The sequence below is a fragment of the Streptococcus sp. HF-100 genome, assembly GCF_015594635.1.
In the GTDB taxonomy this organism is placed as follows: domain Bacteria; phylum Bacillota; class Bacilli; order Lactobacillales; family Streptococcaceae; genus Streptococcus; species Streptococcus vaginalis.
In genome coordinates this window covers 1-57671 of the sequence record NZ_JADNQV010000001.1, presented here as the reverse complement: position 1 = coordinate 57671, position 57671 = coordinate 1, and the positions used below count along the sequence as shown (strand labels likewise).

The 57671-nt window shown below is 37.1% G+C and carries 56 protein-coding genes, 2 pseudogenes and 1 riboswitch (1 of these 59 running past the window's edge); of the genes and pseudogenes, 13 read left to right on the top strand and 45 right to left on the bottom strand.

The window, feature by feature from the left end:
- Both IYQ23_RS00290 and IYQ23_RS00285 read right to left on the bottom strand, forming a co-directional pair.
- Positions 1-94, bottom strand: partial view of a putative DNA-binding protein gene (locus IYQ23_RS00290; protein ID WP_195672756.1) — the 5' end (the start) only. 239 nt of this gene lie to the left of the window's left edge; 94 of the gene's 333 nt are visible here — the first part of the coding sequence; it begins with the start codon at positions 92-94; the stop codon falls past the left edge of the window.
- Between the two features lie 115 nt (positions 95-209).
- Entirely contained in the window at positions 210-908 is a 699-nt protein-coding gene (locus tag IYQ23_RS00285; protein ID WP_021001683.1) for a GntR family transcriptional regulator, read from the bottom strand.
- A 141-nt stretch (positions 909-1049) separates the two neighbouring features.
- Here IYQ23_RS00285 and guaA point away from each other — a divergent pair, with 141 nt between their 5' ends.
- Positions 1050-2609 (top strand): glutamine-hydrolyzing GMP synthase, encoded by a 1560-nt coding sequence (guaA, locus tag IYQ23_RS00280; protein WP_195673744.1) that lies wholly within the window; start codon positions 1050-1052, stop codon positions 2607-2609.
- Positions 2610-2761: 152 nt separating this feature from the next.
- On the opposite strand, the gene IYQ23_RS00275 is transcribed toward guaA, so the two are convergent.
- The 19 genes from IYQ23_RS00275 to IYQ23_RS00185 form a co-directional block, all read right to left on the bottom strand.
- Positions 2762-3970 (bottom strand): tyrosine-type recombinase/integrase, encoded by a 1209-nt coding sequence (locus tag IYQ23_RS00275; protein WP_049480737.1) that lies wholly within the window; start codon positions 3968-3970, stop codon positions 2762-2764.
- A 6-nt stretch (positions 3971-3976) separates the two neighbouring features.
- Positions 3977-4162 (bottom strand): DUF3173 family protein, encoded by a 186-nt coding sequence (locus tag IYQ23_RS00270; protein WP_049480735.1) that lies wholly within the window; start codon positions 4160-4162, stop codon positions 3977-3979.
- A gap of 2 nt (positions 4163-4164) precedes the next feature.
- Positions 4165-6945 (bottom strand): DUF927 domain-containing protein, encoded by a 2781-nt coding sequence (locus IYQ23_RS00265; RefSeq protein ID WP_049480733.1) that lies wholly within the window; start codon positions 6943-6945, stop codon positions 4165-4167.
- 242 nt (positions 6946-7187) lie between these two features.
- Complete coding sequence (locus tag IYQ23_RS00260; protein ID WP_195673743.1) at positions 7188-8207, bottom strand: hypothetical protein; 1020 nt, start codon at positions 8205-8207, stop codon at positions 7188-7190.
- A 72-nt stretch (positions 8208-8279) separates the two neighbouring features.
- Entirely contained in the window at positions 8280-8789 is a 510-nt protein-coding gene (locus IYQ23_RS00255) for a DUF1643 domain-containing protein (RefSeq protein WP_049480729.1), read from the bottom strand.
- 493 nt (positions 8790-9282) lie between these two features.
- A complete protein-coding gene (locus IYQ23_RS00250) occupies positions 9283-10023 on the bottom strand; it encodes a DUF2628 domain-containing protein (protein WP_049480725.1) in 741 nt (246 codons plus the stop codon).
- A gap of 21 nt (positions 10024-10044) precedes the next feature.
- Entirely contained in the window at positions 10045-10308 is a 264-nt protein-coding gene (locus tag IYQ23_RS00245; RefSeq protein WP_049480723.1) for a Mor transcription activator family protein, read from the bottom strand.
- A gap of 116 nt (positions 10309-10424) precedes the next feature.
- Positions 10425-11024 (bottom strand): recombinase family protein, encoded by a 600-nt coding sequence (locus tag IYQ23_RS00240; RefSeq protein ID WP_049480764.1) that lies wholly within the window; start codon positions 11022-11024, stop codon positions 10425-10427.
- 183 nt (positions 11025-11207) lie between these two features.
- The gene (locus IYQ23_RS00235; protein ID WP_003034423.1) at positions 11208-11504 is read right to left on the bottom strand and encodes a hypothetical protein; all 297 of its coding nucleotides are present in this window, start codon (positions 11502-11504) and stop codon (positions 11208-11210) included.
- Positions 11505-11669: 165 nt separating this feature from the next.
- Complete coding sequence (locus IYQ23_RS00230) at positions 11670-12515, bottom strand: alpha/beta hydrolase (RefSeq protein WP_003034530.1); 846 nt, start codon at positions 12513-12515, stop codon at positions 11670-11672.
- A 189-nt stretch (positions 12516-12704) separates the two neighbouring features.
- Positions 12705-13652, bottom strand: a complete 948-nt coding sequence (locus IYQ23_RS00225) for a 2-keto-3-deoxygluconate permease (RefSeq protein WP_080554330.1) — start codon at positions 13650-13652, stop codon at positions 12705-12707.
- A 78-nt stretch (positions 13653-13730) separates the two neighbouring features.
- Positions 13731-14483 (bottom strand): SDR family NAD(P)-dependent oxidoreductase, encoded by a 753-nt coding sequence (locus IYQ23_RS00220; RefSeq protein WP_003029712.1) that lies wholly within the window; start codon positions 14481-14483, stop codon positions 13731-13733.
- Between the two features lie 182 nt (positions 14484-14665).
- The gene (locus tag IYQ23_RS00215) at positions 14666-15268 is read right to left on the bottom strand and encodes a lysozyme family protein (protein WP_084741048.1); all 603 of its coding nucleotides are present in this window, start codon (positions 15266-15268) and stop codon (positions 14666-14668) included.
- A complete protein-coding gene (locus IYQ23_RS00210) occupies positions 15268-16242 on the bottom strand; it encodes a nucleoid-associated protein (RefSeq protein ID WP_195673742.1) in 975 nt (324 codons plus the stop codon). The genes IYQ23_RS00215 and IYQ23_RS00210 overlap by 1 nt, the downstream gene beginning before the upstream one ends.
- A 1-nt stretch (position 16243) precedes the next feature.
- On the bottom strand, positions 16244-17500 hold the full coding sequence (glyA, locus tag IYQ23_RS00205; protein ID WP_195673741.1) for a serine hydroxymethyltransferase: 1257 nt from the start codon (positions 17498-17500) through the stop codon (positions 16244-16246).
- Between the two features lie 49 nt (positions 17501-17549).
- Positions 17550-18140: an L-threonylcarbamoyladenylate synthase gene (locus IYQ23_RS00200; protein WP_003034403.1), complete on the bottom strand. Its 591-nt coding sequence runs from the start codon at positions 18138-18140 to the stop codon at positions 17550-17552.
- A complete protein-coding gene (gene prmC / locus IYQ23_RS00195) occupies positions 18133-18963 on the bottom strand; it encodes a peptide chain release factor N(5)-glutamine methyltransferase (RefSeq protein ID WP_195673740.1) in 831 nt (276 codons plus the stop codon). Before prmC ends, IYQ23_RS00200 begins: the two co-directional genes overlap by 8 nt.
- Complete coding sequence (gene prfA / locus IYQ23_RS00190; RefSeq protein ID WP_003024565.1) at positions 18963-20042, bottom strand: peptide chain release factor 1; 1080 nt, start codon at positions 20040-20042, stop codon at positions 18963-18965. The genes prmC and prfA overlap by 1 nt, the downstream gene beginning before the upstream one ends.
- An 18-nt stretch (positions 20043-20060) precedes the next feature.
- On the bottom strand, positions 20061-20645 hold the full coding sequence (locus IYQ23_RS00185; protein WP_003024566.1) for a thymidine kinase: 585 nt from the start codon (positions 20643-20645) through the stop codon (positions 20061-20063).
- A gap of 103 nt (positions 20646-20748) precedes the next feature.
- Between IYQ23_RS00185 and IYQ23_RS00180 the strand changes: the two genes are divergently transcribed.
- On the top strand, positions 20749-20949 hold the full coding sequence (locus tag IYQ23_RS00180) for a 4-oxalocrotonate tautomerase (RefSeq protein WP_256381276.1): 201 nt from the start codon (positions 20749-20751) through the stop codon (positions 20947-20949).
- Between the two features lie 80 nt (positions 20950-21029).
- Here the strand turns inward: IYQ23_RS00180 and IYQ23_RS00175 are convergent, their stop codons facing one another.
- From IYQ23_RS00175 to nox, 6 genes are all read right to left on the bottom strand, one after another.
- A complete protein-coding gene (locus IYQ23_RS00175; RefSeq protein ID WP_106384776.1) occupies positions 21030-22367 on the bottom strand; it encodes an MATE family efflux transporter in 1338 nt (445 codons plus the stop codon).
- Between the two features lie 99 nt (positions 22368-22466).
- Positions 22467-23732: a nucleobase:cation symporter-2 family protein gene (locus tag IYQ23_RS00170; protein ID WP_195673739.1), complete on the bottom strand. Its 1266-nt coding sequence runs from the start codon at positions 23730-23732 to the stop codon at positions 22467-22469.
- The gene (locus IYQ23_RS00165) at positions 23732-24313 is read right to left on the bottom strand and encodes a xanthine phosphoribosyltransferase (protein WP_022525823.1); all 582 of its coding nucleotides are present in this window, start codon (positions 24311-24313) and stop codon (positions 23732-23734) included. The genes IYQ23_RS00170 and IYQ23_RS00165 overlap by 1 nt, the downstream gene beginning before the upstream one ends.
- Before the next feature lie 99 nt (positions 24314-24412).
- Positions 24413-24508: riboswitch (purine riboswitch) on the bottom strand.
- Positions 24504-25487, bottom strand: coding sequence for a GMP reductase (gene guaC, locus IYQ23_RS00160; protein ID WP_106384777.1), 984 nt, complete (start codon positions 25485-25487; stop codon positions 24504-24506). Its footprint overlaps the riboswitch before it by 5 nt.
- Positions 25488-25676: 189 nt before the next feature.
- Positions 25677-27233, bottom strand: a complete 1557-nt coding sequence (locus IYQ23_RS00155) for a ClC family H(+)/Cl(-) exchange transporter (RefSeq protein WP_195673738.1) — start codon at positions 27231-27233, stop codon at positions 25677-25679.
- 145 nt (positions 27234-27378) lie between these two features.
- Positions 27379-28752, bottom strand: coding sequence for a H2O-forming NADH oxidase (gene nox, locus IYQ23_RS00150; RefSeq protein WP_195673737.1), 1374 nt, complete (start codon positions 28750-28752; stop codon positions 27379-27381).
- Between the two features lie 242 nt (positions 28753-28994).
- On the opposite strand from nox, the gene IYQ23_RS00145 reads away from it, so the two are divergent.
- The 6 genes from IYQ23_RS00145 (at position 28995) to IYQ23_RS00120 (ending at position 34502) form a co-directional block, all read left to right on the top strand.
- On the top strand, positions 28995-29924 hold the full coding sequence (locus tag IYQ23_RS00145; RefSeq protein WP_195673736.1) for an FAD:protein FMN transferase: 930 nt from the start codon (positions 28995-28997) through the stop codon (positions 29922-29924).
- Between the two features lie 19 nt (positions 29925-29943).
- A complete protein-coding gene (locus tag IYQ23_RS00140; protein ID WP_195672776.1) occupies positions 29944-30552 on the top strand; it encodes an NADPH-dependent FMN reductase in 609 nt (202 codons plus the stop codon).
- Positions 30553-30570: 18 nt separating this feature from the next.
- Positions 30571-31815 carry an NAD(P)H-dependent oxidoreductase gene (locus IYQ23_RS00135; RefSeq protein ID WP_106384781.1) on the top strand — a complete coding sequence of 415 codons (1245 nt, stop codon included), beginning with the start codon at positions 30571-30573 and terminating at the stop codon, positions 31813-31815.
- 149 nt (positions 31816-31964) lie between these two features.
- On the top strand, positions 31965-32948 hold the full coding sequence (locus IYQ23_RS00130; protein ID WP_195673945.1) for an ABC transporter ATP-binding protein: 984 nt from the start codon (positions 31965-31967) through the stop codon (positions 32946-32948).
- Positions 32941-33720 carry an ABC transporter permease gene (locus IYQ23_RS00125; RefSeq protein ID WP_195673735.1) on the top strand — a complete coding sequence of 260 codons (780 nt, stop codon included), beginning with the start codon at positions 32941-32943 and terminating at the stop codon, positions 33718-33720. The genes IYQ23_RS00130 and IYQ23_RS00125 overlap by 8 nt, the downstream gene beginning before the upstream one ends.
- A 2-nt stretch (positions 33721-33722) precedes the next feature.
- Positions 33723-34502 carry an ABC transporter permease gene (locus IYQ23_RS00120; protein ID WP_037597054.1) on the top strand — a complete coding sequence of 260 codons (780 nt, stop codon included), beginning with the start codon at positions 33723-33725 and terminating at the stop codon, positions 34500-34502.
- 27 nt (positions 34503-34529) lie between these two features.
- Here IYQ23_RS00120 and IYQ23_RS00115 read toward each other — a convergent pair whose 3' ends face one another.
- The 9 genes from IYQ23_RS00115 to dnaG all read right to left on the bottom strand — a co-directional run bounded on the left by IYQ23_RS00115 (position 34530) and on the right by dnaG (position 44295).
- Positions 34530-36239 carry a cache domain-containing sensor histidine kinase gene (locus IYQ23_RS00115; RefSeq protein WP_195673734.1) on the bottom strand — a complete coding sequence of 570 codons (1710 nt, stop codon included), beginning with the start codon at positions 36237-36239 and terminating at the stop codon, positions 34530-34532.
- Positions 36236-36970 carry a response regulator transcription factor gene (locus IYQ23_RS00110; protein ID WP_195673733.1) on the bottom strand — a complete coding sequence of 245 codons (735 nt, stop codon included), beginning with the start codon at positions 36968-36970 and terminating at the stop codon, positions 36236-36238. Before IYQ23_RS00110 ends, IYQ23_RS00115 begins: the two co-directional genes overlap by 4 nt.
- Positions 36971-37027: 57 nt before the next feature.
- Complete coding sequence (msrB, locus tag IYQ23_RS00105) at positions 37028-38146, bottom strand: peptide-methionine (R)-S-oxide reductase MsrB (RefSeq protein ID WP_117644717.1); 1119 nt, start codon at positions 38144-38146, stop codon at positions 37028-37030.
- A 12-nt stretch (positions 38147-38158) separates the two neighbouring features.
- Positions 38159-38722: a redoxin domain-containing protein gene (locus IYQ23_RS00100; protein ID WP_195673732.1), complete on the bottom strand. Its 564-nt coding sequence runs from the start codon at positions 38720-38722 to the stop codon at positions 38159-38161.
- 13 nt (positions 38723-38735) lie between these two features.
- Entirely contained in the window at positions 38736-39446 is a 711-nt protein-coding gene (ccdA2, locus tag IYQ23_RS00095) for a thiol-disulfide oxidoreductase-associated membrane protein CcdA2 (protein ID WP_003024626.1), read from the bottom strand.
- 134 nt (positions 39447-39580) lie between these two features.
- The gene (brnQ, locus tag IYQ23_RS00090) at positions 39581-40909 is read right to left on the bottom strand and encodes a branched-chain amino acid transport system II carrier protein (protein WP_195673731.1); all 1329 of its coding nucleotides are present in this window, start codon (positions 40907-40909) and stop codon (positions 39581-39583) included.
- A gap of 147 nt (positions 40910-41056) precedes the next feature.
- The gene (locus IYQ23_RS00085) at positions 41057-41386 is read right to left on the bottom strand and encodes a metal-sulfur cluster assembly factor (protein ID WP_003024629.1); all 330 of its coding nucleotides are present in this window, start codon (positions 41384-41386) and stop codon (positions 41057-41059) included.
- An 18-nt stretch (positions 41387-41404) separates the two neighbouring features.
- On the bottom strand, positions 41405-42517 hold the full coding sequence (gene rpoD / locus IYQ23_RS00080) for an RNA polymerase sigma factor RpoD (protein ID WP_003024631.1): 1113 nt from the start codon (positions 42515-42517) through the stop codon (positions 41405-41407).
- Positions 42518-42519: 2 nt separating this feature from the next.
- The gene (dnaG, locus tag IYQ23_RS00075) at positions 42520-44295 is read right to left on the bottom strand and encodes a DNA primase (protein ID WP_324253090.1); all 1776 of its coding nucleotides are present in this window, start codon (positions 44293-44295) and stop codon (positions 42520-42522) included.
- Positions 44296-44449: 154 nt separating this feature from the next.
- Here dnaG and mscL point away from each other — a divergent pair, with 154 nt between their 5' ends.
- Positions 44450-44827: a large conductance mechanosensitive channel protein MscL gene (mscL, locus tag IYQ23_RS00070; protein ID WP_117644497.1), complete on the top strand. Its 378-nt coding sequence runs from the start codon at positions 44450-44452 to the stop codon at positions 44825-44827.
- Between the two features lie 242 nt (positions 44828-45069).
- Here the strand turns inward: mscL and rpsU are convergent, their stop codons facing one another.
- The 3 genes from rpsU to IYQ23_RS00055 form a co-directional block, all read right to left on the bottom strand.
- Complete coding sequence (gene rpsU, locus IYQ23_RS00065) at positions 45070-45246, bottom strand: 30S ribosomal protein S21 (RefSeq protein WP_000048054.1); 177 nt, start codon at positions 45244-45246, stop codon at positions 45070-45072.
- Between the two features lie 195 nt (positions 45247-45441).
- Positions 45442-45780, bottom strand: coding sequence for an ATP cone domain-containing protein (locus tag IYQ23_RS00060; RefSeq protein ID WP_003024641.1), 339 nt, complete (start codon positions 45778-45780; stop codon positions 45442-45444).
- Between the two features lie 250 nt (positions 45781-46030).
- Positions 46031-48346, bottom strand: a complete 2316-nt coding sequence (locus tag IYQ23_RS00055) for a CAP domain-containing protein (protein WP_195673729.1) — start codon at positions 48344-48346, stop codon at positions 46031-46033.
- A gap of 220 nt (positions 48347-48566) precedes the next feature.
- Between IYQ23_RS00055 and IYQ23_RS00050 the strand changes: the two genes are divergently transcribed.
- Entirely contained in the window at positions 48567-49853 is a 1287-nt protein-coding gene (locus IYQ23_RS00050) for a PLP-dependent aminotransferase family protein (RefSeq protein ID WP_195673728.1), read from the top strand.
- Positions 49854-50092: 239 nt separating this feature from the next.
- On the opposite strand, the gene IYQ23_RS00045 is transcribed toward IYQ23_RS00050, so the two are convergent.
- The 5 genes and pseudogenes from IYQ23_RS00045 to IYQ23_RS00025 all read right to left on the bottom strand — a co-directional run bounded on the left by IYQ23_RS00045 (position 50093) and on the right by IYQ23_RS00025 (position 55908).
- Positions 50093-51835: an ABC transporter ATP-binding protein gene (locus tag IYQ23_RS00045; RefSeq protein WP_195673727.1), complete on the bottom strand. Its 1743-nt coding sequence runs from the start codon at positions 51833-51835 to the stop codon at positions 50093-50095.
- A gap of 2 nt (positions 51836-51837) precedes the next feature.
- The gene (locus IYQ23_RS00040) at positions 51838-53577 is read right to left on the bottom strand and encodes an ABC transporter ATP-binding protein (protein ID WP_195673726.1); all 1740 of its coding nucleotides are present in this window, start codon (positions 53575-53577) and stop codon (positions 51838-51840) included.
- A gap of 95 nt (positions 53578-53672) precedes the next feature.
- The gene (locus IYQ23_RS00035; protein WP_021001651.1) at positions 53673-54344 is read right to left on the bottom strand and encodes an MmcQ/YjbR family DNA-binding protein; all 672 of its coding nucleotides are present in this window, start codon (positions 54342-54344) and stop codon (positions 53673-53675) included.
- Between the two features lie 12 nt (positions 54345-54356).
- A complete protein-coding gene (locus IYQ23_RS00030; protein ID WP_195673725.1) occupies positions 54357-54989 on the bottom strand; it encodes a copper homeostasis protein CutC in 633 nt (210 codons plus the stop codon).
- A 55-nt stretch (positions 54990-55044) separates the two neighbouring features.
- Positions 55045-55908 (bottom strand): annotated as a pseudogene (locus IYQ23_RS00025) (GNAT family N-acetyltransferase).
- A 143-nt stretch (positions 55909-56051) separates the two neighbouring features.
- Between IYQ23_RS00025 and IYQ23_RS00020 the strand changes: the two are divergent.
- From IYQ23_RS00020 to IYQ23_RS00010, 3 genes and pseudogenes are all read left to right on the top strand, one after another.
- Positions 56052-56576, top strand: coding sequence for an ECF transporter S component (locus tag IYQ23_RS00020; RefSeq protein ID WP_003033204.1), 525 nt, complete (start codon positions 56052-56054; stop codon positions 56574-56576).
- 38 nt (positions 56577-56614) lie between these two features.
- Entirely contained in the window at positions 56615-57124 is a 510-nt protein-coding gene (locus tag IYQ23_RS00015; RefSeq protein WP_195673724.1) for a transcription repressor NadR, read from the top strand.
- 102 nt (positions 57125-57226) lie between these two features.
- Positions 57227-57544: pseudogene (locus IYQ23_RS00010) on the top strand (IS3 family transposase); the annotation flags it as partial.
- A gap of 32 nt (positions 57545-57576) precedes the next feature.
- On the opposite strand, the gene IYQ23_RS00005 reads toward IYQ23_RS00010, so the two are convergent.
- Positions 57577-57671: IS3 family transposase (locus IYQ23_RS00005; protein WP_150861093.1), on the bottom strand; the 95-nt coding region annotated here is incomplete at its 5' end.

The following is a 57671-nucleotide window of genomic DNA, read 5'->3' as shown; positions in this document are numbered from 1 at the left end:
AGTAAAGCTCGATATAATTCATTTGTTTATCTGTTAAAAGCGCTGCATAAAACTCAAAAAGAGCATTCATTCGGTTGGTTTTTTCAATTTCCATAAAGATTATTATATCAAAAAATACAGATAAACTCTACTAGTGAAGAGCTTTACTCACTAAAAAACACTCTTAAATCACTAAGGGTGTTTACGTATATTAAATTATGTAATTTAAATCAGTTATTTTCCAGATAAAATTCAAATCGTTCGCCGACATACTGACTTTTAACATATTCAAAAGCGGTGCAGTCGTCAAAATAAGAAATCTGTGTCAAAGCAAGAATGGCATGTCCTTTAGGAATTTCTAGATGATGTGCAATCTTTTCTTTGGCAAGACGAGCATAAATGGTCTGTTGAGATTTTCCGATTTTATAGCCATGTTCTTGTAAGGTTTGAAAAAAATGTTTCGTAATTTCTTCTTTATTAAAATTTTTGATGAATTTCTCTGGAATGGAAGCGACTTCGTAAACTACGGGGATATTATCCGCATACCGCACCCGCTCCATTCGGACAACGTTTTCCGTCTTCTCAATTCCTAATTTTTCGACCTCTTCTTTACTTGGCAGTGTTCGACGGTAAGAAATCAATTGACTTGAAGGTGTCTTGCCTTGGGATTTGATGATTTCTGTAAAGCTGGTTGTGCCGCGCATCTTTTCCTGAACCCGTGTACTGGCTACAAATGTACCGCTACCCATACGGCGCTCTAGCACTCCTTCTTCGACTAAAAGAGTGATTGCCTGACGAAGTGTCATGCGGCTAACCTCAAATTGTTCAGCTAAATCGCGCTCACTTGGCAGACGTTGCCCGATTTTCCAGATTTCCTCGTCAATTTCTTTTTTTATTTGATCGTGAATTTTAATATAAGCTGGAAGCATAGTAACCCCTTTCAAGAATGGTTTCCTCTCTTCATTGTATTATCAATTGAAATAAAAGTCAATCGCTACTTAATGTTATTGGAAAAAGTCTTTATTTTGTGTTAGAATAAACAAAGAAAAGTCTTTTAAGAAAGGGAAGAAATGACAATTACAACTGAATTGCAAGATGTCGAAAGAATTATTGTACTGGATTATGGGAGCCAATACAATCAGCTTATTTCACGCAGAATCCGCGAGATTGGTGTTTTTTCTGAGCTGAAAAGCAATAAAATCACAGCTGCTGAGGTCCGTGAGATAAATCCAGTCGGAATCATTTTGTCAGGTGGACCAAAGTCTGTATATGAAGCAGGAGCATTTGACATTGATCCTGAAATTTTAGAATTGGGTATTCCAATTTTGGGAATTTGCTATGGAATGCAGCTTTTGACTCACAAATTAGGTGGGAAAGTTGTACCTGCTGGAAATGCCGGAAACCGTGAGTACGGTCAATCCGAGCTCACTCATACTGTCTCTAAACTGTTTGCAGGAACTCCTGAAAAACAAATCGTTCTTATGAGCCACGGAGATGCTGTCACCGAAATTCCTCAAGGATTTGTACGTACTGGTACTTCTGCCGACTGTCCATTTGCAGCTATTGAGCAACCTGAAAAGCAGATTTATGGCATTCAATTTCACCCTGAAGTACGCCACTCTGTTTATGGGTATGATATTCTACGCAATTTTGCTTTGAATATTTGTGGCGCCAAAGGCGACTGGTCAATGGATAACTTTATTGAAATGCAAATCAAGCGAATTCGAGAAACGGTTGGCGATAAACGTGTTCTTCTCGGGCTTTCAGGTGGTGTTGATTCATCCGTTGTTGGTGTTCTCCTTCAAAAAGCTATCGGAGACCAGCTTATCTGCATCTTTGTAGATCATGGATTGCTCCGTAAGGGCGAAGCAGATCAAGTCATGGATTCCCTTGGAGGAAAATTCGGTCTGAATATCATCAAAGCAGACGCCGCCAAACGTTTCCTTGATAAATTAGCTGGTGTTTCTGATCCAGAGCAAAAGCGTAAAATCATTGGTAATGAGTTTGTTTATGTTTTTGACGATGAAGCTAGCAAGTTAAAAGATGTAAAATTCCTCGCACAAGGAACGCTTTATACTGACGTTATCGAATCTGGTACAGATACTGCTCAAACTATCAAGTCTCACCATAATGTTGGTGGTCTGCCAGAAGACATGCAGTTTGAGCTGATTGAGCCTCTCAATACACTTTATAAAGACGAAGTTCGTGCGCTTGGTACAGAACTTGGTATGCCAGATGAAATTGTTTGGCGTCAGCCATTCCCAGGTCCAGGACTTGCCATTCGTATTATGGGCGAGATTACCGAAGAAAAACTCACAACTGTTCGTGAATCTGATGCCATTCTTCGCGAAGAAATCGTGAAAGCTGGACTCGATCGTGATATTTGGCAATACTTCACTGTGAATACTGGTGTTCGTTCGGTAGGTGTCATGGGAGATGGTCGAACTTATGACTACACTATTGCAATTCGTGCTATTACTTCTATTGACGGAATGACTGCAGATTTTGCTAAAATTCCTTGGGAAGTATTGCAAAAAATCTCCGTTCGTATCGTCAATGAAGTAGATCATGTTAATCGTATTGTCTACGATATCACCAGCAAACCACCAGCAACGGTTGAATGGGAATAAGTCGACCTCTGTCCTAACCTTTTTTCAATTGATTTTATAAGGATTTATCAATAAGTTACTCTACTTATCGCAACTTTTAGTTAACTTATTCCCTGCCTCTCTCCCTACTTTTAACCCCCAACGCTAACCTTTATGCGTTGGGGGCTATTTTTTTATTTTTTCTTTATACTTTGGTTTCCTTTAAACTTCACCTTACTTTCTATACTATGCTTAATAGTAATGTCATCCTCTATAGCCTGTGCTACGCTTTCGTCATTTCTAGACCATAGGTGAGCGTAATGTTTTAGCGTTATCTCAGGACTTGAGTGTCCCAATCTTCTAGAAATCACTAGGACATCAATGTTATGCTCATTAATGAGATAGCTTGCATGACTATGCCTTAGCCCCTTTGCCTGTATTGGGTGGACACCACTAATATCGGCATGGCGTTTGATAATTCTATTAATTGTCGAACGGTAGAGAGGTGTTTTAGAATAACTAAGGATGAAAGGAGCTATGTGCTGTTTTTCCTGTCTCTGTTTCCATTTCGTCAACAGTTGGACAGTTGTATCATCTAAAGAGATAATACGTTGACTGCTTATGGTCTTCGTATAGTTCTTTACTTCATATTCTGCTCTTCCTCTTCTCTCCAAAGTACCGTGTATCCGCAACTTTTTATTTTCTAAGTCTACATCCGTCCACTTTAGTGCTAACCCTTCAGACACTCTTATTCCAGTCATATAGTATAACCAAACTGCAATAAAAGACATGTGTTCATAAAGGTCATCAATATAGAAGCTTGTCAGTACCTTTTCGAACTCTTGTTTTGTCCAGTAAGCTACTGTTGTTCGTCCCTTGGAAATTGCATCAGTTTGCTTAGAGATATTCTTTTCTAAGTATTGTATCTTTACTGCATAATCCAAAGTTTTTCTAAATGTTCCGTAGATTATAGAGGCGTAACTTTGTGAATACCTGTTATGATTCAATAAGTAGACTCTAAATTTCTCACAGTTTGTGAGAGTGATGTTTCTTAATTTAATTTTACCGAATTTCTGTATCAACAAGTTAAGTGTTGGTTGTCTTGACCGCCAAGTACCTATTTCAACACTTCGTTCATACATAGGTAAATAATGCTCTTTCATAAACCGTTCATAGGTGATATCATAGTCGCTATAATTTCTTACCTTATGATATTCAAGCTTAATTCTTGTAACTTCCTCATACGCTTCTTTAGCAGTACGAAAAGGATTACCGTGTGTTGATTTAGAGGATTTTTTCTGAATTCGTTTTCCAGTTATCCTATCTAAGCCTAATTCAACACTGTAGTAGTAGAACCCGGTTTTATCATTTTTGAATACACAAGGATATTTTGTCTTACTCATTATAACTCACCTCTCTATTTTAATTCCTATTATTTTTTCTACAGCGTAGGCTGGAACAATACCGCAACGTTTATTTAGATAAAATTCATACCCATTTTCGACAAGCCAAATTTTTGCTTGTCGAATAATAGTCTTGGCAGTATGCTGTTTATACCCCAATTTAATGAGTGCGGTGTAATCTATCGTTTCCATTATTAATACCCCCTTATTATCTCTGCCTCTATTGCAAAATTTCTCCAGTGCATTGGTAACTCTAAGCAATACATTGCGATTTTATGATTTTCATAGGTTACATATTTTACATTTCGCCTCTTATCCGCTATCCATTTATTCTGACTTATTAATAGTTGGATGGCTTTTTCAACATTAGAAATAGAGAATTCTTTTTTTAACATCTTGACGAACTCCTCTCTGAAGAAATAGACTCTATACGTTCCTTTCTGAGCTTTAATCATTCCTATTTTCTTTCCTCCTGTCGAGTATCCATCCTTGATGTTAAATAGTCCAGCGTGAGATAAAGTATAATCCACTATCTTATCATATAAATCAGAAGGGATTTCACCTCTTTTATCTAAAGTTTCTATCTCTGTCTTTATTAAAAACTCGCAAACTTTCTTTTTGTCGATATCTATGTCTAGCAGTTCCTTAACCAGCATTGCAGAACTATAAATAACGGCATATAGTGTGCATATTCGGGTCTTAAAGTTACTTTCTGGAAGTTTCTCTAATAGTTCAGTATAAGCTATTTGATACACCTTTTTTATGTATCCAGTTCCCTGTTCATGTTTAAAAATTTTTTCCATGAATGCATCACTGGCCACTCCATAGTGCTGAGAACATCTTAGTTTGATATCATCAGCAATAGCTCCATTTTTTGTCCAAGCTTCCTCAGAAGAAAGTTCTATATATCTCATATGCAATCCCTGATTTGAATTAAGGTAGCTTACCATAGGTACCTCCGAGGTTGTAGCGATTACAGTATTGAATCGTAGCTGTTCAGATAGCGTAGAAGAGGAACTCAGTCGTAAACGACTTCTACCTTGTCCGATTTGATACAATAGTTCCGATAGGTCTGTACTCCTTGAAGCTGATAACTCGTCAATTGTAGTCACTACTCCTCTGTTTTCATTCAAAATGGCAAGTAAAGCATTCTGAGTAGCACTGAATGAATACATGTTATTTACTGGACTAGAGTAAATGCTATTAATTAAATGCAGCGCTGTTGTCTTACCGCTCGTTGATTGCCCGTAGAAATTGACGATTAAGCTTCCAATATCAGGCTTATCAGTGATTGCTAGGTATCCTAGTACGATTGAACTAAAACCCACACATAATGCAATCTCCATATTGCTATCAAGTACATTATCAAGGACCATTTGTCTCCATTCTTCAAATGTTCCTCGTGACGACAAATTAAAGAGAGAGTTATCTACTAGTAGACTTACTTCTGTATCTCCATAATTTCTATCCAACCTGAAAGTTAATGTGCCTGAATCGTTTGTTTTCCACCCTACATATGAATGGATATTCTGAATAGGGATTGTTTTTAACTGATAATTAAGATATTCAATTACTTTCTGAGGTGCTGATGCTAAAATAATACCGAATTTTGTTAAATCAGAAATCTTATAAGGTGATAGAGTGATCCCTAATATTTTTTGGGTATTCTTTTTACCTTGAATTAGATACTGCAACTCATACTGAAAGTGGTTTGTGTCAATATTGAAGAAGCTTTTAGAAATAAAGAATGGAGTGGATGATATGATTTCAGTCTTTTTATCAGAGAATTTATATATACCAGATTTACTAACTTCGTAATCTCCAAAGTTGTATTTCTTCCCATTTATTAAATCCTCTAGTGTTGGTATCTCTTTCCTACTTGTCGAAGATTCTTTTAATAAGAATTCCTCGGGGCATGGATATTTAGATATGAAATCATTAATAGTTTTACTTGAGCAACTAGCATGGAGACACTTAAACCTACATCTTCCATATTTGGTTATGGTGAAACATGCTCCACTATCAGTATTTGAATGCTCTTTCATTGGGCAAGTTTTGAATGGATATAATTTAGTGCCATGTTCATCTTCTTTATATGAATGAAACTCTAAATTATAATGTTTTAGCCATTCTTCTCCTTTTGCTAGGATATACGGATTCACATCACTCACTTCGTTTTTTTGCTTGACAGATTCATCTGCATGATTTACAATTGCTGTCTGTAACTGCGTAATGAGTGAGTTTAGATTTTCTTCTGTCAAACCAGTTACTTTCTCAATTGGTACATATAGAAGTCTGCTTTGACGGTATGGTCGCTCAGGAGTATTTACCCCTTTACAGTTCAATGTACCATATAATCGAGTTATTCGACTTGGATTGAAAACTGTAACATCAATTTTAGCCTGCTGATTGGAAAATTTCTTATCTAGCAAGCCTAAGATTTCTTTGATTTTACCTTTTGTTGTATTGGCTGGCAGAAAGTCTAAAGGTACTAGGAAATGGATACCATTTCCTGAATCAGCAATAATTACTCTGTCTTTGTTTAATATCTCATAGGTAATGAACCAGTCTAGTATGTCATCAGCCAACGAAACTGCAGATTGTTTTTCTGCTTCTGTAGCACAAGTCCCACTTGGACGCTCAGGGTCAATATCTATTAGCATAAAGCGGTAGGCAGAGACGTCGCTATCTTTTATCGCATGCTTGCCTAATTCACAATCATTGCTAATCCTGTTAAATGTGGTATAGTAGGCGTATTCAGCATTGTTAGACACATGGGTAGCTACATCAAGACACTCAATTTGAGACACTAAGTTTTTAGTTGCTTGTTTCCCTAAGGAGCGTAAATTGATTTTCTGAATCCCATAATCCTTTAAAACAGCTAGTGTTTGACCTACCTCAGAAACAATAGTTTCAGTAGAAATCTTGTTTTGAGACATTTGAGACACTAAGTTATTTATATAGTTATTACTCATAGTAATACTCCCTTATAATTTTATTGTATTATTTCTTTTGCAAAAGATTATAGCCAAAAAGATTAACCGGAAGACTGTGAACTAAAAATACGATACAGTACCTCCGTACAGAAAAGACCATGGTTCGCTAGTTTTATTAGTTGCTAATTGACTATGGCATTATTATAAGGTGTATTAAACAAAAAGTAACCCCCAATCGCTAACGATTGGGGTTGACATTTTCAGTGGTTTATGATAAAGAACTATTCAGGAAAAAAGGGAAGCGGGAGCAGAGATAAAACTCTATCAGATACTACGTCTTTTAAAGACAATGAAATTGAAGAGTTAATATAGTGATATTGCTTGTTTTCTAGTTCGAATTTTTGATACTCTTCTAGGCTTCTTGATGAAGTAAAGAGGTAATTTAGAGCCTGCTCAATAATAATAGCACCATCTCTTACTTGGTTTCTGAGAATTGAATCTTCATGTATTTCATCCACTAACTCTGGTGAGACTGTTAATGCAAATAAGCTCAATATTATTTGCTTAGTCCTTTGAATTTCTTCGGAGCTCATATCTTTAATATAATCAAAAAAACGATTATCATTTAATACTATCTGTTGTTCAATAGCAAGCTCTGCACTTAGTGCTTTCTTAAAATGCTCTTTAACTGGAAGTCCTGACTCAGTTATTGTCTCTAGATAATAATCTTGATATTTACGATAGGTCTCTATTAAGTTGTCAAAATAATCTTTTGACGATTTTGATGTTTGTTGTATATCAATTAAATTATCTAACCCAAAAAGAAGTATAGAAAATAAAAAATCATCTTTTATGATACTTTCCCATGTTTGTATTTCAAATTGTTCTTTTTCATAGGTCAGCTTACGACCAAAAATATAATAAAAATCATCCAATAAATCATTCAAGTGAAAAAATGAAGATAACATGTAGACGAGGTATCCGATACATCTATCAGGAACTTCCTTGCTATTAATACGTACTTTAAATTCTGCGAATTCATTTACATGTTTGAGTGTGTTCTGTTTTTTCCCCTGATTCTTAGAAAAATCAAACCAGTCTAGTACCTCTTCGTAATGAGTCGTAAATTCCCGCGAAAAACATAAAATTACAAGACTGGAAAGAAGGCGGTTTCGAATAGCAGTATTTTTGTTATCAGAATCATTATTATAAATAACCACTTTTCTCGTATTCGTCTGTTTATTGAACTTCATATGTACAAAAAAAAGATTATCTATAATATCTTGAAATGTTATATTCATCGTTTGAATACCTCTTAAAAATTGTAATTAGTTATATTATAATTATAACAAAATTTTGATTAAGAAAATAGTTTAGCATCTTAAAATCCAACTTTTTCTTACCTTACTAGCTAATGGATGGAAATTTATTTCTTGGTATCTGTCTGTCAAATATCTTATTTTTTGATTTAGTTGATTATCTTCTAATATTTGATTAATTTTATACAATCTTTTAGCAACTTGTTTATTTTTAAAAGGTAACGAACCGCAAGCAAATATTACTTCACTAGAATTTTTTATACATTCTACTATATGATAATCATTATCAACATTAGTTGCTTTCAAATAGTTTCTCTTATCAATATTGTATTTAGAAAATAAGTTTACACTATAGAAACCACCATATCCTAACTTATAGACATTTTGAGTGATCAGCATCATTGTCATATCGTCCCCGACTAAGTTGCTAGAACTAGGATATAAAGTTAGGACTGTAACCATAGGTTTATTATTCCATTGTTTGCTAAGAACGTATCGATGCTGTTTATTACTTGACTCCACAATTTCTATTTTGATGTTAACGCTTGAATGTTTTTTTGCCATTATATGTCTTCTTTTTCTCATTTCTATCTTGCTGAAATTCATTAAGGTATGAGGTTGCTACTAATATAATAATATTTAGTACAATTCTTTTGCCAAAACATACTTACTTCTCCTAATCTATGATATATACTTGTAATTTATTATCGACTAACAATCCAGTTATAATCGGTATATCGTTTTTAACGTCAGTAATTATATATACAATCTCGTCCTTATAAACATAATAATACACTCTCACTATGTCAACTTTAAGAAATTTATCATAATCGACAGGTAATAAACTTCTATCTAATTCAGATACAAGTAATTCATAGCTTTCGCTGACTATCTGTGAGTAATCGATAGGGTAGGCTAGGTGTTGCAATATCTCTTTAACTTTCTCCATATGTTTCAATTTGGTGCACTCTCCTATATTTTTAACAGTAAATAAAAAAGACACAGCACCTTTTCAAAAGAGTGCTGTGTCTTTTTTTATTGTTAGAATTATGTTCTACTATTTCTGATTAATAAAATCGAAGAATATACTCCAATCTTTCGGTAATTGCTCTCCATATTTCTCTTTTCTATAGTATAGATAGTTCGCCTTGCGTCCAATTAAGAAACAAAAAATTAGAGCAACCAGAACTCCAACAAGGGGAAAGAAATAAATGACAGAAACTATTAACGCTAGTTGCCACATACCTTTTGTAAGTAACCAAATTGGTGTGAACAAAAATGCCAACCAATTAAACTTTCCTTGATATTCTTCATTACTTCTTTCTATAGCAGAAAATTCATTTTGATAGTATTCGGAGTATGATCCATATGAGAAACTTCCCATAGTAGAGCCAAATGATTCTCTACCTCTTGCTCTACTATTAATCTTCATACCGCTAACTCTTACACCACATGAAGTACAAATTTCTTGCTCAGCTTTGGTTGGAGCTCCACAATTTTGACAATAATTATGACCATTTAATGGATTAATACCACAAGTCATACATATCTCAGCTTTCTCATTAACTTTACTTCCACAACTTTTGCAGAAAGCTTTAGAGCTTTCTGCACTGTTGTAACCATTTGATGCATTCCTTTGTTCAAGATTGACTCCGCATGCTACACAAACAACTTGTTCTGGATTTGTATTTACTCCACAGTTATGACAGTGAGCATTTCCGCTCTGTGGATTTACTCCACAGTTTAAACAAAATTCAGCATTTTGATTTACTTCTTTTCCGCATGTTCTACAATACATTTATTAATCTCCTTAACTTATTTAATGTAATTTTTCTTGTGCCACTCTATTAATATGTCTAACTGAATAGCCATATTTTTTTGCAATTTCTCCTGAATTATTTCCGTTAAATTCTGCACACACTATTCTCTGTAATCCCTCCTTTGATAATAATCTCATGGGGAAATTAATATTTGCTCCTCTATAATGGGTGTACAAAAGCATAGCATTTTCTTTTCCAATCAATGTAGCTAACTCCATATAAATCTTATTCCAATCACTAGGTTGTGTTTGTTCTAACGCCATTATTAATATTCTCCTCTACAATAAATTTAACTATCCTTTTCAGGACAAATCAACTGTCAAATGACCTAGACAAAATCAGAGAACCAGTCAGGACTTCACAATTAGGAAGCATTCCGTCAATCAAGCCTTTTTCGAATAATATATACCGTCTGTCTTGATATTCCATTTTCTTTAGCAATTTGTGTAACTGGAACATGTTCTTCAAGCATTCGTTTAACATTGTGATAGATTAATCTGTCTTTAGCATTTTTAGCGTGTTCATGATACTGTATAGGACGCCCTTTATAAACACCACGCTGTTTAGCTAACTTGATACCTTGGCGCTGTCTTTCTAAGATTTTTTCACGTTCATTTTGCGCTATATAACCTAACAATGATAGAAACATATCAAACATAGCAGTGTCCAGTGTATTGTTTCCTGTATTAAAATTTAAAAAAGGCGCATCAATTATAGTTAGCTTGATGCACCTTTGTTGTAATTGCCTCACAATCTCTTTTATATCTTGATAGTCTCTACCTAATCTATCGAGAGAAGATACTATAATTTCATCTCCTTCCCTTGCAAACTTTAATAGAGCTTTCAGTTCTTTACGGTTCATATCTTTACCGCTTACTTTTTCACTGAATACCTTATTAACGCCCTCTTGTTTCATCATTTCAATCTGCCTAGCCAGGTTTTGATCTTTAGTTGATGCTCTAATGTATCCTATTTTCATCGCTTGCCCCTTTTTTTGTCATGTATTTTTTACAACGCAGATAAATAACTCATCCTACTTGTCATAGTCAATTATAGATACACCTATTTTAGACAGATTACTTTTTTCTCTTTAACTCATTCGAAACAGATTTAGCTACTAAAGCTATTACTTCTAAAACTAAGATTAAACCAAACATCTTACTTACCTTTCTTTAAGAAATTTATATTCTAACAACTGGCGTTCCTTTGCCACTCCCAGTAAACTTCCTATTTGAGGAGAATCTAGTAAACTTATGAAGTAAATATATACTGCATCATACATGTAGATATCTACTTTGACTATGTTTCCTTCAAAGACTTTTTGATACTCACTAGGAAGTAGTTTTTCATCTAATTCTATATAGTCAAAAACATTGCTCTCGTAACTGATATTGTCAAATTCAATGTTCTCTTCAACATGCTTAGATAGATAATCTATCGCTATTAATTTTTGATTCATGAAGCACTTGTCCTCTTTTAAAATTCCCTGCTAAATTCCCTGCTAGAATCTGTATTACTTATTAGTAAATCAACACACGGAACGTCTTTATAATTATCGAGTGGGAATAAAAACAAAAAAGCCAAACTTTTTATTTCTTGAAGTTTGGCTTTTAAATTTGTCAGTTTATTTTCCCCACAAAAATTGAATCAGTATTTTATCTACTTCTTGGTTTTCATGTAATTGGCTATGTTGTGCTAGTTTGCCGGTAATTTTCTTTTCTTGATAAGATTTGGCATTATCAGCAACCAAATATTTCAAGCTGCGAGATGAAGCATTTAAAACAGAACCGTCTGAGCCATTTTTGTAATCTCCATAGATATTTAGCACATCAATTTGATTTTGTGGGAATACTTCACGTAATGGTAATAATCTTTGGAAAGTTTGCGTAATTTGATTAGGCTGACCAGTTGTTTTGTCAACTTTCACATCAGATGATAAGCCCATAGCTTCTAAACCGGCAGCGAAATTTGCGATATTCACTTGTTTTTGCAGCTGTGGCAAGTTCTCATCTTGAGCATGTTCTAAAAGATAATACAAAATCGACATATTTCCTAAAGAATGACCTACCATATTCATTTTTGTAAAGCCATACTTTTCCTGTAGCTTGCTGACGACAGCTTTTGCATATCGTCCAACATCAATAGGATTGCGATTGTCTTCGTAATTCACTTCTACGATTGGATTGATAGCGCCTTTGGGAATGTCTCCCCTCAACGTAACTGCACCATTTCTATCAACATTTGCTCGAATAACTGTTTTTGTTACTCCTGTTTTTTTTGCTGCATTCGTCATGTGTCGCTCAGCATTGGCACTACTTCCATAACCATGAAAGAATAGGGTTGGAGTAGTTGATTGCACATACTTCTGTCTGTCTAATTTCCCTTCAGCATTGACACGGTAAAATAAAAAAGTAGAAATAGCAATCAAAATTGTTAAAATTCCTGTAATTAGGGCTATTTTCTTCATCATGTTTAGCTTTTCTTTCTGTGAGATATATTTTTAAGTATAACATGTAACAATATAAATGACAATTGATTTGTTTGAAATGACGTTTTGGATTTAAGGCGATTTGTTGAATAGTAAAAAAGGAAAGTCCCAAAAACTCCCCTTTAGTAAACTATTAAACGTTATCATCAAACAACAAGTGAACTTTTAAAATCAATTCATTGTTTTCGCTTGTTTTGTAGTATCTACACGTTTAGCTACCCAAGCTGTCAAAATTGGTGTTAAAATCGCTGTTACAATAACGGATGCTGTTATTTGGGTGGTAGCTGTAGCTTCAACAGCTTTAAAGGAAGCATCTACAGCCGATAAAGCTGCTGGAGTAGCTATGGCACTAGCTGCTGTACTTGAAATAGCTGCACCAGCAATTCCTGATCCACCTGTAGCTTTATCTGCAAAAATAGCAAAGAAGCCTCCAACTAAGGTTGTAATGATTCCGAGTATAATACCTGGTAAACCACCTTGAATAATTTGCATAAAGCTCATGTTGGCTCCTAAACAGAATCCAACAATGATAATAATTGCTGTCACACCATTTGATAGAACTTTTTTCATATATGGAAAAGCATTTCCTAATGCAATCCCTAAAACAAGTGGTAAAATAGTTCCTACTAAACTCCAAATAGAAATGTTAGCAAGACCAGCACTACTGAGAGCTGCCATTGTCACCATTGGTCCAACACTTAAGGTAGTAATACCAACAGCACCTGCATCAATTTCATTTCCGTAAACTTCTACAATTCCAGCATACATAGCGTTATTAGCGACAGACATAGCTCCAATAATCGCCAAAGCACTTAAACCTAAAAAATTATCATTGAAGACTTTTGCTACCAACAGACCTAAAACAACTGAAACGACAATCTTAGATGTGATAATAGCCGCTCCACGCCCAACAGCTTTTGGAGTGTTCTTTAACGAGATTGTTCCTCCTATAAAGAATAGAAAAGCTCCAACGAGCGGACCAGCTCCCTGAACTATAGCGGTTGTAAAACCTCCAATTTTCAACACTTGAGGGAAAAATGTATTTATCACACAGCCGATAAACATGGGAACAATAATTGTATCACCAGGAATCTTAATTTTCTTATTAAAAATTTTCATAATCATATTTCCTCTATATATTCAAGCCTTGTTTTTATTTAACAAGGCTTGAATGCCATACATATTTTCGATAAAAAATTAGCCATCCAGCGTGATACCGCCATCACAATCACCGATTTCTCCAGACACGAAGCTGGCTAAGTCACTAGCAAAGAAAAGAATCATTTGAGCAATTTCAACAGGTTCTGCACGACGTCCAAGTGGAATCATGTTGATGACACGCTGACTCTTTTCAGGGTCTTCTGACAATACAGTAGTCATATCCGTTCGTGTAAAAGAAGGACAAACCGCATTACATGCAATACCATATTTGCCTCCTTCTTTTGCTACTGCTTTTGTAAGACCGTTCAAACCAGCTTTAGAAGACGCATAAGCAGCTGTTCCAAGCAAACCACCGCCTAATTTTGCAGCTACTGAGGAAACATTAACAATTCTTCCCCCCTTTTGTTCAATAAAATGTGGGAAAATAGTACTAATAGTTGAAAAACAACCAGATAGGTTAATACGAATGGTGCGTTCCCATTCATCGTAAGTTAATTGTTCAAATGGTTTCGCACTAATAACACCAGCACAATTGACTAAGATATCAATTTTACCAGCTGTTGCGATTATTTTGTTCATTGCTTCTACAATAGATTCATGATTTCCTAAATCCATATAAGTAAAGCTCGTGTGTTCTGCTCCAAATTCGGCAATCACTCGTTCAGCTGCTCCTTGATTGATGTCGGCAATAATGACATTACCACCACCTTCAACAATACCGCGAACAACTTCTTTGCCAATTCCGTTTGCACCACCGGTAACAATTGCTGTTTTACCTGAAAAATTCATATTTTCAAATCCTTCCGTTTTGATTATTATAGAATTCTACGTGATTATTATAGCACTCTCGTTTTAAAAATAAAAGTAGAAATATGAAATATTTTAAATATTTAGAAAAAACAATCTTTTTGCTGTTTTCTATTACTAATCTAAAAAGGTTAGAAAACAAAGCTCTCTAACCTTTTGATTTATTAAAACCAATTCATCACTTTCATGATATACATATTCATCCGAACTTGACGAGAGTAATAGAAATTTCCTCCATTGATATAGAGTTTAGAACCATGTAAGAGTGCAATGGGATGATAATAAGAATATGTCTTTCCAGTCACGTTTCCTAAACTTGGTGCAACAATATTTTTGGAATATTTTTTTGCCAAATCAAGGGTATTTTCGCCACCGTGTTTTGCAATGTAATCAATGTAAGCTCGACCAAAGTTATAGGCTTGTACAGCGGTCCAAACATCTACTTTCTTTTCTTGAGCTACATTTAAATTAGTGGATAACGTTTGAACACCTTGGCGAATGCTTTCTTTATTATTTAAAATAGAGTTTTTCTGACCTGTCGCACTCTCGCTAGATTGCATGACATCAGAAACCTTTCCTTTTGTTTCAGTATAAATCATAGCAAGGACAAGTTCTTCATTGGCTGCAGTATCTTGCTCGTCTAGCACTTCTCTCACTAAGCTACGGTAGGTCATCACTTGCTTGACATCATGATGAACTTGAACAAGCTTGTAACCAACAAAGATTAAAAGAATGAGAAGGATCAATTTTCTAAGAATTTTAAACATTATTTACTTTGGATATCTTCTATGTTTTTGATGAGAATGGAATAGGTTCCATTCTCGTTTTGTATGAATTCTACAGATTCTGCATCTTGATAGATGTTATTGGGGACAATGAGTTCAATCCCATTTGAAAGAGAGAGCTTTTGGTTTTCAAATTTTTTCTTCTGACGACTACTATCAATTTCTTCAAATTTAACAGTTTCTGGAATTGTTTCCTTAACCTGATCAATAAAAGTCAAACGAGCTGTCAGATTGTTATCAAATAAGTCATCTGCTAATTTTTCTGGAGACAATTCATCATTTTCTTCTAAATTTTTGAAAATAGACGATTTAACCTTGGATTGAAATTGAAAATCATCCTGATGAAAGCTCTCTGCAACTTTTTGAGCCGTTTTTTCTAAGGCTTTAATAGATTTCTTGGGAGAAATTTCAGGATGGACTTGTAATAGATTATCAGAAAAATAATTGAGAAAAGCACCATTATATTTAATCCGTTTTTCAATCAAATGGTATTTACGCGATTGAAGATTGATGACCAAGGCTTCATCAGCACCTGTACCAAATCCCGGCAAGTTGTTCTGGGTAATCTTGATAGGATTTTCTACTTCTCCACCTAAATGGGTGAGGGTTTCCCGCAGAGCGATACGCAAAAAAGCAAAATGCTCTACTCCTTCCTTGTCAAATTGAACAAAAATCAAATCGTTGGTTTTCTGATTTTCGCTCACCAAAAATTCCTCTTTCCATAAATTGGCAACACTAACAGAGGTTTCTAAAAGGTCTTTTGTAATATGTGATAAAAAGACATTATCTTCGGTAAAAATGCCCGTTTTGGCCTCATCTGAATAGACACGTTCAATCTTCTTGCGAAGATATTCTTCAATTTTTGGAGTAATATTAAGATATTTATCTGCTAAAAGAAGGTCGGTGTCTGATGGACTAAATTGATGAATAATAGCTTTTTTTACGTAAATGTCCATTTCAGTCCTCATATAGTGGAAAGGCATCGGTCAATTCTTTAACTTCTGCACGAACCTGCTGTAAAACAGCTTCATTCTCTGCATTTTCTAAAGTTTTAATAATCAATTCTGCAACTTTAATACTTTCATCTACCCCAAAGCCACGAGCTGCAATAGCTGCAGTTCCAATACGAATGCCACTTGTTTTAAATGGAGATAAGGTTTCATAAGGGATAGAGTTTTTGTTGAGAGTGATATGGACATCATCCAAAAGGTTTTGAGCGATTTTTCCATTTTCAACGACTTTGGTCACATCCACAAGGAAAAGGTGATTCTCCGTACCGCCTGAAATAACACGGAAATTACCATGTTGTTGGAATACTTGAACCATTGCCTTAGCGTTATCCAAAATTTGCTGAGCATAAACTTTGAAATCTGGATCCAATACTTCTTTGAAAGCAGCTGCTTTAGCTGCCACGACATGCTCTAGCGGTCCTCCTTGAATTCCTGGGAAGATTGCGGAATTAATCTTTTTCGCCAACTCTTCATCATTGGTCAAAATTAAGCCGCCACGAGGTCCTCGAAGGGTTTTATGAGTGGTAGTTGTCGTAATATGTGCGTACGGTACTGGACTTGGATGCAAACCAGCAGCAACTAAACCGGCAATATGAGCCATGTCTACCATGAGTTTGGCTCCGACAGTATCTGCAATTTCACGGAATTTAGCAAAATCAATAATATGTGAATAGGCAGAAGCACCTGCAACAATCAATTTAGGTTTGACTTCTTTAGCCTGCGCCAAAATAGCATCAAAATCTAAAAGTTCCGTTTCAGGCTCAACGTTATAAGGTACAAAGTTGTAGGTTTTCCCAGAGAAGCTAACAGCTGCGCCATGTGTCAAATGTCCGCCTGCTGCAAGATCCATTCCCATTACTGTATCACCTGGCTCAATTAAGGCCATATAAGCCGCACAATTCGCCTGACTGCCTGAGTGAGGTTGGACATTGGCAAATTGTGCTCCAAAAATTTGTTTAGCACGTTCAATTGCTAATGTCTCAATCACATCCACAACGTCCGTACCACCATAATAACGACGGCCTGGATAACCTTCGGCATATTTATTGGTTAAAATAGAACCTTGTGCTGCCATAACAGCTTTTGAAACAACGTTTTCTGAAGCAATCAATTCAATATTGTTTTGCTGACGTTTTTCTTCTGCAGCAATGGCTTCCCAAAGCTCAGCGTCATATTCTTTATAGTCTTTATGGTTAAAAATCATAAGAGTCTCCCTTCTCTTAAAGCGGGGCTAAAACCTATTTAGTCAAGGTTTAGAAGTGAATTTCTGGAATTTTAGCGAGAATTTCTTCGCAAGTGACAGCACCTTGGCGTAGAATATATGCTGTTTCACCAGATAAATCCAAAATAGTTGAATCCTGTCCTGTTAGAAAAGCATCATCTTCTATACCAAGAACTTCGTGATTGAAATCGGTCATAATTTGCTGGAAGTTTACTCCGCTACTCTTTCCAGATAAATTTGCGGACGGACCAATGAGAGGTCCAAATTTTCTAATCAAGTCCAATGTTTTAGGATGACTAGGGACACGAAAACCAATTGTTTTCATACCTGAATTTACCCAAATCGGAACTTGTTCATTAGCTTGTAAGATAATGGTCAAAGGACCGGGTAAAAAGGCTTGATAGAGCTTTTTTAAATACTGAGGCTGATGTTTGGAAAATTGATAAATTTCTTCTAAGCTTGAAACATTTAAATTCAAGGCCTTTTCGCGAGGTCTACCTTTTAAGTCATAGACATGACTGACGGCCTGCTCGTCCAGTGCCTTACAAAATAAACCATATACAGTCTCTGTTGGCAGCACGACCGCTCCTCCGCTGCTCAGTATTTCCTCAATTTTATCCATTATCTACCACTACCATTCTATCTTTTCCGAATTGATCTTGCAAGACGCGAATTCTCATTTTTGGAAATGCAGACTCAAATAATTTTTTTACATGTTCCCCTTGCTTGTAGCCAATTTCGAGATAGATTTTACCTTTTTCTGTCAAATGTTTTTGGGCGTTCTCAGCAATTTTTAGATAAACAGCATACCCGTCTTCTTCAGCAAAAAGAGCAAGATGAGGTTCTGAAGCAAGGACATTTAGTCCTACTTCTTCTCTGTCCGTCTCTGAAATATAGGGCGGATTGGATACAATAATATCATACTTTCCTGTAATCGCCTGAAAGCAATCAGACTGAACAAAATCAATCGCTACATCAATTGCTTCCGCATTTTCTTGCGCCAAATCCAGAGCATCTTGGGAAATGTCGGAAGCCGTGACCTGCCAATTCGCACGCTCAGCAGCCAAAGATAGAGCAATTGCTCCACTTCCAGTGCCAATATCCAAAACTTTCAGACTGCTATTTTGATTTTCAGACAAGATAAGGTTGACCAATTCTTCGGTTTCTGGTCGGGGAATTAGCACTCGTTCATCTACTTTGAACGAATGTCCATGAAATGCTGCGTTCCCAATAATGTATTGGGCAGGTTTATGAACCAATAATTGAGATTGAATCTTTTTCAGTAATTCTATATCATCTGCTGTTGCTTCTGCTTGCATTTTCAGCACAAATTGGGTGAAGGATAAGTTTCTCAAAGACCGAAAGGTAAAGGAGAGGCTTTCAGCTTCTTCGCCAACTGCTTCAAGCTGTTTTTCCATTTCAGCAAGAATTTGAGCTAATTTCATTATTTATTCAATTCTTCTAGTTTTTGTGTTTGGTCATACAATACCAAGGCGTCCACGATTTCATCTAATTTTCCAGCTAAAATCGTATCTAGCTTTTGCAGCGTTAAACCAATACGGTGATCTGTCACACGATTTTGTGGAAAATTATAGGTACGAATCCGCTCCGATCGGTCTCCAGTACCAATAGTTGATTTCCGCTCGGCATCTTGCTCGTCTTGCGCAATTTGCGCAAAATGATCCGCTACACGCGCACGGATGATCTTCATAGCTTTATCACGATTCTTTTGTTGGGTTCGTTCTTCCTGCATTTCAACCTTGATATTTGTCGGCAAGTGAACAATCCGAACGGCTGTTGCAACTTTGTTGACATTCTGACCTCCAGCACCAGAAGCGTGATAAATGTCAATCCGAAGATCTTTTGGATCAATATCATATTCCACTTCTTCAACTTCAGGCATAACTAAGACTGTTGCTGTCGAAGTGTGAACCCGTCCTTGGCTTTCTGTCACTGGGACACGCTGTACGCGATGAGCACCTGATTCGTATTTTAGTTTGGAATAAACGGATTGACCAGAAACCATCGCTACTACTTCTTTGAAGCCACCGACTCCATTCATGGAGGCTTCCATAACCTCAAATTTCCATCCTTGCGATTCGGCGTATTTTTGATACATTGTCAGAAGATCACCGGCAAAGAGCGAGGCTTCATCACCTCCTGCTGCACCACGAATTTCTAAGATGATGTTTTTATCATCGTTTGGATCTTTTGGTAAAAGAAGAATTTTCAATTTTTCCTCGTATTCTTCTTTTTCAGCTTTTGCATCTTTGAGCTCTTGCTTTGCCATTTCTTCCAAATCAGCATCGCCAGAAGCGTCTTTGATCATTTCTTCGGCATCTGTGATGTTTTGGAGCACCCTTTTATAGTCACGATAAGTTGCTACCGTATCGCGTGTACTCGCTTCTTCTTTGGACAATTCCATAAAACGCTTGGTGTCACTAACAACATCTGGGTCACTCAGAAGTTCCCCCAACTCTTCATAGCGATCTTCAACGGCTTGTAGTTGTTCATAAATATTCATCGTTTGCTACACCTCTCCTTAACTCTTCATTTCGTCAATTTCTGGCTTAAAATAATGCTTCCGACAGACAGGAATATATGTTTCATTCCCACCGATTTGAATTTGCTCACCTTCATAGACCGGCTTACCATTCGTTGTTCTTAATACCATGGTTGCTTTTTTGGAGCAAAATTGACAAATTGTTTTAATCTCATCAATTTTATCTGCTAGAAGCAAGAGATATTTCGAGCCTTCAAATAACTCATTGCGAAAATCATTTTTCAAACCAAAAGCCATAACTGGTACGTTTAATTCGTCAACTACCCTCGCTAAGTCATAGACATGACGACGAGATAGAAACTGCGCTTCATCAATCAATACACAATAAGGCTTTTCGGGCATTTCCTGAATAAAGTGGAAAATATCAGTATCTTCTGCTATTGCAATTGCTTTTCGCTTCATTCCGATACGACTAGAAACAACGCCAAAACCGTCACGTGTATCAAGTGCGCTCGTCATAATGACAACACCTTTGCCTTGTTCTTCATAGTTGTGTGCTACTTTTAAAATTTCGATTGTTTTGCCCGAATTCATCGTGCCATATTTATAATACAACTGAGCCATTTTCTTTAATTCGTTCCAAATTCTCCAATTTTTAATACTTCTTATTTTACCACATTCTGACACGCTTTAAAACCTAATTTGTGATAAAATAAAAATATCAAAAATAAAAAGGAGAAACCACATGCCATTTGTCAGAATTGATTTATTTGAAGGACGCACGTTAGAACAAAAGAAAGCTCTTGCAAAAGAAGTTACTGCTGCTATCGTGAAAAATACTGGCGCGCCACAATCTGCTGTTCATGTCATCATCAACGACATGCCAGAAGGGACTTATTTCCCACAAGGTGAAATGCGTACAAAATAACAAAAAAAAGAATCTTGGATAAAAATCTGAGATTCTTTTTTTTATTCAGAATGATAAATGATGTAGATGCAACATTTAAGCTAATTTCTTTTTTGAATATGATTAAGACGAAGTTGGTATAAAATGCCACTAACGACCAGACTAGAGATTAAACCAATCCAATAAGCAAAGGGACCTAAATTTGTCGTGTGATCCAATAGTAACCCAACTGGTAGCGACACCCCCCAATAGCCAATCAATCCCAAATAAAATGGCACTTTTGTATCCTTATAACCACGTAAAATTCCTTGAAGAGGCGCTGCGAAAGTATCTGCTAATTGAAAAAACAAACTATAAGTTAAGAAAACCGATGTCAGACGAATGAATTCTTTGTTGGTTCCATATAATGAAGCGACTTGATAACGGAAAAGATATAAAAATGTCAGCGTGAAAACAGCGAACCCAAGCGCAGTCAATCTTCCCAAAACACAATATTTTCTGACATAGTCTAGACGCTTTGCGCCAATTTCGTAAGAAACGATAATCGCCATAGCATTAGAAATGCTCATAGGAAAAGCATACATAAGATTGGAAAAACTAATAGCAGATTGGTGGCTGGCAATGATTAACGAAGAAAACTTAGCCATAAGCAAACCTACGACTGAAAATATCACAACTTCTGCAAAGACAGTTCCGCCAATAGGAAAACCGAGACGAATCCCTTCCAGCAACTCTTTTTTGTCTAAAGGACGAATTTTCCATAATTGATATTTTTTTATTCTAGGATGTCTTTTGGCAACTACCACCGAAAGGACTAACAGCACCCAGTAAGCCAATGAAGTCCCTAGCCCCGCTCCTGCTCCGCCCATTTCTGGGAAGCCAAATGCTCCATAAATTAAAATGTAGTTAAAACTGGCATTCAACGGTAGCAAGAGCAACATAAGATACATGGATAATCTTGTCAATCCTAATGCGTCTAATAAAGAGCGTACAACACTAAATAAAAGCAAAGGGATAATACCAAATGCCAAATACCAGAGGTAGTGTATAGAGACTTCTGCTACTAATGGTTCTAATCCAATATTGGACAAAACAAGCGGTGCACCTAGAAAAACGAGCCCAAACAAGAGAAGAGACAAGCCGAGAGATAAATAAATAAACTGATAAAAATCAGAAGCGATTTTTTCTTCCTGTTTTTGTCCTAGATGATGTCCAATAATCGGAACCAAGGCTGAGACAATACCAGTCAAAAAAGTAAAAAACGGACTCCATAAGCTAGTCGCCATTGAAACTCCCGCCAAATGCAACGTATGGTATTGCCCTGTCATGGTTGTATCCACAAACGAGGCTGAAAAATTGGCCAGTTGATAAATCAAAATTGGCAAAAAAATCGAGATAAATAAGGTCATTCTTTCTTTTAAATTGCGAGCTTGGTACATACAATCTCCTCAAACAATACTTTCTCTCTTAACTATACTATAAGCACTTAGAATAGTCAAAAAAGCTAGGAGGAAATCCTCCCAGCCTCTTGCCAAGCTTTATCTCTTCTCACGATTTAAAATAAGATTCAATACAATCGCAATGACGCTCGCCATAACAATTCCATTTGAGAAAAACATTTGCAAGCCAGTTGGCAAACTGTTAAAAAGATTGCTTCCATTTAGGCCGACTCCTGCGGAAATAGATACAGCGGCAATCAAGAAATGGTGTTCATTGTGTTCAAAATCAACTCGTGCTAGCATTTGCATTCCCTGAACAGAAACAAAACCAAACATGACAAGCATAGCACCACCGAGTACAGGACTTGGGATGATTTGTGCCAAAGCTCCGAATTTCGGTACCAATCCTAACAAGACTAAGAATCCTGCTGCATAATAGATTGGGAGCCGTGTTTTAATTCCAGAAAGTTTGACCAAACCAACATTTTGTGAAAATCCTGTATAAGGGAAAGTGTTAAAAATACCGCCAAGAAGCACTGCAAGTCCTTCTGCACGATAACCATTTCGCAGACGAATGCTATCTAACTTTTCGTTTGTAATATCTGAAAGTGCAAAATAAACACCTGTTGATTCTACCAAAGAAACTGTTGCGATAATACACATCATGACGATGGATGAAAGTTCAAACTTAGGTATTCCAAAATAAAACGGTGTCGGAACATGTACAAGAGGAGCTTGAGTTACTGGCGCAAAATCTACTAAGCCCATAAAGCTGGCAATAATCGTTCCAATAATTAAGCCAATCAGAATGGAAATGGATTTTAGAAAGCCTTTCGCAAAGATATTTACTAACAGTATAATTAAAATCGTGACAACAGCCAACAGCAAACTTTGTGCAGTTGGTTTTTCACTATTATTTCCCATATTGCCAATCGCAACAGGAATAAGTGTCAAACCAATAGTTGTAATCACTGAGCCCGTCACAATTGGTGGAAAGAAATTAGCAATTTTAGAAAAAATGCCTGCAATCAAAAGAACGTAGACACCGGAAACGATAAGCGCTCCAAACATGGCTCCGCTTCCATGTTTTTGACCAATCATAATCAGAGGTGCAACCGATTGAAAAGCAACTCCAAGTACGACTGGCAAGCCAATGCCAAAATATTTATTGAGTTGCAATTGCAAAAACGTTGCCACACCACACATAAAAATATCTGTGGAGATGAGATAGGTCAACTGTTGGCTCGAATAACCTAGCGCACCAGCAATCATAATGGGTACAAGGATTGACCCAGAGTACATTGCTAATAAGTGCTGCAAACCTAAGACAGCTGCCTGTGAATGTTTTTCTTCTTTCAGTTCCATTATGCATCAGCCTCCATAAATACAACTTTTCCATTTTCAAATTTTTGAATACGAGCCAAAGAAACAACTTTTCGCTTATCTTCTTCTAGCAACTTTCTTCCTTCTTGGAATGATTTTTCAATCACAATACCAATCGCTTCCACATGGGCACCTGATTGTTCAATGATATTAACAAGCCCTTTAGCTGCTTGCCCATTTGCTAGAAAATCATCGATAATAAGCACTTTATCATGATAATTTAAAAATTTCCCTGCAATTGAGACCGTACTTGTCACTTGTTTGGTAAAAGAATAGACCTCTGTCGTCAAAATATCTTCCGTCATAGTAATGTTTTTTGACTTTTTCGCAAAAATCATCGGAACGCCCAATGCTTCTGCTGTATAAATAGCAGGTGCGATGCCAGATGCTTCAATTGTCACAACTTTTGTAATACCAGCCGAGCGAAAATAGGTTGCAAACACTTTACCAATTTCTTTCATCAAGTTGAAATCGACTTGGTGAGTCAGAAATGAATCCACTTTTAAAATATTTTCTCCTAAAACATTTCCATCTTTTAGGATACGTTCTTCTAATAATTTCATAAAATCTCCTTTTAGAAAAAACAAAAGGCTTGCCAAAAGCAAGCCTAAAACAATTGGTTACCCAACTGAATACAAAATTCCTTGCTAAAAACATAGCAGGAAAGTTGAAGACTTACTTATTGTTAGACATTAGGTGCCTTGTAGAAACATTACGCCAAATTCGTAATATAAATAAGTAATTATTTTATTGTTAATGCGCATCACCGTTCCAAATGGAATTTTTCACAATGACATAATCTACGTGCTTAAGACCAGCTAAGTCTCTTCCGCCAGCATAGGAAATGGCACTTTGCAAATCTTGCTCCATTTCAACCAAAGTGTCAGCTAAATGTCCTTTAACTGGTAAAAGAATTTTCTTTCCTTCCACATTCTTATACGTGCCCTTTTGGTACTCTGAAGCCGAACCATAATACTCTTTGAATTGTTCACCGTCTACTTCGACCGTTTGACCTGGGCTTTCGATATGACCTGCGAATAGGGAACCAATCATCACCATGGTAGCACCAAAGCGAATAGATTTGGCAATGTCGCCATGCGTACGAATACCACCGTCCGCAATAATTGGTTTGCGAGCAGCTTTTGCACACCAACGAAGAGCCGCTAATTGCCAGCCACCTGTACCAAAACCAGTTTTTACTTTTGTGATACAAACTTTCCCTGGCCCAATACCAACTTTGGTTGCATCTGCTCCAGCATTTTCCAGCTCACGAACAGCTTCTGGTGTCCCGACATTTCCTGCAATCACGAAAGTATCAGGGAGTTCTTTTTTGATGTGCTGAATCATATCAATCACACTATCTGAATGCCCATGCGCAATATCAATCGTGATATATTCTGGTGCATCTTCTTTCAACTGGCTAACAAAATCATATTCATAATTTTTCACACCAACTGAAATAGACGCAATCAGTCCTTGCTCATGCATGCGCTTGATGAAAGGAATGCGGCCAGCTTCGTCAAAACGGTGCATGATGTAGAAATAGCCACTTTTCGCCAATTTTTCTGCTACATCTTCATCCAGAATTGTTTGCATATTAGCTGGAACAACAGGAAGTTTGAAGGTGTGTTTCCCAAAAGTAACGGTCGTATCTGCTTCTGAGCGACTTTTGATAATACATTTATTCGGAATCAATTGGATATCTTCATAGTCAAAAATAGGAAATTCGTTCAGCATGTCATTCTCCTTTAATCTTACGCTAAAAATGACCTACCTATGCTTTCGCATCGCTACGCCTTTCCTGACGTTTCCTTTAGTATTATAACACAAGGTACAGAAATTACAATATAATGACTTATAATATTTTTTATCGTTCGGAAATTGCGAGTTGTTCTTTCAGATTCTAAAAAAAGAGGTCTCCCTCTTTTACAAGAGTAAATCTTTAATGCGTCCAATATCTGATTTTTTCAATACCACATAAATCATATCTCCTAGATACAGGCGCGTGCTGCCATTCACTGTTTGGTTCTTTCCGTTGTGGTGTTGCATGGTAATTAGAATATCTCTTGGTAATTCCAACTCATGAACTTGCTTACCCGCTATTTTTTCAGAGACTGGAATTTCGATAAGGGTTGTCTCGCCCTCATCTACCACGTTATCTGGTAGCATTCGCTCTAGCATAGCTTCATACACGGGTGCTCCGCCCAATAAATCCATTACAACGTATGCCACTAAAGTCACTAAACCAAGAGGCATGAGGTTTCGTATATCACCAACCATCTCAGTCACCAAGATAATTGCTGTCAATGGAGCTTTAGAAATTGCACCAAAGTAACCGCTCATACCTAAAATAATAAAAATAGGAAATTGCTCTTGTGTTGCAAAGCCTAATTGCACACAAACGACACCAACAATTGCTCCCAAAAGAGAGCCAAGAGCTAAAATGGGGAGAAAAATACCACCAGGAAGCCCACTACCATAACTAATCATACTCCAGATAAAGCGAATAACGAAAAACATCACTAATGTTAATAGCAGATAGTGTTGACTGGTTAAAGAGAGAACCAGTTGATTGCCACCGCCTAAAAGCTGTGGAAGGAAATATCCTACTGGCAAAATGAAAATAAAAGCTATAATAGGATAATATTGCGGAGAAAGGTGCAAAACTTCTCCAATCATATCATAAATGCGAGGCATAGCTAGAACTACTTTTTCATATAAAAATCCTGAAAAACCAAGAAAAATTCCTAACAACAAATAAAGCCAGTATTGCCCTAGTCCCATCAGAGGAATATTATCTGGCATATTTAATACAGGGGTCATTCCAAAAATCATAAGTGAAACAAAATTTGCCGTTAAACTTGCCGCCAAAGACGAGACCCAAAAGAAACGCGAAAAATGATGATAGACTTCCTCAATAACAAACAGTAAACCCGCAATCGGAGCATTAAAAGCTGCTGCCAGCCCTGCTGCCGCTCCACTAGCAATCAAAGAACGCTCTTCCACAGGGCTTAAATGAAGATGTTTGGCAATTCCCTTTCCACCCATTGCTCCCAGCTGGATACTTGGGCCTTCACGTCCTAACATTAAGCCACTTGCAATGGCTAAAACACCTAGAATATACTTTTTCCAGAGGACACTCCACCATGACAAGCTCATCAGTCCTTTCAGCTCTGCTTCCACTTGCGGAATTCCAGAACCTTTAATATTCTTTTCTGAAAGCGTTAATTTTGCACTAATCCAAATGACACAAGCATAAAACAGCAGAATGAAAACAAACCAAATGGTATTGCCATGACCTTGTTGATAGAAATGTTGAACAATATGAAATCCCTTTTCAATCAAAAAACGAAAAGAACCAACAATTGCACCCACGATAATCCCGACTAAAATTCCTCTTGAAACTTGCAGAATAATCGAACTAGATGTAAATGCGAATTCTTTCTTAGTATTTGATACTCCTTTTTCTGTCTGAACAGACATCATTGCCTCCCGAATATTTTCTCTTTCCATTTTAGCATAATTTTTCATTTTTTTTGCTTGCGGAAATTGTTTTGGAGAATGAAATCTAGATAAAAAATCAAACCAGCCTCATACGAAACTGGTTTGTAAACTCAAGATCTTGCTCTTATTTTTCAGCTGTTAATGCTGCCATCGTGATGTAATTATAAGGTTTGTTGAAGTGTGGCAGGAAGAAAATATCTGTCAATGCCAATTTATCAATGGTCACTTTTTCTTGGATTGCGAGTGAGAAGAGATGAATACCCATTGAGATATCTTCGTGCGAAGCCATTTGTGCTCCAAGGATGACACGTGTATCTTTATCAAATACGATACGAATAGCTACTTCATGGTTGTTGTGTTTGATAAATTCTGGCTTTTGAAGGTCGTTGAAGCCTGTTTCAACTGCGTTATAACCCGCAGCTTTTGCTTTTTCCAATGTCAAACCAGTTGAAACCATTTTAAGGTCGTAGATGTTGATACCGTTTGAGCCTTGCACACCAATGCCTTCTAATTCATGACCAGTTGCGTTGTAAGCTCCGACGATACCTGAACGAACAGCGTTTGAAGCAAGTGCAATGTAGCTCATTTTACCAAGAGAATTGTCATAAATCGTTGCGCAGTCACCAACTGCGTAAACTCCCGGAATGCTTGTTTCTTGTTTTTTATCAACAAGGAATGCACCATTACGGAAAAGTTCAATCTTGCCAGCGCCAAGGGCAGTGTTCGGTCGGAAGCCAACAGCCATAATGACCATGTCAACATCAAACGTTTCTTTATCCGTTACAATCCGTTCAACTTTGCCTTCACCTTCAACCGCTTGCACAGTTTGACCATAGGCAAGTGTAATGCCATGATCTGCCAAGTTTTGACTCATCAAATCAGACAATTCACGGTCGTAGTAACCAGCAAGGCAAGTATCTGCAACGTCAATCAAGATTACTTCTTTTCCAAGGCGTTCAAAAGCTTCTGCGAGTTCAACACCAATGTAGCCAGCTCCAACAACAGCAACGCGATTGATGCCTTCGTTGTTTTTCAGCTTTTCAATCACTTCAGCAGAGTTTTGATACAATTTTACAAACTGAACGTTTTCCAGAGTCGCTTTAAATCCACGATTTCCTTTTACAAGTTCGACACCTTTGATTGGCGGGATAATTGGTTGTGAACCAGTCGCAAAAATCAATTTGTCATAAGATTCAAGATGTTCCTGACCATTTACAAGTGCGATCACTTCTTTTTTGTCATAATCAACTGACAAAACAGGACTTTCCATATAAACTTTTGCACCTTTTGCTTCAAGTTTTTCTTTATCTGAATAGAACAATCCTTCTGGGCCGTCAATTTGCTTACCAATCCAAAGCGCCATTCCGCATCCTAAGAAGGAAATGTTTGAATTTTGGTCAAACACCACAACTTCGTTTTCATTTCCGAAGTTGTCTAATATCGTATTGATACAAGCTGTACCAGCATGGTTGGCACCAATAACAACAATTTTACTCATAGAGCAATTCCTACCTTAATTTTTAATTTACTAAAACATTATAACATTACGTGTTAGCGTTTACAATATATTTGCTCATAAAACTGAAAAATATTACATTTTCTATCAATTTAAAAGAACTTTTCATGAATGATTTCATTCCTAATCTCAATGTATTCAAATTTTAGAAAAAAATTTGTGAAAACGTTATCTATCTGTTATAATAGACATGTATTTTTATTGATAGAAGGGATGTGATACTGGTGGAGTTTAGCTCTCGTTCCATTCATTTAATGGGTACGACAATTACGATTTCAATTCTTCATCCTCAAGCTGACTCGTTGCTTGACGAAGTTGTCCATCTCCTTTTTCTGTATGAAAAACGCTTTAGTGCAAACGATGATACTTCTGAATTGATGCAAATCAATCATCAAGCTGGACAACAATGGGTTCAGGTGCATGAGGATTTGTTTGAGCTTATTGAGTTAGGAAAACGGCATAGTTTAGCTCAAAATAGTCATTTAAACATTACTATCGGTCCACTTGTTCAAACATGGCGAATTGGTTTTCCAGATGCAAAAATTCCTAATCCAGAGGAAATAAAACATTGTCTTTCTTTGATAGATCCCGCTTCTATCAAACTAGCCCCCACTTCTTCTAGTGTTTTTTTAGCAAAAGAAGGAATGAAAATTGACCTTGGAGCACTTGCAAAAGGCTATATTGCTGATAAAGTGATGGAGTTCTTAAAAAATAAAGGCGTGACTTCTGCTCTCATCAATCTAGGCGGGAATGTATTAACCCTAGGAATCAACCAAGTTTCTAAGCGTCCTTGGCGGATTGGAATCCAGCATCCCAAATTAACCCGCGGGAATAATCTGGCTGTTCTTCCTATCGTAAATCAATCCGTTGTGACTTCAGGAATTTATGAGCGAACCCTTGAAAAACAAGGACATTCCTATCACCATATTCTTGATAGCAAGACAGGCTATCCTGTGGAGACAGATGTCGCTAGTTTAACGATCGTGTCTAATCGCTCTGTAGACGGTGAAATTTGGACAACCCGATTATTTGGCGAAAGCCCATCGTCTATTCTAGAACAAGTTGAAAAAGAAGAACAGATTGAAGCGTTAGGTATTACAAAAGACGATCAATTATTCTATTCTTCTGGTTTAAAACCAGAATTGCTATTTTAATATCGGAAAGGAAATAATTATGTTAAAACTCATCGGTTTAGTTGGCACAAATTCAAAACGTTCCACTAATCGCCAACTATTACAATATATGCAAAAACATTTTGCGGATAAAGCAGAAATTGAACTGGTGGAAATCAAAGATATCCCCATTTTCAATAAACCCGCAGACAAAAAACTTCCAGCTATTGTAACGGAAATCGCTGAAAAAATAGAAGCCGCTGACGGGGTCATTATCGGAACGCCTGAATACGACCACTCTATTCCAGCTTCGCTCATGAGTGCTCTGGCTTGGTTATCTTACGGCCTTTATCCACTGCTCAATAAACCAGTGATGATTACAGGCGCCTCTTATGGAACATTGGGGTCATCTCGTGCACAGTTACAGCTTCGCCAGATTTTGGATGCCCCTGAGTTGAAAGCTTCCGTCATGCCTGGCTCTGAATTTTTGCTGTCGCACTCTCTGCAGGCATTTGATAAAGATGGCAATCTCATCGACCTTGAAACCATTCAGAAATTAGATGCACTCTTTGATGATTTCCGCCTTTTTGTGAAAATTACCGAGAAACTATCCAGCGCGCAGGAATTATTGCACAAAGAAGCTGAAAACTTCGACTGGGAAAACTTGTAAGTAAAGGAGAATGACGCAATGAAATTTGTAGGAATTGTAGGCTCAAATGCAGAGCAATCGTATAATCGTAAATTACTGGAATTTATCAGAAGACATTTTAAACTAAAATTTGAATTGGAAGTCTTGGAAATTGATGAAGTTCCGATGTTTAATCAAGACGAAAAATGGGACGAATCTTTCCAGCTTCGCCTCCTATACAACAAAATTACCCGTGCAGACGGAGTCATTATCGCAACACCTGAGCACAACCATACCATTACCGCCGCTCTGAAAAGCGTGCTTGAGTGGCTGTCATTTGAAGTTCATCCATTTGAAAACAAGCCTGTCATGATTGTGGGCGCTTCTTACTACGATCAAGGAACTTCACGCGCACAGGTCCATTTACGCAAAATTCTCGACGCACCAGGTGTCAATGCTTATACTCTTCCCGGAAATGAATTTCTGCTTGGAAAAGCCAAAGAAGCCTTTGACGATGAGGGAAATATTACCAACGAAGGAACCGTCAAATTCCTTGAAACCTGCTTGGATAATTTTATGAAATATGTAGAGGTCGTTTCAAAATTGAAAAAACCAAAACCAATTGAACCAGAAAATTTAGATGTTACCAAACCTATCGCAACAACGATTCAAGGCATTGACCCAGATGATCCTGAATGGGTTGAAAAAGCCGCTGCCATGGTGGGCGCTGTCTCAGGAGATACCTATGTAAAACTAGACCACGGTATTTTAACGGTGGATCAGATTAATATGTTCTTGAAATCCATGCCTTTTGAACTGACTTACGCCGATGACAACAACCAATTCCTCTACTACAACAATGCACATCAAGACCCTGATACCATGCTGGCAAAACGTGTACCATCTCAGTCAGGAAACCGCCTATCAACGGTTCACAATTCACTTCCGGCTGGCAGAATGAAAAATGTAGAGTGGGTGGTCGGAACCTTGCGTAACGGCAATCAAGAATATGTCCGCACCCTGATTCCAAATCCGTATTCACCAGTTTTAAATACACACAATTATCAGGCCATGTACTATCCAGACGGCTCTTACGCTGGGATCAATGAAATTGTCTTTAATTTCAGACCATGGCTGGAATGGTACTTGGAAACAACTGGTCAGCAGCTAGTTGGCGGAAGCGGTCCATTCGCTCCTGCAGGAGGACAGGCTAAAGCTGATGCAACTTCCGGTGCTTCGGATACAGGTAGTCACAGCGAGAGTACGAGTGAGGCAGATGCTACTTCTGCTGCTTCCAGTCATTGATCTAAAGAAATCAAAGAAAAGGTTGAGCAATTTTGTCTCATCCTTTTTTCTGTGTAAAAGATCATTCCATAAGATTCACTTGCACAGATTTCGTGAACTTGTTATAATAATGAATATACGCAAACGTTTTCTGCCACAAGGAGATAATGATGATTGAAGCAAATCAATTATATAAGACATATAGTATTGTCGAGAAAGAATTAGGCCTTAAAGGTTCTATCAAAGCCTTTTTTCACCCTAAGAAAAAACAAATTCACGCTGTACAGAATATTTCATTAACGGTTCAAAAAGGTGAAATTGTTGGTTATATTGGTTCGAATGGAAGCGGAAAGTCCACGACTATAAAAATGCTGACGGGTGTTCTTTATCCAGATCGAGGCAGTGTTAAAATTAATGGACTCATCCCACAGAAACATCGGACAGCAGTCAATAAGCAAATTGGCGTTTTGTTTGGACAAAAATCACATTTACGTTGGGATATTCCTGTGCTGGAATCTTTTATTTTGCATGCGAAAATCTATGACGTTTCTGATAAAGTTTTTAAGGAACGCTTGGGGCAATTAATTGACCTGTTGCAGCTAGGAGATTTTATTCACCAGCCTGTTCGTAATCTTTCGCTCGGGCAACGAGTTCGCTGCGAATTTGCTGCTATATTCATTCATCAACCTGCCGTTGTTTTCTTGGATGAACCTACAATCGGTCTTGATGCCAGTGTAAAAGAAACCATCCGCTCTTTCATTCGCTTTATGAATAAAGAGTATCAGACAACTTTCCTCATTACGTCTCATGATATGCAGGATATTGAGTCGCTCTGCGAACGAATTTTCATTATTGATAAGGGCAAAAAGGTTTATGATGGAAGTCTGACGAAATTAAGAGAAAAATTTTCAACAGTTAAAACCATTTCTTTCAAAACGCAAACGCCAATAGAAGAGCTATTCCAAATCAATGGTTTTCGTTTTGAGAAAATTGACTCTTATCATTTCAATATTCATTATCAGACGGATATTTATACTAATGCCCAAGTTATCAATCAGATTTTTGATCATTATTCAATCGAAGACCTAGCTATCAAAGAATTGACAATTGAAAATATCGTCAAACAAATTTATGAGGAGGGGCTTGATGAGTAAATATATCCATATCACACGATTAGCTCTTATTACGCAACTTCAATATAAATCTTTCTTTGTCGCGACCCTGATTCGTACTTTCATACAAGTTCTTGTCTCTATTTTTGTTTGGAAAACTATTTTTTTCACTCAATCTCACGTTAATGGTTATACTTTAGAAACGTTCACTACCTATATTATCTTCGCAAATCTACTAGGAAATCTAAATAGTTTTAGTATTGGACGGGATCTATCTCTGATGATTGTAGATGGGAATATTACTGGTGAGCTACTCTATCCTTATTCCCTCATTACTTCTCTCTTTTTCCAAGACTTTGCTGTCAAAATCGTTGAAATTATCAAATTCATTCCAATTTTATTAGTTATCCCTTTGCTTCAAGGACAGCTTTATCTTCCAAATTGGCAGACAGGCTTGCTTTTCCTATTTTCTAGTTTATTAGGAATGTTTATCATCCTCCTGTTAGATTTAGGATTTAGCTTAACAGCCTTCTTCACGGCAAATACATGGGGAATATTGATTCTCAGAAACGGGCTTTTTTCACTCGCTTCAGGAGCGCTTTTGCCACTAAGTTTTTATCCAGAAAATATTGCAAACATTTTGAAACTATTACCTTATAGCTTTGCTGTTAATTTTCCGGTCAATATCCTTTTGAAAAGACAGGTTAATTTTGATCTCTTCTGGATTCAATTGGCTTGGATTCCGATACTTTCAGCTTTCATTGCTTTTCTTTGGTATCAAGCTAAACGTCGTTTAGTCATTTTAGGAGGTTGAAGATGAAATACATCAACATTTATTTTTATAACCTCAAAGCTTACTTGATTGCTAGTATGTCTTATAGGATGGACTTCTTTATTGGACTTATTTCTTCTTTGATTGAACAGATTGTTTATTTAATCTTTTTAAATGTATTATTTGCAAATATCAAGGAAATTGCCGGATTCAACTATGGACAAATGCTATTTATTTATGGAATGGCAACTATCGGACGTTCAGTTCACCTGATTTTCTTTGACAATCTTTGGATGTTTGGAAGCCGCTATATTCGCAAAGGTGAGTTTGAACGCCTACTTATCATGCCCATCAATCCTCTTTTTCAGCTAATTTGTGAACGCGTGCAGCTACAAGGATTTGGCACAACACTAATGGGAGCTATTGCAACTTATCAAGCCTATCATTTACTCGGACTGCACTGGAACATTTTTCATCTACTTCTCTTTGTCTTTATCTGTATTTGTATTGGTTTACTCTATGCTGCTATTCAATTAGGACCTACTGCTCTTGCTTTTTGGATTGTCGAATCTTTCCCTATCACAATGGGGATTTTCTCCCTCAATCAAATGGCACAATACCCTATCAAAATTTACCCAACCTTTATCCAATTGATACTAATTTTTGTATTTCCTTATGCTTTTACTTCTTTTTTTCCAGCTCTTTATTTTTTAAATCTAAGCTGGATTGGTTTGCTACTTCCTTTAGTCCTACTTGTTATTTTTACTATCAACTACGCTCTATTCAAATACGGCATGAAAAAATTCTCCAGTGTTGGGAATTAAATATTAAAAACCAACTGAAATCTTTCATCAGTTGGTTTTATTTGCCCTTGGAAAATAGAGACGAATCTCCGTATAAGTATTTTCTTCAGATTGAATGTCCATGTGATAGGATTTACCAAATTGTAATTGCAAACGCTGATTAACATTCTTCAAACCGACACCACCCAAGCGAACGAGTGTAGCATTTGTAGTTTCGCTGGCGACAAAGCCACGACCATTGTCATAAATTGAAACGATGAGCTGCGTGTCATTTTCAGAGACGCTAACTCGAATCCTCCCTTGACGATTCATTTCTTTGATACCATGGTAAATGGCGTTCTCAACCAAAGGCTGCAAAATCAACTTTGGAATTTTGTAGTCATTATATTGCTTCAACTCTTTAATTTCATATTGCAATTTCTCACCATAGCGCTGTTTTTGAATAAAGAGATACTGACGCACGTGATCAATTTCATCTTTAAGAGAAATTTGTTCATGTCCTTGGTTCAAAGCTAAACGGAAATACTTAGCCAGTGATTTTGTGACTTCTACCACACGCTTGCTGTCATTAAATTCTGCCATCCATACAATTGTATCTAACGTATTGTAAAGAAAATGCGGGTTGATTTGGCTGGAAAGCGCCTGCAATTCATATCTTCTGACATTTTGTTCCTCTTCTTTGACTGCAATCATCAATTGATCAATCCGGTCTAACATAATATTAAATTGTCTTGCCAAATCAACTAATTCAGGAGAGCCGGTTTCATTAGCCCTCAAATCTGAATGCCCACTTCCAACCTTTAAAATGGTTGCTTGCAAATCTCGCAAAGGCTTAATCCAAAGCCGAAGCACAAACCAGATCCCTATTAGACAAACCCCCAAAGCAAACAGACCTGTTCCAATAAAAGACCACAAAATCTGCGTTTGAACTGCATGCAATTGTTCCATTGAAGAAACCCCAATCAATGTCCAACCACTATTTGGAATTTGATATTGAGATACATAAGCTTGTTTTGATTTGACATATCCATTTTTTACAGAAAGATAAGGCGCCATCGCTTTCATTTCAGCGTGAGAAGAATAAACTGCTTTTTTAGGATGATAGACAAAGTCATGATTGGCATCGACGATAAAGGTAAATCCTTCTTTTCCTAACTGTAGTTGATCTAAATAAGCTTCCAACGTCTTGTATCCAATATCTAAGCGAACAACCCCTAGATTTTTACCATCTTTATCTACAACTTCCTGCATGATTGAAATCACCCATTTTTCACCAGTTGTATGACTGACGGTTCTTCGTGCTGGTGTCAAAATCGGCATAGAACCTTTATGGATAGCATCCTGATACCATTTTTCTTTCATCATATCAGCGGATGTCTTCATGGTTAATTCAGGATCTGTTGATATGAGATTCCCGTCTTTTGTTACCAAAATAGCAGATACCAAATCCGAATCTGTTTTTAAAATCGTTGCGAATAATTGCCAAAGTTGTTCAGCGTTTTCTTGGCTTGGTATTTGTGCGTATGTCTTTATTTTCTCATTTTCAGCCAAACTACTCGTTGTCTGTTTAACTTTTTGTAAATAAGAAGTGATAAACTGACCACTTTGCTGAATGGTCTTGCGTGTATTTTGCTCAGTTGTCTGGCGAATAGCAACCGAACTAGTCTGATAATAAATCCCACCGACAATTCCCAAAAGAGCTAATATCATAATAAAAACATAAATCACTAACTGAATTAGGAGCGAATATCGTTTCATTGCCCTTCTCCTCGTTTAAATTGCCGCGGTGTTACTCCAACGACTTGCTTGAAGCGTTGAGAAAAATAGTTCATATCTTCAAAGCCTACCTGCTCTGCAATTTCATAAACCTTCAAGTCAGTTGTCAAAAGCAGTAATTTTGCTTTCTTCATCCGTTCTTGAATTAAGTAATCCTGAAATGGCAAGCCCAGCTCTTTTTTGATGAGAACACTCAAATAAGACGAACTAAACCCGAGTTGAAAAGCGAGTGATTTAAGAGATAATTCTGTATCGGTCAAACGATCATGAATTGCTTGTTCTAAATCAGAAAATTCTGCTTGCTCAACCAGTTCATGAACTTGATGCTGCTTTCGCTCCTTGTCCAATTTCTCTTTGACTTTAAACAACATCGTTTCCACATCTTCCCGCGAAAACGGCTTTAGTAAATAATCGTCAGCACCTAATTTTACTGCTGATAAAGCGTAATCGAAGTCATCATAGCCCGTTAAAAAGATAATATGAACAGAAGGATATTGTTCTTTGACTAATTGAGCTAGTTTAATCCCGTTTATATGTGGCATATTGATGTCTGTCAAGACAATATCAGGCTGTGCAAGCTGTATCTTTTCCCAAGCATCCAAGCCATTTTCAGCCTCACCCATGACTTCCATATCAAATGTTTCAAAATCTACTAAAGACGAAATACCTTGCCGAACAAGGTATTCATCTTCTACAATCATAATTGAATACACTAGCGCACCCCTATTATTTATTAAACTCATTATAGCAAATTTCTGTGAAAATTGCTGTTACACATAGTTTAATAAATAACCGTAGCCTTTACTTTCCATTTGGTCTTTCGGAATGAAATGAATGGCTAAACTGTTGATACAGTAGCGAAGTCCGCCCTTATCTTTTGGTCCGTCCGTAAAGACATGACCAAGATGTGAATTTCCAATACGGCTTCTAACTTCCGTCCGTGTCATATTAAAACTATGATCTTCCTTATAAGTTGCGACATCTGGGCTGATTGGACGGGTGAAGCTAGGCCAGCCACAACCAGACTCAAATTTATCTTTGGAAGAGAAAAGTGGCTCACCTGTTACAACATCTACATAAATACCTGCATCAAACTTATCCCAATAGCGATTAGAAAAAGCACGCTCAGTATCATTTTTTTGTGTTACAGCATATTCTTCATCAGATAGTTTCTTTTTAATCTCTGCATCACTAGGCTTTTTATATTTGGAAGCATCAATAACTGGATAAGAAGCCTGCTTAACATTGATATGGCAATAGCCATTTGGATTTTTCTTTAAATAATCTTGGTGGTACTCTTCAGCCTTAATAAAATGTTTTAATGGTTGTTTTTCGACCGCCAATGGCTCTTTAAATTTTTCTTTCTGCTCGTCAAAGACTTTGTTAATCGTTTCTACATCAGCCTGATCTTTATAATACACGCCTGTACGATATTGCACTCCACGATCATTGCCTTGCTTATTTTTGCTGGTTGGATCGATAATTCTAAAGTAATGTAGCAAGATTTCTCTTAAAGAGATTTTATTGGCATCATAGGTTACATGAACCGTTTCTGCATGTTTTGTCTGCGAGATTAGTTCGTATTTCGTGGTTTCGCTAGTGCCATTAGCATAACCAGAGACTGCGTCAACCACTCCATCTACACGCGAAAAATATTCTTCTACACCCCAGAAACAGCCTCCTGCCAAATAGATATGCTTTAAATTTGCATTTTTCAGGTCCGCTTTCTTTTGCTTGACCGGTTCAGCCTGGCTAACAGCTGCTTCTTTAATCTGATTAATAGCAGATTGATTTTTAAGGGTTGGCATCATGCGACTTCCTAGCACAAATAAACCTAAAACCAGCAGGACTGCTCCACCAAATAATAACCATTTCATTTTATGATCCATCATCCTCCCCTCCTATTTAAGGCTTTTAAGAGTTGATTCAATTTCTGCTTTTTTAATAAGTCCAGGACGAGTTTTTACCAATTTTCCATCGCTTCCAATAAATGCAGCTGTCGGATAAGAACGAACACCATATTGTTCCAATAGTTTACCACTAGGATCTAGTAAAACAGGTAAATGTTTATAATTTAATTTCTCATACCAGTTTTTAAAATCTGCTTCAGATTTTTCACCAACATGCCCCGGTGAAACAACCGTCAAAACTACATAGTCTTTCCCAGCATTTTTAGCTAACTCATCAGTATCCTTTAATGTAGATAAGCAGATAGAACACCAAGATGCCCAAAATTTGAGATAAACTTTCTTTCCTTTGAAATCTGACAATTTATAAGTTTTCCCGTCAACTCCTTTTAGTTCAAAATCAGGAGCTGCTTCGCCTTGATTCAACTTTGTAGCTGTCGTTTTATTTGTAAATTGTCCGTGTCCAGACTTAGTTCCACTAGCTGATTTTTGATTTCCACAGGCACCCAACAGAGCAATACAAACAAGACCTGTGATGACTAACATTGTTTTTTTCATGAGATTCCTCCTTTTATCCACCAAATATTGAAGCTAGAACATTAAGATTTCCCAGCATAAGTAAAATTCCCATCAAGATGATAAGTAACCCGCCAATTTTCTTTAGTAGTCCCATATAAGGTTTTATTTTCCCAAAATGGCGTAAAACAATAGAAGAGGCAAGCGCCAAAATGAGAAATGGGATAGCAAGACCAAGGGTATAAACTAACATGAGGAAGCCACCTTGTACTGCTCCATTACCACCAGAAGCTGCAATTGCGAGAACAGAACTCAAAACAGGACCTACACAAGGTGTCCAACCAAAGCTAAAGGTCACACCTAGCAAGAAAGCATTGTAAAAATCATTTCTATTTTTATCTTTTTTTAATTGAACACTTTTCTGTCGTTGTAGTAGCTTAAAATTGATCAGTTCCATTTGATGAACACCGAGCAAAATAACAATTGCTCCTAATACATAGCGGAACCACTCTGTATAGAGAACTTTTCCCAAAAAGCCAGCGCCATATCCAAGAATTAAAAAGACTACGGACAATCCTGCAATGAAAAATAGTGTTTTTATAATTCCGTACCAAGCAATCTTCTTTCCAAAAATAGTGATTGTTCTTGGTTCATCTGTATCCAATAAAATACCAACATATACAGGAAGCAATGGCAATATACAAGGCGAGAAAAATGATAAAATTCCCGCTAGAAATACAGAAATCAAAAACACAATAGATATCATTATCTTTTCCTCCTCATTTTCTTTCTAAGAAAAGTATACACTGGTTCACTATCTAAAAATAGAGGATACGATTTGTAAAAACTTGAATTTGATATGGTCATAAAAAAACTACCACTTCCGTGATAGTTTTTTAATCATTCCATTTCAAATGAGTCACTTTTTTGTTTATTTGGCAAAAACAAGGACAACACAATCCCGACAATCGTCGGTACCAGCCAAGGAATTGAAGCTTGCGCAAATGGCAAAGCATTGATTAAATTGCTCACACTAGTCAATTTAAATTGCGAGCCAATGATATTCGCAAAGGCAATAATTGTTACAACTGCGACCGTTAGCTGCATTCCAATCTTAGATAAGGCAACAAACTTATTGACAATCACAATCATTACAATCGCAATGGTAATCGGGTACAAAATTTGCAAGACAGGAACTGAATACTGAATGATCGCTCCCAAACCAAGATTTGCAATTGCAAATCCAATCAAGGTAAAGGCTGTTGCATAAGTTTTGTAGCTGATTTTAGGAAAGGTTTTATTGAAAAATTCTGATGTTGAAACAATCAAACCAACCGTAGTCGTGAAACAAGTCACTATTACCATGGCTGCAAGGAAAATCTGTGCTGTCGGACCAAAAATAGCTTGTGTAGCTTGAGATAAGACATAAACTCCTTTATTGGCATTAGACGCCATTACATCAGCCGGAATTGGGAAATGATTTCCAAGAAATCCTAATCCAATATAAAGTGCACTAAATCCCAATGCAACAACAATTCCAACAATCCAAATCGTTGAGATATATTCCTTTTTGTTGGCAAAGCCGAGTTGGTTCAATGTTTGCACAGCGATAACGCTAAAAGCAACAGAGGCAAGTGCATCAAGCGTATTATACCCTTCAAGAAAGCCAGTTCCAAAAGCTGCTTTTGCGTATTCCGCGCTAGCAGCTTGCGGTGCAGCTGCTCCGTATTTTATTGCCCCTAAAATGACTAGAATGACAATCAAAATGGCAAACACAGGAGTCAAAATCCGACCAATCCGATCCAAAATTTTGGAAGGATTTAATGAAATCAAGTAAGCAGCCACAAAATACAAGATTGTAAAAATAATAAGTCCTAATCCAGTCATATTACTCGAAAGCAATGGTGCAATCCCAACTTCATAAGAAGTCGTTGCCGTCCGAGGAATGGCAAAAAATGGACCAATCGCTAGATACAGAACTACCAAGTAACTGGTCGCAAACCAAGGAGAAACCTTTTTAGAAATTTCGTAAACATAGCCTTTGGGATTTAAAGTACCGATAATCAATGTTAAAATAGCAATTCCAACTCCTGAAAGCACAAATCCTGCAATCGCTGACCAGAAGTGTTCGCCAGACAAAGCTCCTAAAGTTGGCGGAAAGATTAAATTCCCTGCGCCGAAAAATATTCCAAACAAGAGTAATCCTGTCAGTGCTCCTTTTTTAACCATCTTCTCTCCCTTTTCTAAAATTCAGTATGTTCAACTATTATAACAGATTCTTACAATACTTCAAGTGATATAAAGTTAAAATATTGCACAAATTCTGAATGTTTGAGCAAAACAAAAGCAGCATAATCAAGTCATGCTGCCATATTCTTATTTAATCCCTAGGGCGATGCGTGCGTAGCGACTCATTTTATCCACAGTCCATGCTGGATACCACACCAGTCTCACTTCTACTTTGCTCACTTCAGGTACATCTGACATCGCATCATGAATCTGATCAGTTAATAAGTCAGCCAGCGGGCATCCCATTGTTGTTAAGGTCATATCAATCTGCGTCTCACCATTTTCACCATTGAACCGAATTTCATAAATCAAACCAAGATTTACAATATCAATTCCTAATTCAGGGTCAATAACTTGTTCCAAACTTTCCAAGATACGATTTTTAATATCATCAATTTGTTCGTTTGTGTATGCCATGGTGCCTCCTTTTGTCTACTAATCTTCAATAAAGTCACGAAGTGGCTTGCTACGACTTGGATGACGCAATTTGCGTAGGGCTTTGGCCTCAATTTGTCGAATCCGTTCACGAGTCACGTTAAAGACTTTTCCAACATCTTCCAGCGTACGCATTTTACCATCATCTAGACCGAAACGCAAACGTAGTACATTTTCTTCACGGTCTGTTAATGTATCAAGAACCTCGTCTAATTGCTCACGTAGGACAATACGTGTTGTGTAATCAACTGGATTTTCAATCACTTCATCCTCAATGAAATCGCCAAGATGACTATCATCTTCTTCTCCAATTGGAGTTTCAAGAGAGACCGGCTCTTGGGCAATCTTCAAAATCTCACGAACTTTATCTGGTGTCATATCCATGCGCTCAGCAATTTGTTCTGGCGTTGGATCTTGTCCCAATTCTTGCAAAAGATTTCGTTGCTCCCGCACTAATTTATTGATTGTCTCAACCATGTGAACCGGAATCCGAATCGTACGCGCTTGGTCAGCAATCGCACGAGTAATCGCTTGACGAATCCACCAAGTGGCATAGGTCGAAAATTTGAAACCTTTGGTATAGTCAAACTTGTCAACGGCTTTCATCAATCCCATATTGCCTTCTTGAATCAAGTCAAGAAACTGCATGCCGCGTCCAACATAGCGCTTAGCAATAGAGACAACCAACCGCAAATTAGCTTCTGCCAAACGTTGTTTCGCTTCTAAGTCGCCTTGCTCCACAAGAACAGCTAATTCTTGCTCTTCTTCATTGGTCAATAACGGAACAACACCAATTTCCTTTAAATACATACGGACAGGGTCGTTCACTTTAGCAGAATTGCTACCAAGCAACTCCTCATCTGTTAATTCAGCTTCTTCTTCCTCTGTATTTAAAACCCGTTCACTTGGGTTGCCTTCTTTATCCGTAATAGCAATCCCTGCGTCCTGAATCCGTTGAAGAAGATCTTCAATGCCATCAGCTTCCAAAGTAAATGGAATGACTAGCCGATCATTGATTTCATCATCGGTTGCTGTACCAGTTTTTTTATGGTTGCGAATAAATTCTGCAACTTGAACATCAAAAGTTGTTACTTCTTTTTGTTTTGTAGCCATTCCTACTCCATTCTCCTTTTTTGAGCAATAAATCGCTCTAGCTCTTCTAATGCCGTATCTGCATCCCCACTATGAGATGCTTCACGGACTTTTTTACCAATCAATTGATTTTCTTTGCGAAGCAATTCCTTATCTCGCGTTTGCTCCACTTCAATCAGTTCCTGCTCAGAAACTTCCTCTGGTAGATTTTCTTCTAAGACCCGATACCAAGCTTGCTGTACCGAATCATTTTGCTCAGACAAATCTTGTGGCGTTACCTCGCCATTTGTTTTTAAAATATCGTACAAAGTCTGCAATTCTACTGTTGCGAAATGAAAATCTTTCCTCAAACGATAATCATTTAAAATCACAGGATTATCAATCATCCGCTGCAGAAGATGAATCTCTGCCTTAATTAGCCGTGATACTTGCTGTGTTACCGGAATGTCAAGTCTTGACACTTGTTGATGCGATTGCTGTTGTTGCTCTCTTCTATTTACTAAACGATGATTATTAACAGCTTGCTCCACCTGCTGGTAGTCAAAATCAGGTAACAATTCAGCTAACATATAAATATAGGAATTTTGTGCAGTAATTGATTGAACCTGTGCAATCAGCGGAGACATTTGTTCAACAAATTCAATTTGAGCTTGCAAGTTTTCGATATTATCTGGCTTCAGATAGTTCAAAAGAAACTCTATATCACTAATTCGTGTTTTAGTCAGTAAATTTTGTAAATCATCAGCAGAATTCTTTTTGATAAATTCATCCGGATCCATATTATCAGGAATCCTGACAATTTCAACTGATAAATCGTGCAATTCATTCAGAGCTTTTGCTGTCGCTGCTTGTCCTGCTTTATCACCATCGTACGTTAAAATGACTTTCTTTGCGAATTTACGAAGATGATCCACATGCTCATGCGTCAATGCTGTCCCCATAGATGCTACAGCATTTTCAATTCCAGCACGATAAGCAGCTATGACATCCATAAAGCCTTCCATTAAGTAAATTTCGTGACTTTTCTTAATAGTCGGTTTAGCTTTATCCAGATGATACAACTCATAACTTTTATTGAAAATCGGTGTACTGCGGCTATTCTTATACTTAGCAACTTTCTGCTCTATATCGCTTGCTTGCCAAATACGACCTGAAAAAGCAATGACTTGGCCTTTATCATTTGTCAATGGAAACATAATCCGATTTTGAAAGGCGTCATAAGCCAAATTGTTATTAGCTAAGTTGAACAAACCAGAATTCATAATGACTTGCTCGTCAAACTTTCCACTAACACTTTTATAAAGATAGTTATTTTCATTGGGCGCTAAACCAATTTGAAAATGCTTGATAACCTCATCTGTTAAGCCACGTTCATAAAGATAAGAACGTGCTTCTTCTCCTATCTTTGTTGTCATCAATACTGCATGGTAAAACCTTGCAGCTTCTGCATGAATATCATAAAGTGCTTGATGAGGATGTGTATGTGTTGACAGCTCTTTTCTACTATGCTCTATTTCTAATGGAAACCCTGCACGATCGGCAACAATTTGTACAGCGTCCATAAAAGAAACACCACGATAATCTTCAATAAATTTAAAGACATCACCTGACTTTCCACAGCCAAAACAGTGATAAAATTGTTTTTCTTCTACTACATTGAATGATGGAGTTTTTTCCCCATGAAAAGGACAAAGCCCCAAATAATTCCTTCCGGCCTTTGTTAGAGCAACGACTTCTCCTATGATTTCGACGATATTGACGCTATTTTTAATATCAGAAATGATTTCTTTATCAATCAATAGACAACACCCCCAATTTATCATAGAATAACAATTTACATTTTATAATAAATTTATCAAAAAGTAAAATATTCACTATATTTTTTAGACATTTTATTGACTTTCCCCTTTTTTTGGATATAATATAGTTTAATATTTTGAAAGGAAAAAGAAAATGTTAAAGGACCTCAAAGAGTTTTTGCTTCGCGGCAATGTAATTGATTTGGCGGTCGGTGTTATTATTGCCAATGCTTTTGGAGCTATTGTGACTTCGCTTATTGGAGATGTTATTACTCCACTCTTTCTCAATCCAGCTTTAAAAGCTGCTGGTGTAGAACAAATTGCTGGTTTAAAATGGAATGGGATTGCATACGGTAGTTTCTTAAGCGCTGTTATCAATTTCCTCGTCATCGGAACAGTTCTCTTCTTCATCGTCAAGTCTGTTGAAAAAGCGCAAAGTCTTACTAAAAAAGAAGATACTGCTGAAGAAGCTGCAGGACCAACTGAATTAGAAGTTCTTCAAGAAATCAAAGCATTGCTCGAAAGCAAATAATTATGAAAAAAATTCACTGATGAAAATCAGTGTTTTTGTTTACTCTCACGGTTTCTTGATATTCTGTTTGCCTTAACCTGCCCCTCTAGCTGCTACTTCTATTAAACTTGCGGTGGAGTTTTGAGATGACAGATAACGTCCATACGGTAAAACTGCTAAAGCTATTGATTTTTATTGAGTACGAGTTCGATTTTATCTAAATAGAAATAAAAAAACAGACCGAAGTCTGTCATTTTGCTCAATTAGAATTTTTTACGTTTACGAGCTGCTTCTGATTTACGTTTCCGTTTTACAGAAGGTTTTTCATAGAATTCACGTTTGCGTGTTTCTTGAAGAGTACCAGCTTTAGTAACCGCACGTTTGAAACGACGAAGAGCATCGTCAAGGGATTCATTTTTACGTACTACTGTTTTTGACATTTTTTTCACTCCCTTCAAGCTTAAAATCTTTTAAATTTTATCATATTAAAATACACTTGTCAAGTCCCAGAAATTAAGGGAATGTGGTAAACTTTTCTAGAACAAGCAATATTATTAACTTAAAAGAGAGTTGATTTTTAGCAAATTTTTCAAAAAATCTGCCAACTACTTCATTCTGTAATCTAGGCTGTAAATTTATCGAATTTGTTCAAAATGTAAATGGACTGCAATATGATCGCCATAACCATTGCGATCCAAATCTCGTTGCAATCGGTAGGAGATATAATGCTCGGCAATGGTGATATAACCAGCACCTAACAGGCGATTTTCTACCATAGATTGGATCATACTGATAGTAGCTCGTTCAACACCAGCTTCCTCTAGATCTAACACTACTTTTTTAGTTACAAGCGCTAAATTTTGACGTAGATCATCTGTCAAGACATAGACTGTTTGTGCTGCTTTCAGAATAGCTTGATAAATTTTATCTGGATTAAAATCAGTAACTTCTCCATTACGTTTGATGACTTGCATGAAAAACTCCTTTAGTTTTATTCGTTTCGTTAAGAGAATACAGTCTATTATACTATTTTTGTGCTGATTCTCAAAATGATAGATACTTTAAATATCTATCAGGCAGAAGTTACATTTAATTTAAATTCTATTTTATTATCATTTCTTCACTGTTGATTTTAATTATCTCAATCAAAAAGACAAACACTCGAAAACAGAGTTGTTTGCCTTTGGGAAGAAAGATTAGATTTTTTCTAAAATCTTCAATTATTTAATCTTCGTTATTTCTTTTACGACGGCGAGCACTAGCTAGAGTTCCCAAACCAAGTAGCAAACCTAATGCAGCAACCTGATCTGCTTTAGTACCTGTAGCAGGCAGAACTTTTTGACCAGTATTTTGTTGTCTAACTAACAATGGTTTTGGTTGGTAAGTTCTGGATAAGTGTAAGTTTTGTACTTTTCCACCTGTTTCTTTTTGAGCCTTCGGAGGAAGTTGACTTCTCAATTGCTCATAGTTTTCTTGTAACTTGGTATAAATTGAACGAGAAATCTCTAGTTTTGCTTCTTCATCTTTTAACGTTTTAACCTTAGAGGCATAGTCAGCTTGTGCAGCTTGAAGAGCCTTTTGAGCTGCTTCCAGTGCTTGTGGTGCATTTTGTAATTTTTCCAAGTTATCTTGTGCTTCTTTTAGCTTGGTTTGACTAGTTTGCAAAGCGTCTTTTGCCTTGGCAACATTTAATTCTGCTGTAATTAAGACTTTCTTGAGTTCTGCTAATTTATTTTTAGCAGTTTCTAGTAATCCTTGTTCTTTTGCTAATGCTGCCTGTTTTGGTGCCAACTTGGATGCAATAGTTGCAGTTGCGCGCTTCAAAGCAGCTTCTTTTGTTACAACATTTTGCTTTGCTTTTGTCAAGGCCGCTTCAGCTGTAATCACTCCAGCATTCGCAGTAGCAAGAGCAGCTGAACGATTCGCAGTCAACTTTTGAAGGTCTGCTAATTTTGCTTTTTGAATATTTAAAGTAGATACATAACCCGTTCTTTGAGCTCGCAACATGCCTAATTGACTCTTCGCTACTGTTGCTTGTGCATTTGCGGCTTTTGCAGCACCAGCAAAATTACGGATTGCTTGCTCATACGCGTCTGCGCTAAGAAGAGTACCGTTGTTAACACGTGCATTAAAATTAGGTTCTCTATGAAATCCAACTTCAGACGTTCCATATACATTACTGTATTGATTTGGAACTTTATCATATGCAGCTGAAATGGTATTAAAGTTTTTATCCATCATTTGAAGATAGTGACCAACTCTATAGAAGAAAGCAAGTTGACCACGATTACGTAAGGTGGTATAAATTTGATTGGAATCAATGTCTCGCTCATTGGTTGTTAAGCCATACTTAGCTGCCTCAGCCATATAGATAGATTTTTCCTTATACCAAAAATCAACGGCTCCTTTCGGAGTAAAACTAATCGCTACATTTTCATTTCTCAAATATTTGCCCATATGCCAATCTGCTCTTTCAAAATAAAGAGTTTGGACTTGGCTGGCTGGATTCTTGTAAGGATCAATCAATAATTCTTTTAATCCAGCTTGTCTACGATAAGCATTGATAGCTCTAACCAATTCAATCGCTTTTAAGTTATTTGCTAAAGTTGCTGGACTTGTTGCGTCAGAACCAACTGTAATACCGTCTTCACGTTTAGCTCTTTCATAAGTTGCTAGAGCTTCAGTAGCTGCATTACGAATCGCTTCGTTGGCTCCATTTGTTTTAGCGTGTTGTAAAAATTCACCATAGGTTGCCTTGTTTAAATCAACATTTCTTCTATTGGTAGCTGACTGTTCAGCACGGGCTACTTCAGCGGCTTTTTGATCAATAGCCGCTTGATTTTCTGCAACTTTTTGCTCACTTTGCTTAACTTGTTCAGTCGCTGAATCGATTTCTTTAGGAAGATTAGCGATTTCTTCTTTCACTTTAGCAAGATCTTTTTGCTTTTCTGCCAAATTCTTTTCAGCTTGTTTTTCTTCTTCCTTTGCGCGGTTAAGATCTTGTTCTTCATTGGCAACTGGAGCTTTAGCTGTGTCTAATTCGCGTTGTGCAACGTCAACAAGTGATTGTTGCCCTGCAACAACATTTTCTTGATTTTTAACAGCTTCTTTTGCCTTTGTTTCAGACTGTTCTGCTGCTTGAACTTTATTTTCCTCTGTTGTAACCGTCTTCTCTGATGTCGCCACTTCTTCTTTTGCGGTTTCAATAACTTCTGGAGTTGCTTCTTTCTTTTCTGCCTCAGCATTTGCAACAGCTTTTTCGCTATCTGCCACCGCGTCCTTTGAAGTATTTACATCTCCTTTGACTTGCTCTACAACTTTTTGCTGAGCATCTGTTTGAACCTTTGCAGCATCGGCTTGCAGCTTTGCTGATTGAACATCTGTTTCTGTAACTGGTTTGGTGATTTTTTCAGATGTCTTTGGCTCAGTAGATTGTGTTTTTACTTCTTCGGCATTTACTTGATGTGATAAACTGCCTGAAATAATAGTGGTTGCAGCTAAACCGGTCGCAACTACTGATTTTTTAATTTTTCTCTCCATTAGACGGCCTCCTAATATACTTGCTACCTTTCATTATAAACCATTTCAGCCTAAATTACAATTCCGCTAATGTATTACTCAGATAACTATTTCATTAAATTTCTTTTACATTAATTATTGGTAGGGAGAAATCTATGGGGGAATCCTACACAATCCAAACTATCATTTCCTGATTGTAAAAGATTTCAAAATACGCTACAATAGAGAAAAATTCTTCTGTATGGGGACAGTTGAGATGATAAAACCTAAGTATCAATGTATTGTAGATCAGATTAGCCAAGATATTAAAAGTGGGGAATTGTCCAAGGGACAAAAGATTCCTTCTGTCCGTCAGCTGGCAGAATACTATCGCTGTAGCAAGGATACAGCTCAAAAGGCGCTAATGGAATTGAAATATCAGAAGTATATCTATGCGGTTCCTAAAAGTGGCTACTATGTGTTGGAAAATAGTCTGGAGGATCAGCAGGACATGGAGCTAACCGTCAGAGATGACCACTACCAAATTTATGAAGACTTTCGACTTTGTCTCAATGAAACGCTGATTGGACGTGAGAATTATCTTTTTAACTACTACTCGCAACAAGAGGGGCTAGAGGATTTGCGACAATCTGTCCAGCAGCTGCTTCTAGATTCAGCTATCTACACCTCTGCTGATAGGATTGTTCTGACATCTGGTACCCAGCAAGCTCTTTATATTCTTTCGCAAATTGCCTTTCCAAATGAAAAATATGAAATTCTAGTTGAACAGCCTACCTATCATCGGATAAATGATTTGCTAACTGCCCAAAAACTTCCTTATCAAACAATTGAGCGAACTCCAGAAGGAATTGATTTAGGAGAATTGGAGAGGATTTTTCAATCTGGTCGTATCAAATTCTTCTATACTATCCCACGCTTTCATTATCCCTTGGGGCATTCTTACAGTCGAAAGGAGAAGGAAGAAATCATTCGTCTTGCTCGGCTTTATGATGTTTATATCATAGAAGATGATTATTTGGCTGACTTTGACAGCAAACGCGAACTGACCTTCCATTACTTGGACGACAGCCAGCATGTCATCTATATCAAATCTTTTTCTACTAGCCTCTTCCCTGCCCTTCGGATAACAGCTCTGCTATTTCCTCCAGCTATTCAGCCCACTTTTATAGCCTACAAAAAAGCAGTAGACTACGACAGCAATCTCATCATGCAGAAAGCTCTATCCCTTTATATTGACAATCTCATGTTTGAAAAAAATCGTCTTTCTCTGCTCAATCAACAAGAAAAAGAATTGACGAGATCTAGAAAACTTTTAAGCCAAAATCAGCTCAAACTTTCCTACTTTATCAATAGAGATGGTATCTTACTAGATCTACGTGGACTTAAATCTGTCAGCTCCCTCAAACATAGCAATCTGCCATTGGATTTTTTTGAAGCAAGTTATATACAGGATTGTCCTTATCAATATGCAAAAATTAAATACGGGGATCTAGAAAAAACCTTAGAACGCTTAAATGAATATTTATAAGGGAGTGGGACAGAACTAAAAATCGAAAATTTTTAGTTCGTAGTCCCACCCCCGCAAGGGTGCTTAAACAGTTATCAAGCTGTTTAAGGTTGCAGATGAAGAAAACGAAGTTTTCGCCAAAAGCGCTCTTCTGAGCTTGAAAAGCGAATGAAGAGTCCAATCACCTACTGCGTTATTTGTTTATTACTAAATCTAATAGAAGCTGGGACACTTTTTGCCCAGCCTCCTTCTTTAACATATCACTCTTCTTTCATCATTCCAGCCTGCAATTGATACATTTTATAATAAGTCCCCTTAAGCGCTAGAAGCTCTTCGTGTGTGCCAGATTCAATGATACGTCCCTGCTCCATGACATAAATGCAGTTAGCGTCCTGAATGGTAGACAGACGGTGAGCAATGGCAATCGTTGTTCGTCCTTGGCGCATTTTTTTCAGCGAAGTTTGGATAAGTTCTTCGGTCTCTGAGTCAATATTAGCAGTTGCTTCGTCCAAAATCAAGATTTTGGGCTTGCTAGCAATTGTTCTCGCAAAAGCCAATAGTTGTCTTTGTCCGCTTGAAAAAGTCGCACCTCGCTCGGTTACTGGACTGTCATAACCTGCAGGAAGCTGAGTGATAAAGTCGTGAGCATCCACAAACTTAGCAGCTTCTACAATATCTTCTCGACTCATATTTTCCTGATACATTTGGATATTAGAAGCAATGGTACCGTGATAGAGGAAAGGATCTTGAAGAACTAAACCAATATTGCGGCGTAATTCAGCTTGACTGTAATCCTTAATGTTTTGATTATCAATTAAAATTTCTCCTCTTTCAAATTCATAAAAACGCAGAAAGAGATTGATAATCGAAGACTTGCCTGAGCCAGTCGCACCGACAAAGGCGATTGTTTCCCCCTGCTTGACTGAAAATGAAATATCTTTCAGAACATCACGCTTGCCGTCGTACGAAAAGGAAACATGACGAAATTCAATATTCCCAGCTGTAATTTCCAATGGAAGATTAGCTTGATTGGGCTCATAGTCTCTGCGGTCTATGATTGCAAAAACACGGTCTGCAGCCACCATAGATGTCTGTAAAACAGAGTAATTCTGCATCAAATCAATCAGAGGATTAAAAAGTTGATTGACATATTGTATAAAAGCATACATAACCCCTGCTGTCACTCCTGCAACCTGCCAAGTAAAGCCAAAGTAAGCTAAAATAACTGCATAAGCTAAAATTTTTAACAAAGACATAGCTGGACGCAGAAAAAGGCTATTGATATTGAGGTAGCGGACTGTATACTCCAAATGCTCGCCGTTAATCGTTTCAAATTCATTTATCAGACGCTTTTCCTGACTAAATGCCTGAATAATTCGCATTCCCTCAATACTTTCAGAAAGTTTAACATTCAAATCACTCAGTTTGCTTCGGACGAGTTTGAGGAGACGATTAGATAAGCGTTGATAAAGTAAAATGGAGCCCAGCATGACTGGTAAAAAAAGTACAATAAGTCCTGTCAAGCGCCAATTCAAGGTGCACATCGTCACTACTGTTACAACAAGAATAAAAATGGAACTTAGAAAACTTGAAAATATGCTACTAAACATATCTGCTACCGCTTGTGTATCATTCGTCAAACGGGAAACAATCGCTCCTGCAGCCGTTTGATCAAAATAAGCCATACGTAGCCGCTCAATATTTTCAAAACTCTCCTGACGCAGATCGCGAACAATGCTATATGCCACACGGGCAAAAGAATACTGTCCCAAGAAAGTAAATAGTACCCTCAAAAGAAAGAGAGCATAATAGAGAATCAAAATATAAAATCCCGCCATAATCTGACGACGACTGATAAAATGGTCAATAAAATACCGGGCCAAAAGAGGCAAAGCTGTCGTCACCAAAGTTGTCGCAAAGATAAAAGTAAGTGCCAAAATGCTCACCCATTTATAACGCCACATATAAGTCAGAAGGCGATGAAAAGTTGTTTGTTTTTTCATAATCACTCCTCCTTCAGACTTTCTGCCAGTTGCTGGTTGTGATAAGTATGCGCATACCAACCGTTTTGAGCCAGCAATTCTTGGTGAGTGCCACGCTCTTTAATGCGTCCATTCTCCATCACCAAAATCAAATCTGCATGAACAACTGCTGATAACCGATGAGCAGTAATAATCGTCGTCTTACCATCTCTTTCTTCCTTGAGATTTTCCAAAATCAAATGCTCTGTTTTAGCATCAACAGCAGATAAAGAATCATCCAAGATTAAAATATCTGGTTTCAAAACGAGCGCTCGACTCATCGCTAATCGTTGCTTTTGACCTCCTGAAAGTGATACCCCTCGTTCACCGACAATCGTCTGAAAGCCTTCTGGCATGGCAATAATATCCTCATAAAGACCACAAAGTTTACTAGCTTGAATCACTTCGTCATCTGACAAGTCTGGATTTGCAAAACGAATATTGTTCGCAATCGACATTGCAAAAAGAATCTGTTCTTGTGGTACGTAACCAATCAAACTCCGCAAATCATTTAAGCTATAATCTCGAATATCATGATCATTCAGATAAATAGCACCTTCTTGAATATCCCGTTCTCGCATGAGCAGGCGTAATAGTGTTGTTTTGCCAGAACCTGTTTGTCCAACAATTCCTAGCGTCTGCCCTTTTTCTAATGCAAAATGAATATTGGATAAAGTGGCTGCTTTCTCATAAGAAAAACGCTGAATATAATAGAGCAAACGACCATTTTGTATAGGGGAAACGGGATTTTTGGTCTCTTTGACATCAGATTTTTCTGCCAACAGTCGCTCAATCCGTTCATAAGACACCATTCCCCTCTGGCTGATGTTGAAGAGATAGCCCATCGCCTGCAAAGGCCATACCAGCATATCTAGATAAGTAATAAACGTCACTAATTCCCCGACTGTAAATTGCCCTCTAGAGATGAATATTCCCCCAAAAATCAAAGTTAACGCATAAGATAAGCCAATGAAAATCAGAACCATAGGGTCAAAGAGAGAATTGTATTTAGCGGCTAAAATATTCTTCTCATAGACATCCTGATTTGTCCTAGCAAAAGAGTGACTTTCTACTTTTTGATAGCCAAACGATTTCGTTACTTTAATCCCTGAAACGCTTTCCTGTACCTTGTTATTCAAGTCAGAAAAAGCCTCCTGAGCCGCTTTAAAGCTCTCATGATTTTTTCGTCCAATTAAACTGGTTCCCCAGGAAAGAAATGGCAATGGCAGAATAGCAATCAAAGTCAAGCGCCAGTCTAAAACAAAAAACATGGTCAGCAGCGTTACCAGTGCTGTGATAGAGGCATCTACCGCCGACATGACACCCCCACCTGCCACACTTACAACTGCATTAATGTCATTCGTTGCATGCGCCATCAAATCTCCTGTTCGATATTTTTGGTAAAAAGACGATGCCATTTGGGTAAAGTGCTCAAAGAGTTGAGAACGTAAAAGTCGTCCCAAGTGATTTGCCGTACCAAAAATATATAGACGCCAAAGATAACGCAGACCATACATAATAAAGGCCGAAGCAACCAAAAGTGAAAGATTTAAAAGTAATTGCTCTGATGTTAGATTTCGACTAGCAATACGGTCAATGACCACACCAATTACTCTAGGAGGAATTAAATTAAAAACACTAACCAAAGACAAGGCTAGAATTCCGATAATATAACGTTTTTTCTCCAGTTTGAAAAACCAGCCCAATTTTCTGATAAGATTCATATTTTCTCCTCTGCTATTACTAATTACCATTATACATTATTTTGTTGCATTATCTGTAAAAATAAAACGCAGCTAGCGCAACCTAACTGTGTTCCTCATTTCTTTTGGGTCAATTCAAAACTCTTATCTAAAAGGGAAAAAAGTTCTGTATCCGTCAAAGTATCATCCAAGGGCAGGCTCAGCCAATATTTTTTATTCATGTGAAAGGCTGGGTAAATCCCTGCTTTTTTAAGTAAATTAGCTACTTGATTGTTTTTGACATTCAGCACTTCTATTGGACCAGTTTTGCCATTTTCAAACTTCGACCAGTCTATCGTCATAAAAATGCCATACCATTTTTTAGTATCCTGATGTCGAAAAACACCAGCATGAAGATTGCTATTTTTTGAAGAATTCTCCCAGAGATATTCCAGTCGTCCGCCATAGGTCTTCGCTACGTACTCCTGCAAGCGGCTACTCTGTTCATAAAGAAAGCCAACTTCCTCAAAACAATTAGCTCGAATCATCAAAAAAATATCCTGACAAGCTTCACGGACTTGACCGACAAATTCACCCGTCATAGTCTTCATTTTGACTTGTACGTATTCATCACCAGTCTCTTGGTCAAACACTTGATAGTCCAGCTTCTCACCCTGCAGTTTTAGCTGTAACAGAAAATCACCATTCATTATTTCCTGAGAATAAACAAACTCTTCTCCTCTTTTTTCAAAACCAAATACCTGTAATTTTTCTGGATTTGCTTGATATTTCTCAAATAAGTCTAACATGATCTTCACTTTCTAAAATACAATTTTGGTACCATGAAGTTGATTGACGCCGAGCTTTGCAACAATTTCATCACGATTATCAACCGTAATACCGCCTCCTGGTAAAATATCAATCCGACTAGCTGCATGATTTATCAATTCATATAACCAAGAAAAATGCTCTTGAATCGGCTCTTCTGCCAGTCCACCGTGAGTTAGAATCCGTTTCACGCTATGTTCCATTAGCCAGTCCATTTCACTAAATTGATGTTCTCTTGGAATGGCGTCAAAAGCCATGTGAAAGACGACTTCCAGCCCTTGCGAGGCTTTTAATAATTTTTCCATTTTTGGATAATCAATTTTATTAGCACTTGTCAAAACACCAAAAACAAGTCCGTGTGTCCCAGCGCTGCGCGCCATTTGAATGTCTTCTAGCATGATTTCCATTTCCAAGTCATTGTATGCAAAGTCTCCCCCGCGTGGACGAATCATCGTCATAACGGTCACATTGTAAGGTTTTGCTAGCTCAACAGTCGCTTTTATGACACCGTAACTAGGCGTTGTTCCGCCAACTGCTAGATTATCGCAAAGTTCAATTCGTCGAGCACCAGCCTGCATGGCTTTTTCCAAATTAGTCACATTTTCTGCACAAAATTCATAAATCATTTTTGACCTCTTCTATGTGAAAGTGTTTTCTTGTTTATTATAACATAATCACTATTTATTCTTCAAAATCTTTCGCGACTCGCTGGCACCAATCCAACCATTTTTTCCTATAATCCGACTCAGGCAAGATACGATTTTCTAAATCTTTTATCGTAAAAATTCCCATTTTTTCACAAGTTTGAAGGCAATAGTAATAGAAATCCCAATTCAAATCGTCCTCTTCTGCATAAACTGGAATCTATTCAAAACCAGCTTGATAAGCTATAAATGCTCTGCTATGTCCATCAGTGAAAAAGATTTTATCTTTCCATCGCTTAATTGGTAAAGGCTTTAAAGCATTTATGTCCTTTGTATCAAACCATGCCTGTACCTGCTCTAATTTCTTCTCAGAAAGATAAAATTGACTTGGTTGAATAGCTGACAAAGGAAGCGTCAAATCCAAAGCATAGCGATGCCCATTTTCAGTCTTTTCCAAAGGATAAAACCCTACTGACTCAAACATCTTCTTAGAAGCTTCATTGTCATCATAGATTTCTTGAACATACAAGCGCTTATAACCCAACTTGCGTCCGCGTTCAACCAATGCCTGAACAACTGTCCTCCCGATTCCCTGACCACGATAAGCTGAATTGCCAATAACAATCGGCATGTCCTCTTGCCAAAAACTCACATCACCAATCGGCTGCCAACCTGCATTTGTCAAAACTTCAATAAAATACACTTCTCCACGCTGAGTAAGATAATCATACATTTTCTTGATTCGTTGAAGCGTGTAAAGCTCTCGACTACCATCTATCAAATGAATCACCTCAGGGTCTTGATACCAAGAAAAGGCGAGATGAGCTTGTCCATCATACTTTCGCAAACGTAAGGAAGAATCAATGGAAATATACTCTGGTTGTTTCTTTACATCTATCATAATATTCTCCTCTTACTGACATTCTAACAGAAATGACACAGATTGTTTAGGAATTCTGTCCTATTCTATCAAAATTTTCTCTTGACATTATCTGAAAAAACAGTATACTATACTTGTGTATATACAGTAAAAAGGAGAAAATTATGAAACCTAAAACAAAAAATCAATTTATAACTCTTACAGCTCTCTTGACTGCACTAGCTATTGTTATTCCGATGGTTATGCCTGCAAAAATTATTATTCCACCTGCATCCTACACTTTGGCAAGCCATGTTCCCATCTTTTTAGCCATGTTTATCTCGCCGTTAATGGCTTTGATCGTTATTCTAGGATCTACTTTTGGTTTTTTAGTAGCTGGTTATCCCATTGTTATCGTTCTTCGCGCCCTGTCGCACATATTCTTCGGCTTGGTAGGCGCTCTTTATCTAAAAAAATATCCTAAAGCTTTAGATAAACCAATCCAGACTTGGATTCTTAATATTGTCCTTGCCTTTATTCATGCAATTGCTGAAGTCCTTGCTTGCCTCATCTTTTACGCCTCAACTTCTTTTCCAGCAAATATGTTTTATCTGCTTTTCATCCTCGTAGGAGTTGGAACTATTATTCATAGTATCGTTGATTTTATCATTGCACAATTTATCTATAAAGCTCTACAAAAAATCCGCTAAATCTTGAATATTTAACAGATTTATTCTACAATGAATTTATGATAAAACAAAGAAGAACAGATTTATTACAGCTTTTAAAAACTGCGGAAACTCCCTTAAATGGACAAATTTTAGCAGAGAAATTCCATGTTACTCGGCAAATCATTGTACAAGACATTGCCGTTTTACGAGCAGATGGCGCCCCTATTATTAGTACAAATCGAGGCTATATTTACAAAACGAATGATACTGCTAAATATTATCACCAGCTTTTTAAAGTTAAGCATACGATTGAAGATATTGAAGTGGAATTACTGGCAATTGTAGATAACGGTGGACGAGTTCAAAATATTATGGTAGAGCATCCCGTTTATGGGGAAATTCAAACCTATCTGAAATTAACTTGTCGCAGAGATGTTCAGCAATTCATTCAACAAATTCACGAGACCAATTTCCGCGGTTTATCTGAATTAACAGACGGTGTTCATTATCATCTAGTAGAAGCTGATTCGCAACAAGATTTAGACTATGTCGAAAAAGCACTAGAAAAATTGGGATTTTTATTATAAAATTCAAACATGATTTCTACATAGATTTCAAAAAAATAGAGCCTGAATGATCTGCACCCCAAAAATTAGACAGAAAAAATCTAACTTTTGGGGTATTTTATTATGAAATTGAGTTATGAAGATAAAGTGCAAATCTATGAACTAAAAAAACAAGGAATCAGCTTAAAGCAACTCTCAAATAAATTTGGAGTACGTATTTCTACACTGACATACATGTTTAGTTTGATTGCTCGTTACGGGATAGAAATAGTCAAGAAAGGAAAGAATCGTTATTATTCTCCAGAATTAAAACAAGAAATGATTGATAAAGTTCTTCTTGAAGGTCGTTCGCAAAGAAGTGTTAGTCTTGATTATGCCCTCCCAAACCAAGGAATGTTTCCAAATTGGCTGGCGCAATACAAGAAAAACGGGTATACTCTTTGTACTGCCCCCAAAAAGTTAGACAAAAAATATTAGTGAAAGGATTTAGTTCTGTACTGCACAGGACTAAGTCCTTTTAGTTTTGTTTTAATCCGTTTATTGTTGTAATAAACAATATAAGTTGCAA

Bases quoted from the DNA above. Each gene is read 5' to 3' on its own strand.
- IYQ23_RS00285 (WP_021001683.1), bottom strand. From the start codon at position 908: ATGCTTCCAGCTTATATTAAAATTCACGATCAAATAAAAAAAGAAATT.
- guaA (WP_195673744.1), top strand. From the start codon at position 1,050: ATGACAATTACAACTGAATTGCAAGATGTCGAAAGAATTATTGTACTG.
- IYQ23_RS00275 (WP_049480737.1), bottom strand. From the start codon at position 3,970: ATGAGTAAGACAAAATATCCTTGTGTATTCAAAAATGATAAAACCGGG.
- IYQ23_RS00270 (WP_049480735.1), bottom strand. From the start codon at position 4,162: ATGGAAACGATAGATTACACCGCACTCATTAAATTGGGGTATAAACAG.
- IYQ23_RS00265 (WP_049480733.1), bottom strand. From the start codon at position 6,945: ATGAGTAATAACTATATAAATAACTTAGTGTCTCAAATGTCTCAAAAC.
- IYQ23_RS00260 (WP_195673743.1), bottom strand. From the start codon at position 8,207: ATGAATATAACATTTCAAGATATTATAGATAATCTTTTTTTTGTACAT.
- IYQ23_RS00255 (WP_049480729.1), bottom strand. From the start codon at position 8,789: ATGGCAAAAAAACATTCAAGCGTTAACATCAAAATAGAAATTGTGGAG.
- IYQ23_RS00250 (WP_049480725.1), bottom strand. From the start codon at position 10,023: ATGTATTGTAGAACATGCGGAAAAGAAGTAAATCAAAATGCTGAATTT.
- IYQ23_RS00245 (WP_049480723.1), bottom strand. From the start codon at position 10,308: ATGGCGTTAGAACAAACACAACCTAGTGATTGGAATAAGATTTATATG.
- IYQ23_RS00240 (WP_049480764.1), bottom strand. From the start codon at position 11,024: ATGAAAATAGGATACATTAGAGCATCAACTAAAGATCAAAACCTGGCT.
- IYQ23_RS00235 (WP_003034423.1), bottom strand. From the start codon at position 11,504: ATGAATCAAAAATTAATAGCGATAGATTATCTATCTAAGCATGTTGAA.
- IYQ23_RS00230 (WP_003034530.1), bottom strand. From the start codon at position 12,515: ATGATGAAGAAAATAGCCCTAATTACAGGAATTTTAACAATTTTGATT.
- IYQ23_RS00225 (WP_080554330.1), bottom strand. From the start codon at position 13,652: ATGAAAATTTTTAATAAGAAAATTAAGATTCCTGGTGATACAATTATT.
- IYQ23_RS00220 (WP_003029712.1), bottom strand. From the start codon at position 14,483: ATGAATTTTTCAGGTAAAACAGCAATTGTTACCGGTGGTGCAAACGGA.
- IYQ23_RS00215 (WP_084741048.1), bottom strand. From the start codon at position 15,268: ATGTTTAAAATTCTTAGAAAATTGATCCTTCTCATTCTTTTAATCTTT.
- IYQ23_RS00210 (WP_195673742.1), bottom strand. From the start codon at position 16,242: ATGGACATTTACGTAAAAAAAGCTATTATTCATCAATTTAGTCCATCA.
- glyA (WP_195673741.1), bottom strand. From the start codon at position 17,500: ATGATTTTTAACCATAAAGACTATAAAGAATATGACGCTGAGCTTTGG.
- IYQ23_RS00200 (WP_003034403.1), bottom strand. From the start codon at position 18,140: ATGGATAAAATTGAGGAAATACTGAGCAGCGGAGGAGCGGTCGTGCTG.
- prmC (WP_195673740.1), bottom strand. From the start codon at position 18,963: ATGAAATTAGCTCAAATTCTTGCTGAAATGGAAAAACAGCTTGAAGCA.
- prfA (WP_003024565.1), bottom strand. From the start codon at position 20,042: ATGAATATTTATGAACAACTACAAGCCGTTGAAGATCGCTATGAAGAG.
- IYQ23_RS00185 (WP_003024566.1), bottom strand. From the start codon at position 20,645: ATGGCTCAGTTGTATTATAAATATGGCACGATGAATTCGGGCAAAACA.
- IYQ23_RS00175 (WP_106384776.1), bottom strand. From the start codon at position 22,367: ATGTACCAAGCTCGCAATTTAAAAGAAAGAATGACCTTATTTATCTCG.
- IYQ23_RS00170 (WP_195673739.1), bottom strand. From the start codon at position 23,732: ATGGAACTGAAAGAAGAAAAACATTCACAGGCAGCTGTCTTAGGTTTG.
- IYQ23_RS00165 (WP_022525823.1), bottom strand. From the start codon at position 24,313: ATGAAATTATTAGAAGAACGTATCCTAAAAGATGGAAATGTTTTAGGA.
- guaC (WP_106384777.1), bottom strand. From the start codon at position 25,487: ATGCTGAACGAATTTCCTATTTTTGACTATGAAGATATCCAATTGATT.
- IYQ23_RS00155 (WP_195673738.1), bottom strand. From the start codon at position 27,233: ATGTCTGTTCAGACAGAAAAAGGAGTATCAAATACTAAGAAAGAATTC.
- nox (WP_195673737.1), bottom strand. From the start codon at position 28,752: ATGAGTAAAATTGTTGTTATTGGTGCCAACCATGCTGGTACAGCTTGT.
- IYQ23_RS00140 (WP_195672776.1), top strand. From the start codon at position 29,944: ATGTTAAAACTCATCGGTTTAGTTGGCACAAATTCAAAACGTTCCACT.
- IYQ23_RS00135 (WP_106384781.1), top strand. From the start codon at position 30,571: ATGAAATTTGTAGGAATTGTAGGCTCAAATGCAGAGCAATCGTATAAT.
- IYQ23_RS00130 (WP_195673945.1), top strand. From the start codon at position 31,965: ATGATTGAAGCAAATCAATTATATAAGACATATAGTATTGTCGAGAAA.
- IYQ23_RS00125 (WP_195673735.1), top strand. From the start codon at position 32,941: ATGAGTAAATATATCCATATCACACGATTAGCTCTTATTACGCAACTT.
- IYQ23_RS00120 (WP_037597054.1), top strand. From the start codon at position 33,723: ATGAAATACATCAACATTTATTTTTATAACCTCAAAGCTTACTTGATT.
- IYQ23_RS00115 (WP_195673734.1), bottom strand. From the start codon at position 36,239: ATGAAACGATATTCGCTCCTAATTCAGTTAGTGATTTATGTTTTTATT.
- msrB (WP_117644717.1), bottom strand. From the start codon at position 38,146: ATGGATCATAAAATGAAATGGTTATTATTTGGTGGAGCAGTCCTGCTG.
- IYQ23_RS00100 (WP_195673732.1), bottom strand. From the start codon at position 38,722: ATGAAAAAAACAATGTTAGTCATCACAGGTCTTGTTTGTATTGCTCTG.
- ccdA2 (WP_003024626.1), bottom strand. From the start codon at position 39,446: ATGATATCTATTGTGTTTTTGATTTCTGTATTTCTAGCGGGAATTTTA.
- brnQ (WP_195673731.1), bottom strand. From the start codon at position 40,909: ATGGTTAAAAAAGGAGCACTGACAGGATTACTCTTGTTTGGAATATTT.
- IYQ23_RS00085 (WP_003024629.1), bottom strand. From the start codon at position 41,386: ATGGCATACACAAACGAACAAATTGATGATATTAAAAATCGTATCTTG.
- rpoD (WP_003024631.1), bottom strand. From the start codon at position 42,517: ATGGCTACAAAACAAAAAGAAGTAACAACTTTTGATGTTCAAGTTGCA.
- mscL (WP_117644497.1), top strand. From the start codon at position 44,450: ATGTTAAAGGACCTCAAAGAGTTTTTGCTTCGCGGCAATGTAATTGAT.
- rpsU (WP_000048054.1), bottom strand. From the start codon at position 45,246: ATGTCAAAAACAGTAGTACGTAAAAATGAATCCCTTGACGATGCTCTT.
- IYQ23_RS00060 (WP_003024641.1), bottom strand. From the start codon at position 45,780: ATGCAAGTCATCAAACGTAATGGAGAAGTTACTGATTTTAATCCAGAT.
- IYQ23_RS00055 (WP_195673729.1), bottom strand. From the start codon at position 48,346: ATGGAGAGAAAAATTAAAAAATCAGTAGTTGCGACCGGTTTAGCTGCA.
- IYQ23_RS00050 (WP_195673728.1), top strand. From the start codon at position 48,567: ATGGGGACAGTTGAGATGATAAAACCTAAGTATCAATGTATTGTAGAT.
- IYQ23_RS00045 (WP_195673727.1), bottom strand. From the start codon at position 51,835: ATGAAAAAACAAACAACTTTTCATCGCCTTCTGACTTATATGTGGCGT.
- IYQ23_RS00040 (WP_195673726.1), bottom strand. From the start codon at position 53,577: ATGAATCTTATCAGAAAATTGGGCTGGTTTTTCAAACTGGAGAAAAAA.
- IYQ23_RS00035 (WP_021001651.1), bottom strand. From the start codon at position 54,344: ATGTTAGACTTATTTGAGAAATATCAAGCAAATCCAGAAAAATTACAG.
- IYQ23_RS00030 (WP_195673725.1), bottom strand. From the start codon at position 54,989: ATGATTTATGAATTTTGTGCAGAAAATGTGACTAATTTGGAAAAAGCC.
- IYQ23_RS00020 (WP_003033204.1), top strand. From the start codon at position 56,052: ATGAAACCTAAAACAAAAAATCAATTTATAACTCTTACAGCTCTCTTG.
- IYQ23_RS00015 (WP_195673724.1), top strand. From the start codon at position 56,615: ATGATAAAACAAAGAAGAACAGATTTATTACAGCTTTTAAAAACTGCG.